This window comes from Thermoactinospora rubra, from assembly GCF_002093975.1.
Taxonomy (GTDB): domain Bacteria; phylum Actinomycetota; class Actinomycetes; order Streptosporangiales; family Streptosporangiaceae; genus Nonomuraea; species Nonomuraea rubra_A.
This window is the reverse complement of record NZ_KZ084331.1, coordinates 110,896-166,575: the sequence shown is the minus strand read 5'-3', so window position 1 is coordinate 166,575 and position 55,680 is coordinate 110,896. Positions and strand designations below refer to the sequence as shown.

Genomic DNA, 55,680 nt, shown 5'->3' with positions numbered 1-55,680 from the left:
CTGTGCTGGCCAGGGGCGGTGACGGACCTCTTCCCCCTAAGACTACTTTGGCCAGGGAACTCACCGATGCGCTGGGTGACCGGGCGCTCGGCGGCCGGGTCGGCGCGGTCGTGCTCGACGCCGCCACCGGCCAGCGGCTCTTCGCCAAGAACCCCGACGTCGGCATCACCCCCGCCTCCACCACCAAGATCGTCACCGGCGCGGCCGCCCTCGCCTCGCTCGGCCCCGACGCGCGCCTGGCCACCCGCGTCCTGCAGGGCGGCACGCCCGACGCGGTCGTGCTGGTCGGCGGCGGCGACCCCACGCTGGCGGGACCGGCGGCCAAGAAGGACGGCCCCTACCCCCGCCAGGCGTCGCTCGCCCAGCTCGCCCAGCGCACCGCGGCGGCGCTGAAGGCCCGCGGCGTCACCAAGGTCACCCTCTCCTACGACGACTCGCTGTTCACCGGCCCGTCCAAGGGGCCCGGCTGGAAGCCCAGCTACATCCCCGACGGCAACGTGGCCCCCGTGACCGCGCTGATGATCGACTCGGGCCGGCTGAACCCCGCCCAGTCCATCCCGAGAGTCTCCGACCCGTCCCGGCACGCCGCCACGGTCTTCGCCAGGCTCCTGTCCCGGTACGGCGTGGCCGCCGGCAAGACGGTCAGGCGCGCCACCGCCTCCCCCGGCGCCGCCGAGCTGGCCAGGGTGGAGTCCGCGCCCGTCTACGCGCTCGTCGAGCGGGCGCTGACGCTCAGCGACAACGACCTGTCCGAGGCGCTGGCCCGGCACGTCGCTCTGCACGAGGGCGAGCCGGGCTCCTTCGAGGGGGCGGCCCGGGCCGTCCAGAAGGTGATGAAGCGGCTGGGCGTCGCCCAGGGCGTCCAGGTGTACGACGGCAGCGGGCTGTCGACCATGAACCGCATCAGCGCCGACGCCCTGGCCCGGCTGGTCTCGCTGGCCGCCGCCCCGGGCCGTCCCGAGCTCCACGGCGTCGTGTCCGGCATGCCGATCGCCGGGTTCACCGGCACGCTCGGCAACGGCCGGCGCTTCACCGGGAGCGACAGCAAGAGCGGGGTCGGGCTGGTGCGCGCCAAGACCGGCACGCTGAACCACGTCAACACCCTCGCCGGCCTGGCCACCACGAGCGACGGACGCCTGGTCACCTTCGCCTTCATGGCCGATCGCGTGCCGTACACGGCCGAGCCCGTCCTCGACCGGCTGGCGGCCATCGTCGCGCGTGCTTGAGTGCGCGCCTTCGCGGGTTCGCCGTGGAGCACGTACGGTGGACGGTATGCAGGTGATCGACTGGGAACTGGCCGTCGCGACCGGAACGCGCCTGGTGCGGCCAGGCCCGCAGGTGAGCCGCGAAGAGGCCAGGCACGCCGTCAACGAACTGCGCGCCCTCTCGCGCGAGGCCGAAGGTCACGTCAGGGAGTTCACGCGCATCCACGCCGAGACCCCGCCCCAGCCCGCCACCATCGTGGACCGGCCGGGCTGGATCAAGGCCAACGTCGAGGGCTTCCGCGTCGTGCTGGAGCCGCTCACCCAGCGCATGGCCAACCGGCAGAACCCTCCTCCCGCCATCGTCACGGCCGTCGGGTCCCGCATCACCGGCGTCGAGGTCGGCGCGGTGCTGGCCTTCCTGGCCTCGCGCGTCCTCGGCCAGTACGAGCTGTTCCTGCCGCCCGACCCCTCGGGCGTCGAGCCGGTCGGCCGGCTGACGCTCGTCGCGCCCAACATCGTGCACGCCGAGCGCGAGCTCAACGTGCACCCGCGCGACTTCCGCCTGTGGGTGTGCCTGCACGAGGAGACGCACCGGGTGCAGTTCACGGGCGTGCCGTGGCTGCGCGAGTACGTCCGCTCGCAGATGACCGAGTTCCTGCTCGCGTCCGACCTGGACCTGCCCACGCTGCTGGAGCGGCTGCGCAACGCGGCCGACACGGTGGCCGACGTGGTGCTGCGCGAGGGCGAGGGGAACCTCATCGAGGCCATCCAGACGCCGGAGCAGAAGGCGATCCTCGACCGGCTCACCGCGGTGATGACGCTGGTCGAGGGGCACGGCGACTACGTCATGGACGCCGTGGGACCGGCGGTGGTGCCCTCGGTCGTCGACATCCGGGCGAAGTTCCAGGCCCGCCGCGAGGGCGGAAGCCGCCTGGACAAGACGATCAAGCGGCTGCTGGGGATCGAGCTGAAGATGAAGCAGTACGCCGAGGGGTCGGCGTTCGTGCGCCAGGTGGTCGCCAAGGCGGGGATGGACGGGTTCAACAGGATCTGGACGTCGCCGGAGACGCTGCCCACGATCCAGGAGATCTCCGACCCCGACTCCTGGTGCCGCCGCGTGCTCGGCACCGACGCCCTTCCCGCCTGAGCCTCACATCTGATTAGGAAATCTTCCTAACGGTCTTGACGCCGCCCGTGCCGCTTGCCAGGATCCCGGCAAGCGGCTTGGCGCGGCGCCCTCGTGCGTGACGCGCTCAGACACCTGACCCGGCCGTGCATTCCATGCTGACCGCCCATGGAGCACGCCCGTGTACATCTCCGGTGTCAAGCTGTCCAGACTGAGTCTGGCCGTACCCGCCAACGTGGTGGCGCTCGGCGTGGTCAGCCTCGTGACGGACGTCTCCAGCGAGATGGTCACCGCCGTCCTGCCGTTCTACCTGGTGCTGTCGCTGGGGCTCAGCCCGCTCGCCTTCGGCCTGGTGGACGGGCTCTACTTCGGGGTGACGGCGCTGGTGCGGCTGGCCGCGGCCCACACCGCCGACCGGCTGAGGCGGCGCAAGCTGGTCGCCGGGGCGGGCTACGCGCTGTCGGCGGCCTGCCGGCTCGGGCTGGTCGCGGCCGGTTCCTCGGTGGCCGCGATCGGCGCGGTGGTGGCGGCCGACCGGGCGGGCAAGGGCCTGCGCACCGCGCCGCGCGACGCGCTGATCTCGCTGAGCGCCGAGCCCGGGCGGCTGGGCCAGGCGTTCGGCGTGCACCGCGCGCTCGACACCGTCGGCGCCTTCCTCGGCCCGCTGGTCGCCTTCGCGGTGCTCGGCCTGTCGGGCGCCTACGACGCGGTGTTCGTGGTGAGCTTCGCCATCGCGCTGCTCGGCCTGCTGGTGCTCGTGCTGTACGTGCGCGACCACCGCGGGCCCGCCGCCGGGAGCGCGTCGATCCGGCCCGCGCTGGCCCTCCTGGGTCCCGGGCGGTTTCGCCGGCTGTGCCTGGCGGCGTGCGGCCTGGGGCTGGTGACCGTCAGCGACTCCTTCGTCTACCTGCTGCTGCAGCGGAACGCGGGCATCTCGGCGGAGTTCCTTCCGCTGCTGCCGCTGGGCACGGCGGCGGCCTACCTGCTGCTGGCCGTACCGCTCGGCAGGCTGGCCGACCGCGTGGGCAGGGGGCCGGTGTTCGTCCTGGGCCACCTCACGCTCGTGCTCGTCTACGGCCTGCTCGCGGTCGCGGGGCCGTTCTGGCTGGTGCTGCCGCTGCTCGGGGCGTTCTACGCGGCGACGGACGGCGTGCTCATGGCCGCCGCCGGGCCGCTGCTCCCCGAGCCGCTGCGCGCGAGCGGCCTGGCTCTCCTGCAGACCGGCCAGGCCACCGCGCGCATGCTCTGCTCCGTCCTGTTCGGCGCCGCCTGGTCCGCGTTCGGGCACGTGCCCGCCCTGGCGGCGCTCGGCGTGGGCCTCGTGGCCTGCCTGGCCTGCTGGAAGGCGGTTCGATGAAACGCGGTGTGATCCTCCTCGCGGCGGCGCTCCTGCTGGGCGGCGGCGCCACCGGCTACACGCTCCGGCCGGGGCGGGAACCGGCCACCGCCGGGCAGACCGGGCAGGCCGGGCTCGACCTGGGCGTGCCCGGCCGGCTCCTGGTGCGCGACACCGTCACCGGCCTGGTGCGCGGCAGCCGTACCAGATGCGAGCGGTTCCACGCGGCGGCGGGCACCGGCGTCTGCCTGGTCACCGAGCTGGGGGCCGTGCCCACGACCTACGCCGTGCTGCTCGACCGCGCGATGAGGGAGACCAGGCGGATCAGGCTGGCCGGGATCCCCAGCAGGGCCAGGGTGTCGGCCAGCGGCCGGATGATCTCCTGGACCGTCTTCGTCACCGGCGACTCCTACGACAGCGGCGGCTTCTCCACCCGCACCGGCCTGCTCGACGCCCGCACCGGCCGCGTGACCGTCACCATCGAGGACATCCCGCTGGTCAAGGACGGCAGGCGCTACTACGCGCCCGACGTCAACTACTGGGGCGTGACGTTCGCGCCCGACGACAACCGCTTCTACGCCACCGTCTCGACCAAGGGCAGGACCTACCTGGTCGAGGGCGACTACGCCGCCTGGCGGGCGCGCGTCGTGCGCGAGAACGCCGAGTGCCCCTCGCTGTCGCCCGACGGCCGCACGCTCGTCTACAAGAAGCGGACGCCCTCGGGCGCCTGGCGCCTGCACGCGCTGGACCTGGCCGCCCAGCGCGAGACCCCGCTCGCCGAGACCGCCGACGTCGACGACCAGGCGGCGTGGCTGGACCGCAACACCGTCATGTACGCCAAGGGCAAGGACGTCTGGGCCGTGCCGGCCGACGGCACGGGCACGCCCCGGCTGCTTGCCGCCAACGCCTCCTCACCCGCCATCACCTGAAGGAGAGAACCAGTGTCATCACGGTCAATCAGCCGGTTATCCCGCCGTGTCAAGGCGGCGCTGATGCTGCTCGCGGCGAGCATGCTGCTCCCGATCGCCCAGGCGGGGCCCAGCCACGCCGCCGACCTGCTCATCTCGCAGGGCAAGCCCGCGACGGCCTCCTCGGCAGAGGATTCGGCGCTGACGCCGGACAAGGCGGTCGACGGGAGCACGTCGACGCGGTGGGCGTCGGCGGAGGGCGTCGATCCGCAGTGGATCCAGGTGGATCTGGGCGGCGCGGCGATCGTCTCGCGGGTGCGGCTGAGCTGGGAGGTCGCCTTCGCCAGGTCCTACCGGGTGCAGGTGTCGGCCAACGGGTCGGCGTGGACGGACCTCTACTCGACCTCGTCGGGTGACGGCGGGGTCGACGACCTGACCGTCAGCGGCAGCGGGCGCTATGTGCGGGTGTACGGCACGGCCCGCGGCACCTCCTACGGCTACTCGCTGTGGGAGCTGGAGGTCTTCGGCACCGGCGGCGGCAACGGGGGCGGCGGCTCGTTCATCGTGGCGGCGGCCGGCGACATCGCGGGCACCTGCGACGCCGGCGACGGCACCTCCTGCGAGCACGAGCGCACCGCCCGCCTGGTCGAGTCGATCAACCCCGTCTACGTGCTGACCATGGGCGACAACCAGTACGACGACGGCCGGCTGTCGGAGTACCGGTCCTACTACGCCACCACCTGGGGCCGGTTCAAGAACAAGACCAGGCCCACCCCCGGCAACCACGAGTACTACGACCCCGCCGGCCCCGCCTCCGGCTACAAGGCCTACTTCGGCTCCATCGCCACGCCCAACGGCAAGACCTACTACAGCTTCGACCACGGCAACTGGCACTTCGTCGCGCTGGACTCCGAGCAGTCCATGTCGGCGAGCTCCGCCCAGGTCGCCTGGCTCAAGAACGACCTGGCCCAGAACACCAAACGCTGCATCCTGGCCTACTGGCACCACCCGCTGTTCAACTCCGGCAGCAAGGGCTACAACCCGGTGAGCCTGCCGGTGTGGCGCGCGCTGTACGCGGCGGGCGCCGACCTCGTCCTCAACGGCCACGACCACGTCTACGAGCGGTTCCGCCCGCAGGACCCGGACGGCAAGGCCACGCCGGCCGGCCCGCTGGCCATCACGGCGGGCGTGGGCGGCGCCGACAACTACACCTTCGAGCACGAGGTGCACCCCAACAGCCTGGTGCGCTTGACCGACCTGCACGGTGTGCTGAAGCTCACGCTGACCGACACCGGCTTCTCCGGGCAGCTCGTCCAGGACGACAACCGGGTCAGGGACACGATCCCCGCGACCTCCTGCCACTGAGACCCACTGAGACCCAGTGAGACCCAGTGAGACCCAGTGAGACCCAGTGAGACCCACTGAGACAATGCGGCCATGGGTCCGCACCCCGCCGTGGCAGACGTGCGCCGAGCCGTGCGCGAGGCGCTGGCCGGCCTCGACCCGCACGACCTGGTCCTGGCCGCCTGCAGCGGGGGAGCGGACTCCCTGGCCCTGGCCGCCGCGCTGGGCTTCGTCGCCCCGCGCCTGGGCCTGCGCGGCGGGCTGCTCACCGTCGACCACCAGCTCCAGGAGGGGTCGGCGGAGCGGGCCCGCCGGGTCCGCGACCTGGCCCCCATGCTGGGGCTGGACCCGGCCGAGATCCTCACCGTCGAGGTCGGCACGGCGGGCGGGCCGGAAGCGGCGGCGCGCGAGGCCCGCTACGCCGCGCTCGACGCCGCGGCCCGGCGCCTGGGCGCCGCCGCCGTGCTCCTCGGCCACACCAGGGACGACCAGGCCGAGACGGTGCTGCTCGGCCTGGTGCGGGGCAGCGGGCTGCGCTCGATCGCCGGCATGCCGGCCACCAGCGGCCGCTACCGCAGGCCCCTGCTCCGCCTGGGCAGGGCCACGACGGTCGCCGCGTGCCGGGCGCTCGGCCTGGACCCCTGGGACGACCCCCACAACGCCGACCCCCGCTACACCCGCGTCAGGGTGCGCACCAGGGTGCTCCCCGCCCTGGAGGCCGAGCTCGGTCCCGGCGTCGCCGAGGCGCTGGCCCGCACCGCCGACCTCGCCCGCGCCGACGCCGACGCCCTCGACGCATGGGCGGACTCCGCCTACCGGGATTGCGCTCTAAGCGATATCGGCCGTCCCGTGACGCTCGCCGTACCGCCTCTGCGAGAGCTGCCCGACGCGGTGCGGACCAGGGTGCTGCGGCGGGCGGCCATCACGGCGGGATCCCCGGCCGGGGCGCTCTCGGCCGGGCACGTCCAGGCGGTCGACCGCCTGATCACGGCCTGGCGTGGGCAGAAGGCCGTCGACCTGCCCGGGGGGGTCTGCGCGGCGCGGCGGTATGGCACCCTGGTGTTCGCCAGCCAACCCGTCGCTTAAGGAACGCCAGGTGGAAGCAGCCGACATGGGCAAGGACCTGGAGAAGGTTCTCATCACCGAGGACGAGCTCCAGGCAAAGATCAAGGAACTCGCCGCCCGCATCGACGAGGACTACGCGGGCAAGGACCTGCTGCTCGTCGGCGTGCTGAAGGGCGCGGTCATGGTGATGGCCGACCTGGCCCGCGCGCTGCGCAACCCCGTCCAGATGGACTGGATGGCCGTGTCCTCCTACGGCGCGGGCACCAAGTCCTCGGGCGTCGTGCGGGTGCTGAAGGACCTCGACACCGACATCATGGGCCGCCACGTGCTGATCGTCGAGGACATCATCGACTCCGGCCTGACACTGCACTGGCTGCTGGAGAACCTCAAGTCGCGCAACCCGGCCTCGCTGGAGATCTGCACCGCGCTGCGCAAGCCCGACGCCGTCAAGGTGCCCATCGACGTCAAGTACGTCGGATTCGACATCCCCAACGAGTTCGTCATCGGCTACGGGCTGGACTACGCGGAGCGCTACCGCAACCTCCCCTTCATCGGCACCCTCGCGCCTCACGTCTATAACGGTGAATAGCGCGGGAACACAAGCCGGCCTGACGTACGTTGGTAGGGCAAGGCCGGTGACGCGGGCAGTGCCCCTGCGCGCCTCGCCGGTGTACCTTCTGACTTGCGAGGGGTGACCCCGGTCGCCCCCCGGGTAGTCGGAAGTAGCGGTACGGACGCCGCGGCCCCGGTTAGCGCCGGGGTTCCAGGCCATGGTCAGGAAGGGACGGGCCCAGAGGGGTTCCGCATCGGATGGATCTCAAGCGATTTACACGTGGGCCACTGCTGTGGATCCTGGGCATCGTCGTGCTGCTCCTGCTCGTCACCTCGCTCTGGAGCGGCGACGGTAACTTCAAGCAGGCTGACACCTCCACGGCGCTGCAGCAGATTCAGGACGGCAACGTCAGCGTAGCCAAGATCGTCGACAAGGATCAGCGCATGGAGCTGACCTTGACGAACCCGATAGCCGTCAAGCCAGGCGACACGCCGACCAACCGCATCCAGGCCTCCTGGGTGACCGGTCAGGGCCCGGCGCTCATCGACGCGCTGAGGCAGCAGAAGGCGGCCGGCAAGACCAAGAGCTTCACCGTCGAGGTGCCGAAGGAGAACTTCCTCGTCAGCCTCCTGCTCAGCTTCCTGCCGATCGTCGTCATCGTGCTGCTGTTCCTGTTCGTCATGAACCAGATGCAGGGCGGCGGCTCGCGGGTGATGAACTTCGGCAAGTCCAAGGCGAAGCTGATCACCAAGGACACGCCCAAGACCACCTTCGCCGACGTCGCGGGGGCCGACGAGGCCATCGAGGAGCTCCAGGAGATCAAGGAGTTCCTGCAGGCCCCGGCCAAGTTCCAGGCGATCGGCGCCAAGATCCCCAAGGGCGTGCTGCTGTACGGCCCGCCCGGCACCGGCAAGACCCTGCTCGCCCGCGCGGTCGCGGGTGAGGCCGGCGTGCCGTTCTACTCGATCTCCGGCTCCGACTTCGTCGAGATGTTCGTCGGCGTCGGCGCCTCGCGCGTGCGTGACCTGTTCGAGCAGGCCAAGGCCAACGCCCCGGCGATCATCTTCATCGACGAGATCGACGCCGTGGGCCGCCACCGCGGCGCCGGCCTCGGCGGCGGGCACGACGAGCGCGAGCAGACGCTCAACCAGCTGCTCGTCGAGATGGACGGCTTCGACGTCAAGGGCGGCGTGATCCTCATCGCCGCGACCAACCGGCCCGACATCCTCGACCCGGCGCTGCTGCGTCCCGGCCGCTTCGACCGTCAGGTGACCGTCGACCGGCCCGACCTGGAGGGCCGCAAGGGCATCCTCAAGGTCCACGGCCGCGGCAAGCCGTTCGCGCCCGACGTCGACCTCGACGTCATCGCCCGCCGTACCCCCGGCTTCACCGGCGCCGACCTGGCCAACGTGATCAACGAGGCCGCGCTGCTCACCGCCCGCGCGGACAAGAAGCTGATCACGATGGACATCCTCGAGGAGTCGATCGACCGCGTCATGGCGGGGCCCGAGCGCAAGTCCCGGGTCATGTCGGACAAGGAAAAGAAGATGATCGCCTACCACGAGGGCGGTCACGCGCTGGTGGCGCACGCGCTGCCGAACGCCGACCCGGTGCACAAGATCACGATCCTGTCCCGGGGCCGCGCGCTCGGCTACACGATGACGCTGCCGATGGAGGACAAGTTCCTGGCCACGCGCTCGGAGATGATGGACCAGCTGGCGATGCTGCTGGGCGGCCGCGCGGCCGAGGAGCTCATCTTCCACGAGCCGACCACCGGCGCCTCCAACGACATCGAGAAGGCCACCGCGATCGCCCGCCGCATGGTCACCGAGTACGGCATGAGCGAGCAGCTCGGCGCCCGCAAGTTCGGCAGCGGCAACGGCGAGGTGTTCCTCGGCCGCGAGATGGGCCACGAGCGCGACTACTCCGAGAAGATCGCCTCCACGATCGACGAGGAGGTGCGCAGGCTCATCGAGCAGGCGCACGACCAGGCCTGGGACATCCTGGTCGAGTACCGCGACGTGCTCGACAACCTGGTGCTGGAGCTCATGGAGAAGGAGACCCTCTCCCGTGAGCAGGTGCTGGAGATCTTCGCCCCCGTCCGGGTGAAGGAGCACCGTCCGTCCTACGCCGGGTACGGCAAGCGCCTGCCCTCCGACCGCCCGCCCGTGCTGACGCCGAAGGAGCAGCTGTCCGGCAACGGCAACGGCTCGCTGGTGTCGGGCTCCTCCCAGCAGGGCGCCCTTCCGTCCGGGGACAGTGCGTGACCGTCGATCTCGACAGGATCGAGAAGGCCGTTCGCGAGATCCTTTACGCCATCGGCGAGGATCCCGACCGCGACGGCCTTCTCGACACCCCCGCCCGTGTGGCCCGCGCGATGGCCGAGCAGTTCTCGGGGCTCGGCCAGAAGCCGGAGGACGTGCTCACCAAGGTGTTCGACGTGGACCACGACGAGATGGTGCTGGTCCGCGACATCGAGGTGTATTCGACGTGTGAGCACCATTTGGTCCCATTTCATGGCGTGGCGCACATCGGCTACATCCCCAACGACAAGGGCCAGGTGACCGGCCTGTCCAAGCTGGCCAGGCTGGTGGACGTCTTCGCCCGGCGCCCGCAGGTGCAGGAGCGGATGACCTCGCAGATCGCCGACGCGCTGATGCGGGTGCTGGAGCCGCGCGGCGCGATCGTGGTGATCGAGGCCGAGCACCTGTGCATGACCATGCGCGGGGTGCGCAAGCCCGGGGCCAAGACCATCACCTCGGCCGTGCGGGGCGACTTCCGCACCAGCGACAAGACGCGCGCCGAGGCGATGGCCCTGATCCTGGGCCGCTGAAGCCCGCCCGGCCGGGGTCCTGTGGGTGTTCGTGATTCGTTATCCCCAAGTCAGGACCCGCCCGGTGTCCGCCCCGCGACAGCGCCTAGGCTTGGGCACATGATGAGCGTGCCGGGATTGCCAGCCGAGGAGCGGTGCCTCGTCATGGGCGTGGTCAACGTCACTCCCGACTCCTTCTCCGACGGCGGCCTGTGGTTCGACGAGGAGGCGGCCGTCCGCCACGGCCTGGAGCTGGCCGAGCAGGGCGCCGACCTGGTCGACGTGGGCGGGGAGTCCACCCGGCCCGGCGCGGCCCGGGTGTCGCTGGAGGAGGAGCTGGCCAGGGTCGTCCCGGTCATCAGGAGGCTGAGCGCCGCGGGCGTGGTGGTCAGCGTCGACACGATGCGGGCCGAGGTGGCGCAGGCGGCGGTCGAGGCGGGTGCGAGCCTGGTCAACGACGTGAGCGGGGGGCTGGCCGATCCCGACATGCCGCGCGTGGTGGCCGCGTCCGGCGTGCCGTACGTCGTGATGCACTGGCGGGGCCACAGCCACGACATGGACAAGCGGGCCGTCTACTCCGACGTGGTGGCCGAGGTGCGCGAGGAGCTGGCCAAGCGGGTGGCGATGGTGCTGGCGGAGGGCGTTTCGGAGCGGCAGGTCGTCCTCGATCCCGGGCTGGGCTTCGCCAAGACGGCCGAGCACAACTGGGCGCTGCTGGCCGGCCTGGACAAGCTGCGCGAGCTGGGCTTCCCGCTGCTGATCGGCGCCTCGCGCAAACGCTTCCTGGGCAGGCTGCTGGCCGGGCCGGACGGGCAGCCGCGGCCCTTCTCCCAGAGCGACGCCGCCACCGCGGCCGTCACGGCTCTCGCGGCGCACGCCGGGGCGTGGTGCGTGCGGGTCCACGAGGTGCCCGCCAACGCCGACGCCGTGCGCGTGGCCGCGGCCTGGAAGCGGGCGCAGGTGGCGCCATGAGCGTCGACACCGCGGCCGTCGAGACGGTCAACCAGGCCTTCTACACCGCCATCGAGACCGGCGACCTGGACAAGATGACCGAGATCTGGGCGGAGGACACGCTCCAGGGCCAGGTCACGTGCGTCCACCCCGGCTGGTCCCTGCTCGCGGGCCGCGCGGAGGTGCTGCGGTCGTGGGCGTTGATCATGGCGAACACGACCTACATCCAGTTCGTGCTGACCGACGTCAAGACCAGCATCCTGGGTGACGTGGCGGTGCTGACCTGCGTGGAGAACATCCTGACCGCGGGGGACGAGGGGGAGGCCAGCTTCGCCGCGGGCAAGGTGGTGGCCAGCAACGTCTACATCCGCACCCCGGACGGGTGGCGGATGTGGATGCACCACGGCTCGCCGGTGCTGCAGGGGGACGAGGAGGAGGAGGAAGGCGAGCTTTGACACTTGATCGGATCACGCTCCGGGGGTTGCGCGCGCGTGGGCGGCACGGCGTGCTGCCCGCCGAGCGTGAGCTGGGCCAGGAGTTCGTGCTGGACGTGTCCCTCTTCCTCGACACCCGTCCCGCCGCCGCCCACGACGACCTGACCAGGACGGTCCACTACGGCGAGCTGGCCGAGGCGCTGGTCAAGGTCGTGGAGGGCGGTCCGGTCGAGCTGATCGAGACGCTCGCGCAGCGGCTGGCCGACGTGTGCCTCGACAACGACCTGGTGCGCGAGGTCGAGGTGAGCGTCCACAAGCCCGCCGCTCCGATACCGTTGCCGTTCGACGATGTGATCGTGACCATCAGGCGGAGCCGCTCATGAAGGCCGTCCTTTCTCTCGGCAGCAACCTCGGCCGCCGGTTCCAGACGCTCCAGGGCGCGGTCGACGCCCTGTTCGACGCGCCGGGGCTGGAGTACATCGCCGTCTCGCCGGTGTATGAGACCGATCCCGTGGGCGGCCCGGCGGGCCAGCGCCCGTATCTGAACGCGATCGTGCTGGCCGACACCACCGTCGACCCCTACACGCTGCTGGAGCGGGCGCAGAGCATCGAGACCGCCTTCGGCCGGGTGCGGGGGGAGGAGCGCTGGGGGCCGCGCACGCTCGACGTCGACCTCGTCGCGGTGGGCGATCTGGTCATGGACGACCCGGAGCTGACGTTGCCGCATCCGCGCGCCCACGAGCGGGCGTTCGTGCTGGTGCCGTGGTGCCAGATCGACCCCGACGGCGTGCTGCCCGGCCACGGGCCCGTCTGCGAGCTGCTGAAGGGGCTGGACCAGCAGGGGGTACGGCTGCGCCCCGACATGAAGCTGCAGGGGCCGGCTTGAGGCCCACGCGGCCGGCCGTCCTGGTCGGTCTCCTGGTCGTCACGGCGCTCCTGAGCTACCTGCTGGTGCGGCAGTTCTACTCGGAGCTGCCGCTCGTGCCGTGGACCGCGATCCCCACCGTGCTGCTGCTGGCGCTGGGGGAGGCCTACACGGGCTGGACGACCAAGGCGAGGATCGCGCGCAAGCCGGGCACCAAGCCGGTGGAGCCGCTGTCGGTGGCCCGCTCGGCCGCGCTGGCCAAGGCCTCCGCGTACGGCGGAGCCGCCTTCGCGGGCGTCTTCGGGGGCTTCGCGCTGCACACGGCGCAACTGCTGTCGCAGGACACGCCGCGGCGGGAGTTCTTCGTCACGACGGGCTCGTTCCTGGCCTGCGTGATCCTGGTGTGCGCGGCGCTGTATCTGGAGAACTGCTGCAAGGTGCCCAAGTCGCCGCAGGGCGAGCGCGACTGAGGGCCTAGACGGTCCTCAGGCCTCCGATCCGGATGATGGCCCGTTCCACGGCCTGCATCACCTCCTCGGGCGCTGCGCCCATCCTCCGGAGAAGCCAGTCGCGGGCGTTGAAGACGCGGAGCTGCTCGCACATTGCGTAGCTCGCGACGTCGAGCCCGGTCGAGGCGCAGGCTTCGATGCGGACATGGCCCGCCCAGCCTCTCTTACGTGATGTGATCGGCAGCACCCAGGCGAGCGCTCCACGGCTGATCCGATGGAGCTCGTCGGCCGAGACCACCAGGACCGGACGCGGATATCCCTGAACGTTTCCATCGGGGGAGCCCTGCTCGGCCCACCAGATGTCCCCCGTGAGATGATCTTGAAATTCACCGGGCGTCCTCATCCAGCGGAGCCGGCGTGATCATCCAACCGTGGGTCTCCGGGTCGTCGAGCATGCCCGGCTCCGCTTCGACATAGGCGCCGAAGCTGCCCCAGAACTCTTCGGCTTCGGCACGCTCGACCAGCTCTTCAAGGAGTGCGGCCATGGAGACATGCCGTTGCTTGGCCAGCCGGCGCAGCCCGGCATGCGCACGATCTGTGGCACGGATGACAGCCATCGCATCAGTATGCAGAAAATGCATGATCACGAGTGGACGCGTGGGCGTTCACCGCGGCGCCGGTTGAACAGCGCGATGACCGGCACGGTGCACAGCAGCGGTCCCAGGATCGCGATGGGCCGCTCCAGCCACCAATACAGGTTCGGCGGGACGTTCGTGCCGATCGTGCCGAACAGCCACCACGAGATGCCCAGCGCGATGGCCATGCCGGTGGTGTGGAACAGGAACAGCGGCAGCGCGTACCGGTTGATGGTCTCGTTGACCTTCTTCCAGCGTGGCCGGTCGAGCACGCGCTCCATGGTCGGCCGCAGCACCTCCACCAGCCCGATCTGGAAGACCAGCAGCGCGACGATGACGAAGGTCGGCGGGGCCATGTTGGACCACTTGTCGCCGGGCACGCCGACCATCGAGCCCGGGTAGATGCCGGAGTACACCAGCCCGAACAGCCCGAAAAGCCCCGTCCACAGGATCGCGAAGTCGTAGCGCCGGGGCAGCAGGACGACCCGCTCGTAGAAGAAGCCGGCCTGGTGCGCCAGCCCCCAGACTACGATCATGTTGAGCCAGCCTGCCCACTCGACGCCGTAGCGCAGCCGTACGATGTCGACGACCAGCGCCGTCCCGCCGAGCCAGATCAGCGCCAGCACGTCGTAGCGGCGGTGCAACCACAGCGCGACGGGCAGCAGCGCGATGAGGATGAGGTAGACGGCCAGGAACCACAGCGGGCTGAGCACGAGCAGCACGACGCGCGGCATCCACGACACGTCGAAGGCCAGGGTGACCGCGACGCCGATGAGGATCCAGACCGCGCTGAGCGCCAGCGCCGGCACGGCGAGGGAGCGGATGCGCCGCCAGACGAAGCCGCCGAGGCCGGTCCCCCGGGCGCGGGCGCGCTCCCACGACAGCAGGTGGACGTGGCCGCCGACGTAGAAGAACAGCGGCAGCACCTGCAGCAGCCAGGTGAGGATCCACAGCCCGGAGGTGAAGCCGAGCGGGCTGGTCGGCATGGGCCCGTCGGGCTCCCACTGCAGGATCGTGAAGGCCCAGTGCCACACGACGACCACGATCAGGCTGAGGGCGCGCAGCCAGTCGACGTAGCGGTCCCTCACTTGTCGATGTCACCCACGACGAAGAACATCGACCCCAGGATGGCGATCATGTCGGCGACGAGGTGGCCGGGCAGCAGCTCCCGCAGCACTTGGATGTTGTTGTAGGAGGCCGAGCGCAGCTTCAGCCGCCACGGCGTCTTGTCTCCCTTGGAGACCAGGTAGTAGCCGTTGATGCCCAGCGGGTTCTCGGTCCAGGCGTAGGTGTGGCCCTCCGGCACCTTCAGCACCTTGGGCAGGCGCTGGTTGATGGGGCCGGGGGGCAGCTCGCGCAGCCGTTCCACGCACCGCTCGGCGAGGTCGAGCGAGACCTTCAGCTGCTCGAAGAGCACCTCGAAGCGGGCGTGGCAGTCGCCGGCGGTCCTGGTGACGACCTTGACGGGCAGCTCGTGGTAGGCCAGGTACGGCTGGTCGCGGCGCAGGTCGAAGTCGACGCCGGAGGCGCGGGCGACGGGGCCGCTCACGCCGTACTGCATGATCTGCTCGCGGGTCAGCACGCCGACGCCCCGCGTGCGGGCCAGGAAGATCTCGTTGCCGAGGATGAGGTTCTCGATGTCGGGGACGCGCCGCCGTACCTCGGCCACGGCGGCCGAGACGCGGCCGAGCCAGCCGGCGGGCAGGTCCTCCTTCAGCCCGCCGACGCGGTTGAACATGTAGTGCATGCGGCCGCCGGAGATCTCCTCCATGACGGCCTGGATCCGCTCGCGCTCGTTGAAGGCGTAGAAGATCGGGGTGATCGCGCCGAGCTCCAGCGGGTAGGAGCCGAGGAACATCAGGTGGTTGAGGACGCGGTTGAGCTCGGCCAGCAGCGTGCGCGCCCACACCGCCCGCACGGGCACCTCCATGCCCAGCATGCGCTCGGCGGCCAGGACGACGCCGAGCTCGTTGGCGAAGCCCGACAGCCAGTCGTGGCGGTTGGCCAGCATGATGATCTGCCGGTAGTCGCGCACCTCGAACAGCTTCTCCGCGCCGCGGTGCATGTAGCCGACGATCGGCTCGGCGGTGGCGATGCGCTCGCCGTCGAGGGTGAGCCTGAGCCTGAGCACGCCGTGCGTGGAGGGGTGCTGGGGGCCGATGTTGAGGATCATGTCCTCGGTGGCCAGCTCCTTGCCGGAGCCGACCGCGTCGGCACCCGCTCCGATGCCGACCACCCGTTCTGTCATACGGCCCATGCTGCCACCCGAGGTGGCGGTGATCCAGCCGGGCCCTCGGGTCAAGGAACGACAAGGACCGCATCCCGCCTGATGACGTGGGGAGGAGTGGGCCATGAGGAAGCTTCCACGGGATCTCGCGCTCCTCGTGGCCCGGGTGACCATCGGGGTGGTCTTCGCCGCGCACGGCTGGCAGCGGTGGCGCGGCGGGCTGGGCCCGACGGAGGCGATGTTCATCCAGGCCGGCGTGCCCTGGCCGCGGTCGGCAGCCATGTTCACGATGGTCGCCGAACTGGTCGGCGGCTCCCTGCTGGTCGTGGGCCTTCTGGTACGGCTGGCCGCGTTCGTGCTGGTCGTGGTGGCGATCGGCGCGATCGTGTTCGTCCACGCCGGGCACGGGATCTTCGTCCAGGACAACGGGTGGGAGCTGGCCGGCGCGCTGGGCGCGGGCTGCCTGCTGCTGGTGGCCACGGGCGGCGGGCGCCTCGGCGCCGACGGGGCCTTCGTGGCCCTGCGGCGGAGCGGCGGCAGGCACCGCCGCCCCGCCGACGAGGAGAGCGCCGAGATCGACCGGCTGCTGGAGGAGGAGAACGGGCGCGACAAGCGGGACTAGCAGGACCGGCGGGAGGTCAGGTCACGCAGCGCGGCGAGGAGGCGATCGACGTGTTCCTCGGTGGTGCCCAGCCCGATGGAGGCCCGTACGGCGGAGGCCGTACCGTCCTCGCAGCCGCCGTCGGAGGCGCCGAGCAGGTGCCGGACGAACGGGTGGGCGCAGAACTTGCCGTCGCGCACGCCGATGCCGTACTCGGCCGACAGCGCCTCGGCGACCTCCCGCGCGGTGTAGCCGTCCACGACGAAGGACACGATGCCCACGCGGGGATGGTCGGGCCCCCACAGCGACAGCTCGCGGACGCCGGGGATGGTCGCCAGCCCGGCGCGCAGCCGCGCCAGCAGCCGCTCCTCGGCCCGCACGAGAGGGGTCCAGCCGGTGGCCGACAGGGCGTCGCAGGCGGCGGCGACGGCGACGGCGCCCAGCACGTTGGGGGTGCCGGCCTCGTGGCGGGCCTCGGCGTCCTCGTGCCACTCGACGCTCTCGCCGTTCTCGCTGGAGCCGACCGAGCGGACCGCGCCGCCGCCCTTGAGGTACGGCTCGCCGGCCGACAGCCAGTCGCGGCGGCCGACGAGGACGCCCGCGCCGAAGGGGGCGTAGAGCTTGTGCCCGGAGAAGGCGACGTAGTCGAGGTCGAGCGCGGTGAGGTTGAGCCTGCGGTGGGGGACGAGCTGGGCGGCGTCGACGAGGATGCGCGCGCCGTGCCGGTGGGCGATGTGCGCCAGGGCGGCGATGGGCCACAGCTCGCCGGTGACGTTGGAGGCGGCGGTGACGACGAGGAGCTTGGGGCCCTCGATCTCGGCGAGCGTCTCGTCGGCGGCGCGGACGGCCTCGCCGGGGAAGGCGGGCGGCGCCAGCCGTACCGCGTGGGGCCAGGGGAGCAGCGAGGCGTGGTGCTCGCTGTCGAAGACGACCACGGTGGTGCCGTCGGGCAGGCAGCGGGCCAGCAGGTTGGTGGCGTCGGTGGTGTTGCGGGTGAAGATCACCGCGTCGCCGGGGCGGGCGCCGACGAAGGCGCGGACGGTGTGGCGTGCCTGCTCGTAGCGGGCGGTGGTGAGCTGGGAGGCGTACCCGGCGCCGCGGTGCACGCTGGAGTAGGCCGGCAGGGCGGCGGCGACGGCCGCGCTGACCGGCTCCAGACAGGGGGCGCTGGCGGCGTAGTCGAGGTTGGCGTAGGGCACCAGCCTGCCGCCGCGCACCGGCACTTCCAGGTCGGCCCCCAGCACCGCGGGCAGCGGGCGCTCGCCGGGCGCGACGGCCGGCGCGGCGGCGGGAGCGGGGGCGGGAGTGGAGTTGAAGATCGTCAACGTGGACACGGCACACCTCCGGAGGTCGTCATCGGACCCCAGGAGTGCGTCCGGAGCCCGCGCTTGCCCGCCACACCTCGTGACGGACCAGGTCCTCACCCGGGGCACCCCGCCGCGGACGCGAGGGTTGCCGGCCAGCAAGCCGGGGCTGTGCGCTGGCACTCATGACCTTGCGAGCGACTATAACCCACCGGCACCCGTCGGACGCAAATCGCGAACTTCTCGCCACCGAGGATCGTTGTGTGCCTGATGAGCAAGGAGGTAGACCATGTGGGACTGGGTAGCCGACCCGGAGATCTGGATCGGGTTCTTCACCCTGGTGGCGTTGGAGATCGTCCTCGGCATCGACAACATCATCTTCATCTCGATCCTGGCCGGGAAGCTGCCCGAGCACCAGCGCGACCGGGCCCGGGTGCTGGGCCTGGCGGCCGCGCTGATCAGCCGCCTGGCGTTGCTGCTGGGCCTGGCGTGGGTGGTACGGCTGACCGAGCCGCTGTTCTCGGTCTTCGGCCAGGAGATCTCGGGACGTGACCTCATCCTGCTGCTGGGCGGGCTGTTCCTGCTGGGCAAGAGCGTGATCGAGATCGGGCACAGCATGGAGCTGAAGGCCGACGAGAACGGCCCCCGGGCCAGGGCGGCCTCGTTCGCCTCCGTGATCGTCCAGATCATGCTGCTGGACATCGTCTTCTCGCTCGACTCCGTGATCACCGCCGTCGGGATGGTCGAGGAGATCGGCGTGATGGTCGCGGCCGTGGTCGTCGCCGTCATCGTGATGCTCGTCGCGTCCGGGCCGATCAGCCGGTTCGTGGAGCGGCACCCGAGCATCAAGATGCTGGCGCTGGCGTTCCTCGTGCTGATCGGCGTGGTGCTCATCGCCGACGGGCTGGGCCAGCACATCTCCAAGGGCTACATCTACTTCGCGATGGCGTTCTCCCTCGTCGTGGAGCTGCTCAACATCCGGGTGCGGGCCAGGCAGGCCGCCCGCCAGCAGGCGGAATAAGATGCGATCGTGCGCTTTGACCCCTGGGATCCGAATTTCGTCGCCCATCCGTACGGCGTCTACGCCGAGCTGAGGCGGGAGCGGCCGGTCAGCTTCTTCGAGCCGACCGGCCAGTGGCTCATCGCCCGCTACGAGGACGTCAACGCCCTGCTCAGGGACCGCCGCCTGGGCCGGTCCTACCTTCACGTGGCCACGCACGAGGAGTTCGGGCGCGAGCCGGAGCCGGAGTTCCAGGAGCCGTTCTGGCGCGTGATCCGGGCGGGCATGCTCGACGTCGAGCCGCCCGTGCACACGCGGCTGCGGCGGCTGGTGTCCAAGGCGTTCACGCCCAGGATGGTGGAGTCGCTGCGGCCCCGGGTGAGGGCGATCGCCGAGCGGCTGGTGGCCGATTTCGTGGCCAAGGGCGGCGGCGACCTGATCGCCGACGTGGCCGAGCCGCTGCCGGTGACGGTCATCGCCGAGATGCTGGGCGTGCCGGAGGCCGACCGCCACCTGCTGCGCCCGTGGTCGGCCGACATCTGCGGGATGTACGAGCTCAACCCCACGCTGGAGGCGCAGCACACGGCGGTGCGGGCGGCGCAGGAGTTCGCCGGCTATCTCAGGACGCTGTCGCGCGAACGGCGGAGCGACCCCGGCGAGGACCTGATCAGCGCGCTCACCCAGGTCGAGGAGCTGACCGAGGACGAGCTGATCGGCACCTGCGTGCTGCTGCTCAACGCCGGACACGAGGCCACGGTCAACGTGACCGGCAACGGCTGGTGGGCGCTGCTGCGCAACCCCGGCGAGCTGGAACGGCTGCGCGAGGACCCGGGCCTGCTGCCCACCGCGATCGAGGAGCTGATGCGGTGGGACACGCCGCTGCAGATGTTCGAGCGGTGGGTGCTGGAGGACATCGAGGTCGGCGGAGTGCGCATCCCCAGGGGCGTGGAGGTGGCGCTGCTGTTCGGGTCGGCCAACCGCGACCCCGAGGTGTTCGACGACCCCGACCGCCTCGACGTGGGCAGGAAGGACAACCCGCACATCTCCTTCGGCGCGGGCATCCACTTCTGCCTGGGCGCGCCGCTGGCCAGGATCGAGCTGGCGGAGTCCTTCGGCACGCTGCTGCGCGAGGCGCCGAAGCTGGAGCTGGTGCGCGAGCCGCAGTGGAAGCCCGGCTACATCATCAGGGGCCTGCGCTCCCTGGAGGTCGAGGTCTGAAGCAGGCGGTCGCCGCCGAACATGTCCGTCGGGTCGTAGCGCTTCTTCAGCTCCACCAGACTCCGGGCGCACTCGGGGGTGAAGGCCAGCCCGACCTCCTCGGGATTGCCGATGAAGTTCAGCGGCGCGTAGCCGGTCGCCACCGCCGACGCGGCGTTGGACAGCCGGTCGCCGAACGCCTTGATCGGCGCCGCCATGCTCACGCTGGGCAGCAGGCTGACCGCCTCGATGACGAAGTCGCCCTGCCACCACGCCAGGCCGCCGCGCGGGCCGGACGGGCGCGGCATGCCCGCGAGGTGCCTGATGAAGATCAGCAGGTACGGCGCGGCGTCCCGGGGAGCGACGTCCACCAGGTGGCCGATCAGCCGGTCGTCGATCTCGGTCAGCATCTCCGCGCGGAGCATGAAGGGCACGGGGTCCACCGGGTCCTGGGCCACGTCGTCGATCTGGGTGACCGGCATGGGCCTGACCGTGTCGGCCAGCAGCCCGGGAACGGCCCTGAGCGGGGCGAGCAGCCTGTCCACCTCGCCGAAGTCCGGCCCCGAGTGGCACACGCAGATCCGCGCGAACGAGTGGCCGCGGATGTGCTCGGGCACGAACGGGGCGTCGGGCACGTGCAGGGCGCCCACCGCCGAGCCGACCTCGCGCGGCACGTCGCGCGCCCAGTCGCGGTAGCCCTCCAGCACCTCCCGCATGGCCGCCACCGGCCAGAACAGCGTCCCGCCGTAGATCTCGGGAATCGGGAACAGCCTGGTACGCAACGCGGTGACCACGGCGAAGTTGGGGCCGCCGCCGCGCAGCGCCTCGAACAGCTCGGGTTCGCGGTGCTCGTCGATCCAGCGCAGGCGGCCGTCGGCGGTGACGACCTGCGCCTCCACGATGGCGTCGCAGGCCAGGCCGTAACGCCGGCTGAACCAGCTCAGCCCGCCGCCCAGGCTGAAGCCGACCACGCCCACGTCGCTGGCCGTGCCGACCAGGCCCGTCAGCCCCTGCGGGTGCGCGGCGTCGATGACGTGCCGCCACTTCGCGCCGGGACCGATCAGGGCGGTGTCGCCTTCGACGGCCACGCCGGCCAGGCCGGAGGTGTCGATGAGCAGTTCCTCCTCGGACGCGGCGCGCAGGGCGCCATGCCCGGTGGCCTGCACCCGGACGCGCAGCCCGCGGTCGGCCGCGAACGCGACCGCCTCGGCGACGTGCTCGGCGGAACGCGCCGCCAGCGCGCAGGCGGGCTGGTGGACTATCGAGGCGTTCCAGGCCGAGCACAGGCCCGCGTAGGCCGGCTCGCCCGGCCTGGCGAGGCCGCTGGGCTCTGCTGCGTACGACATGGTGCCATCGTGAAACGCCCCGGGACCGGCTGCTAGCTGGGAGAACCACGTACGGCACGCGCCACCTTCTGCGTCAGCCAGCCGAAGCCGCCCAGCCCCGCCGGATCGACGAGCTCGGCCTCCTCGCTCGCGCGGGCCAGCGCCCTCAGGTAGCCGCGCGGATCGTCCAGCGCCGCCTCCACCGGCGGCCGGGTCCCGGTGATCCCCAAGGACCGCAGGACGTCGCGCTGTGTGGACAACTCTGTGGATATCGCACCCGCGCTCTCGCCCGCCGCGGCACATGCGTCGAGTGCCACATGCGCGGTGATATCGCAGGTCCCGTCGGGTATGGCCGCTACGACCTGGCCGTCGCGGTAGCCGGTGAGCGTGCCGCACGGCGGGCGGTTATCCACAGCATGTGCATAATCGACGGCCACAGCCGTACCCCTCGTCAGACGGCCCACCACACCGGCCCAGGCCTCGTCCCGCGTCCGGCCGATCTCCGCCCGCGCGCCCACGCGCGACAGCGGCCACCAGCGCTCCAGCCACTCGAGGTCGGCGCCGCTCACCGGGTCGCCCAGCTTCTCGTCACCCGTCGCGGGATCGACCAGCACCAGGCGCGGCCCGTCGGGGGCGAGCTCGGCCACGTCGAGGGGGACGTTGTCGAGCCATTCGTTGGCGACGACCAGCCCGGTGACGCCATCGGGGACGGCCTGGCGCCAGGCGATCTCCTCGGGCAGGCCGGGGGGCGGCTTCGACAGCTCCACGGCGGTGACGCGCAGGCGCGCCCGCAGGCCCGGGTCCGCCTCCTCCAGTACCCGCCGCAGCAGCGTGCCCTCCCCGGCGCCCACGTCGACCAGGTCGAGGCTCGCCGGCCGGCCCAGCTCCTCGTCGACGCGGCGCAGCAGGGCGAGGACGGCCTCGGCGAACACCGGCGAGGCGCTGACGGAGGTGCGGAAGTGGCTCGAAGGACGTTCGCGCAGGTAGAAGCCTTCTTCGCCGTAGAGGGCGCGTTCCATGGCCGCGCGCCAGCCGAGCCACATGAGATCACTATCTCATGACACGTCTTGCGTTTGTATGGCTACTCTTTGTAGTTGTCTTGCGCTAACGTTACGCGCTGCGATCGGACGGCTACCGGCCCACCCCCATGGGCCGGCCGTACCGGCGCGAACTGTCCAGCACCCCATAAGACCTAGTGAGGGGACTGCCGGGTTCGCCCGGCAGGGGAATCGCTTCCCTGTTATAGTTTTCTTGTTCGAATCGGGCAGGGCTTGTCCGTCGCCTACCTCAGCAGAGGGAAGCGAGAAGCCGCTCCCTTCGGGAGCGGAGGAGTCACGGAGAGGAGCCTTACGGGCTCAAGGAGACGGCGGCGGTCGCCGGTAGGCGGCTGGGACTTCCGGCCGATCAGTCGGCGGCTGTGTCGGCCGGGGCACCCCACGGGTAGCACATCGTCGGTGCGGGCGTCGCTGTAACGTGGAGCGCGGCGCCCGCTGCCGTGCGGTTCCCCTTCTTTCGTACTCGAAATCCGACAGGGGGTGCACTGTTTGTATGCCCTTGCCGGATTTGCACTACCTCAACGCGCGGCAAAGGTGTGCTGTGTTTATTGGTCGCGCCTTCGGCGCTCCGTGCGAGGGGCGCCAGAAAGGCCCGGCCTTCCCTCGTCGCGGTGAGGGCGCTGAGGCGCCCTCACCGCTCCGCTGTGTCGAATGGTCGCGCCAAGGCGCGACGGCTCGGGGCGCCCATGGACCCGCTCTTCCCTCGTCGCGGTGAGGGCGCTGAGGCGCCCTCACCGCTCCTCAGTCCAGAGCGGGTCGCGCCCCTCGCGGCCAGGCCGGGCCGCGCCCCTCGCGTGGTGGCTGGGCGCCGTAGGTCACTCGTGTGGTGGCTGGGCGCCGTAGGTCACGGCGTGCGCGACCGTTACCCTGGTCGGCATGGACGCAGGGGACAGGCCGGGGAGGCTGGCCGTCGGCGTGCTGGGCGCGGGGAAGGTCGGCTCCGCGCTGGGCGCGGCGCTGGCCACGGCGGGACACCGGGTGGTGGCCGCCAGCGGCGTGTCCGACCGGTCCCGGCACTGGGCGGCCGAACGGCTGGGCGTCACGCCGGTGCCGCCCGATGAGGTGGTCCGCAGCGCCGACCTGGTCCTGCTGACCGTGCCCGACGACGCGCTGCCCGACCTGGTCGCCGGCCTCGCGGCCACCGGCGCCGACCTGCACGGCAAGCTCCTGGCCCACACCAGCGGCGCGTACGGCCTGGCCGTACTCGAACCCGCGACCCGCGTGGGCGCCGTCCCCCTGGCCCTGCACCCGGTGATGACCTTCACCGGCCGGGACGACGACCTGACGAGGATCACCGGCTGCTCCTTCGGCGTGACGTCCCCCGAGCCGGTCAGGCCCATCGCCGAGGCGCTGGTCATCGAGATGGGCGGCGATCCGGTGTGGATCGACGAGAGCGACCGCGCCCTCTACCACGCCGCCCTGGCCGGGGCCGCCAACCACATGGTCACGCTGATCGCGGAGTCCTCCGAGCTGCTGGCGAAGATCGGCGTGGAGCACCCGGGCCGCATGCTGGGGCCGCTGCTGGGCGCGGCGCTCGACAACGTCCTGCGGATGGGCATCTCCGCGCTGACCGGCCCGGTCGTGCGCGGCGACGCGGGCACGGTGCGCAAGCACATCGACGCGCTCATCGTGGCGGCGCCCGAGGCCGCCGACGCCTACGTGGCGCTCGCTAGGCTCACCGCGGACCGGGCGCTCGCCGCCGGGCTGCTCAAGCCCGAAGCCGCCGAGCGCCTCCTGGACGCGCTCGGAGGGAACATATGGACGTGATCGTCGCCCGCACACGCGAGGAGCTGCGCAAGGCGCGGGGCGAGGGGCGGGTCGCGCTGGTGCCCACGATGGGCGCGCTGCACGAGGGGCACCGCTCGCTGATACGCCTGGCCAAGGAGCACGCCGACCAGGTCGTGGTGAGCATCTTCGTCAACCCCCTGCAGTTCGGGCCGAACGAGGACTTCTCCCGCTATCCCCGGACGTTCGACGCGGACCTCGAGGTCTGCGCGGCCGAGGGCGTCGGAGTCGTCTTCGCCCCCTCGGCCGAGGAGATGTACCCGCCGGACCGGCAGGTGAGCGTCTCGGCCGGCCACATGGGCACGATCGTCGAGGGCGCCTTCCGCCCCGGCCACTTCGACGGCGTGCTGACCGTGGTGCTCAAGCTCTTCAACCTGGTCCAGCCGGACGTGGCGGTGTTCGGCCAGAAGGACGCCCAGCAGCTCGCGCTCATCCGGCGCATGGTCGCCGACCTCGACGTCCCGGTGGAGATCGTCGGGGCTCCCACGGTCCGCGAGCCCGACGGGCTCGCCCTGTCCAGCCGCAACCGCTACCTGTCACCGCAGGAGCGGGAGATCGCGCTGGCGCTGTCCCGCGCGCTGCGGGCGGGGGAGGCCGAGCGCGCGCCGTCGGCGGTGCTCGCCGCCGCGCGTGCCGTGCTGGAGCGGGCCCCGCTCCAGGTCGACTACTGTGTGCTCGTCGACCCGGCGACGTTCGCCGAGGTCGATGACTCCTACTACGGCCCCGCCGTCCTCGCGGTGGCGGCCCGTGTGGGAACCACCCGGCTCATCGATAACGTTCTTCTGGAGCTGTAGATGGCGTGCACGCCCGAGGGGGCGGCGCGACCGGCGAAAGGTGAACCGCACATGCTCAGGACCATGCTCACGGGCAAGATCCACCGGGCCACCGTGACCCAGGCCGACCTGCACTACGTGGGATCGCTGACCATCGACGAGGACCTCATGGACGCCGCCGGCATCCTGCCCGGCGAGCAGGTCCACGTGGTCGACATCGACAACGGCAACCGCCTGGTCACCTACGCCATCGCGGGGCCGCGCGGCTCCGGCGTCATCGGCGCCAACGGCGCGGCGGCCAGGCTCGTCTCGCCGGGCGACCTCGTGATCATCATCACGTACGGCATGCTCGACGACGCCGAGGCCCGCGAGTTCAAGCCGCGGATCGTCCACGTGGACCGCGACAACCGCATCGTGGAGCTCGGCGCGGACCCGGCCGCGCCCGTGGAGGGCACCCTGCGCGGCGACACGGTGCATTAGACACGACACGGTGCATTAGACACAGTGCATTAGACGGCCAGGGCGAAGCGCGGAGCGGGCCGTGCGGCGAGCTTGAGCGCTCGCAGCGCCAGCAGGACCAGCGAGGCGACGGCGAAGGCGGCCATGGCCCGCTCGGCCAGCCCGATGAGCACGCGGTCGCCGAAGTAGGCGGTCGCCACCATGGCGAGGCCGCTCACCGCGGCGGCCAGCGTCAGCCCCTGGACGGGCGCGCTCAGGTCCCGCCACCGCGCGTCGGCCCTCAGCGAGCGGCTCATGAGCCGGCATGCCGCCAGCAACGACACGAAAGCGGCGGCCGAGGCGTACCGGTGGACGTAACCCGTGGCGGTCAGCTCCACGCCCAGCGGGTCGGTCGGCACGATCGCCGCCACCAGGAGGAACCCGCTCCAGGAGGCCAGCAGCCAGGCGGCCGCTCGCGTGACCGGCGCGCGCATGCGGCGCAACCCGGCCAGCAGGGCCAGCGACGCGACCGCGGCCAGGTACATGCCCGCGGTCACCGGCCCATGGAGGTCCGCGACGGCGTAGTCGCTGATCGTGTGGCCGAAGGCGGTCAGCCGGCTGTCGGCGTCCACGTGGCCGAGCATGGTCGGCGCGGCCGTGAGGACGAGCCCAAGGCAGGCCAGGCGGGCGAGGGAGAGCGGGGAGGCGATCGTCATGGGCTCGAGCCTTCCGGGCGCGAGGGTTCGCGGTCACTCCCGCGCGTGCCCGTCCCGGGGTGCAGCCTGCTCCACCTCCGACACGGGATCAGCCTGTATCGAACAGGTCATGAGCAGGTAATACGGTGGGGCCTTGTGATGGCGAACCGATGGCGTCCGCCCTGGTCGGCGCGTACCTGGCTGGAGACCGCGCACGCGGTGGTCGGCCTGCCCACGTCGCTGCTGCCGGCCGTCGCCGTGTTCGTGCATCTGGCGCTGGCCCTGCTGCTGAGCTGGACGTTCCTGCCCGCGCGCGCCCTCCTGCGCAGGCTGATGCGCCGGGCGCACGTCTACGCCGGATGGCAGCGTTCCCGGTTCGACGCCTTCCTCGGCGCGGAGCTGCCCCCGCCCGCCGCGCCGACCGGGGTGTTCGCGTGGCGGCGGGCCGACACCTGGCGCCTGCTCTGCTACCACCTGCTGGTGGCCCCCGTGGTCGGCGTCCTCGGCTTCGCGCTCGTGGCGGGCGCCTGGTCGGGCGGGCTCGTCATGGCCACCTGCGCGCTGTGGAGCCCCCAGCCGGACCGCGTCCTGGCGGTCCTGACCCTCTTCGGGATCCTCCTCCTGGTGGCCGCGCCCTGGATCGCGCACCTGACGACGCGGCTGGACCTGGCGGCGGCGCGCGTGCTGATGGGTCCCACGCGCAGCGAGGAGCTCTCCCACAAGGTGGAGAACCTGGCGGCCAGCCGGGCCGAGGTCGTCGCCGCCGCCGACGCCGAGCGCAGGCGCATCGAGCGCGACCTGCACGACGGCGCCCAGCAGCGCCTGGTCTCCCTGGCCATGAACCTCGGCATGGCCCGCGCCCAGTTCACCGACGCGCCCGAGCCCGTCAGACAGGCCATCGCCGAGGCGCACGAGGAGGCCAAGCAGGCGGTCAAGGAGCTGCGCGACCTGGTGCGCGGCCTGCACCCGGCGATCCTCACCGAGCAGGGCCTGGACGCGGCGCTGTCGGGCCTGGCGGCCCGGGTCCCCCTCCCGGTACGGCTGAGCGTCCGCGTCAAGGACCGCCCGGCCCCCGCGATCGAGGCCGTCGCCTTCTTCGTGGTGTCGGAGGCGCTGACCAACATCACCAAGCACGCGCGGGCCGCCCGTGCCGAGATCGAGGTGGTCCGCGAGGGCGACCGGCTGCGCCTGCGGATCACCGACGACGGCAGGGGCGGCGCGAAGCCGGGCGCGGGCAGCGGGCTGCGCGGCCTGGCCCAGCGGGTGGGCTCCGTCGACGGGACCCTCGACATCGACAGCCCCCCTGGGGGACCGACAACCATCACCGTGGAGCTGCCATGCGCGTAGTCCTCGCAGAAGACTCCGTCCTGCTGCGCGAGGGCCTGGTCAAGCTGCTGGCCTCGGCCGGCATCGAGGTCGTCGCGGCGGTGACGGACGCCGAGGCGTTGCTGCGCGCGGTGGAGGAGCACGAGCCCGACCTGGTCATCACCGACGTGCGCATGCCGCCCACGCACACCGACGAGGGGCTGCGCGCCGCGCTCGTGCTGCGGCGCCAGCGGCCCGGCCTGGCGGTGCTGGTGCTCTCGCAGTACGTCGAGGAACGCTATGCCACCCAGCTGCTGGCCACCGCGACCAGCAGCGTCGGCTACCTGCTGAAGGACCGGGTGGCCGACGTGACCGAGTTCCTGGAGGCCGTCAACCGCGTGGCGGCCGGCGGCACCGCGCTCGACCCGGAGGTGGTCGCCCAGCTGCTGGTGCGGGGCAACTCCGGGCCGCTCGACCGGCTCACCCCGCGCGAGCTGGAGGTGCTGCGGCTGATGGCCGAGGGCCGCGCCAACGCCGGCATCGCGGCCGCCCTGGTCATCACCGAGAGCGCGGTCGCCAAGCACATCAACAACATCTTCACCAAGCTCGACCTGAGCTCCGACAGCCAGGACCACCGCCGGGTCCTGGCGGTCCTGCGCTTCCTGGAGTCCGGCCGGTGAGCTCCCGCTCGACCTGGCGCGCCTGGGGCGCCGTGGCCACGGTGCTGACGATCGGGATCGGCTGCTTCATCGGCTGGACGGTGCTGGAAAGCCCGCCGGAGAAGCAGGAGTACAACCGCCAGCGCTACTCGCTGACCGCGCGGAAGCTGATCGTGGACGCCAGGGAGGGCCACGGTGAGATCGAGGTGATGGCCGGCCGAGACGGGGAGGTGACGGTCGAGCGGGCCGTGAGCTGGGATCGCTTCCGCCCCACCGCGAAGGAGTCCTGGCGCGACGGCGCCCTCACGATCACGTTGGGCTGCCCGCCCGAGCCCCCCGGCCCGGGCTGGGTGCTGTGCAGGGCCGACTACCGCATCCGCGTCCCCTCCGACGTCGACCTGGAGGTGGTGTCCGACGACGGCGACGTGGACGTCTCCGGGGTCCAGGGCGACCTGCGGCTGTTCGCGAACCAGGGCAACGTGACGGTGAGCGACGCCTCCGGCGACCTGACGGTGCGGACCGAGGTGGGTCAGGTGCTCGCCGCCGGGCTGCGCTGCTCCGAGGTGGACGTCCAGGGGCGGGCGGGAGATCTCACGCTGGCCTTCGTGCGCGTGCCGTCGAACGTCTCCGCCGTGATCCTGGACGGCTCCATCGCCCTCGACCTGCCCGACGAGGGCGTCTACCGCGTCAACGCCGACGTCACGAGCGGCAGGAAGCGCGTCAGGGTGCCCGTGGGGGACGTCGCGCCCAGCACGATCACCGCCCGGGTGGCCAGGGGCAGCCTGCTCATCCACTGACCCCGGGAAGGGGCGCGGCGCGGAGGGCGTTATCGTCATGGTGACGAAAGGACCTCCATGATTCCCCTGAAGCTCACGGCGCCCGATCCCGGCTGGACCGTCGCGGCCGACGTGGTCGTCGTCGGTTCCGGCATCGCGGGCCTCACGGTGGCCCTGCGCCACGCCGACCTCGACCCCGCCGCCCGCGTCCTGGTCGTGACCAAGGACGTGCTGTCCGCCGGCTCCACCCGGTGGGCCCAGGGCGGCATCGCGGCGGTGCTCGACCCGGCGGACTCGCCCGAGGAGCACCTCGAGGACACCCTGGCCGCCGGGGTCGGGCTGTGCGACGCGCGAGCCGTACGGGCCCTGGTGACGGAGGGGCCCGGCGCGCTGCGGCGGCTCATCGAGCGCGGCGCCAGGTTCGACCGCGACCCGGACGGCAGCCTGCAGCTGACCCGCGAGGGCGGGCACCGGCGCAACCGGATCGTCCACGCCGGAGGCGACGCCACGGGCGCCGAGGTGCAGCGGGCGCTCATCGAGGAGGCGCGCCGGCACGACCGCGTCGAGGTGATCGAGCACGCGCTCGTGCTGGACCTGCTCAAGGACGCCGAGGGCCGGGCGGCCGGGGTGACCCTGCACGTCATGGGCGAGGGCACGCGCGACGGGGTGGGAGCGGTGCGCGCGCGGGCGGTCGTGCTGGCCACCGGCGGCATGGGCCAGGTCTACGCCGCCACCACCAATCCCGCGGTGTCCACGGGCGACGGGGTGGCGCTGGCGCTGCGGGCCGGGGCGGTGGTCAGGGACCTGGAGTTCGTGCAGTTCCACCCGACCGTGCTGTGGCTGGGCACGGAGGCCACCGGCCAGCTGCCGCTGATCTCCGAGGCCGTCCGCGGCGAGGGCGCCTTCCTGATCGACGAGAACGGCGACCGCTTCACCGACGAGCTGGCGCCGCGCGACGTGGTCGCCAAGGCCATCATGCGCCGGCCCGGCCAGGTCTACCTGGACGGCCGCCACTTCGGCGAGGACAAGTGGCGCACGCGCTTCCCCACGATCTACGCCGTCTGCCGCGAGCACGGCATCGACCCGGTCACCCAGCCCGTCCCGGTCATGCCCGCCGCCCACTACGCCAGCGGCGGCGTCCGCACCGACCTGCGGGGCCGCACGTCGGTGCCCGGCCTGTACGCCTGCGGCGAGGTCGCCTGCACCGGCGTGCACGGCGCCAACCGCCTGGCCTCCAACTCGCTGCTGGAGGGCCTGGTCTTCGGCGAGCGCATCGCCGAGGACATCGCCCGGGTACGGCCGGCGCCCGGCGAGCCGGTGCCGGACCGGGCGGGGGCGGGCCTGATCGACCCGCGCGTCCGGCCCAGGATCCAGGCCCACATGAGCCGGGGGGCGGGCGTGCTGCGCAGCGCCGAGTCGCTCACCGCGGCCGCCCGGGCGCTGGCCGACGCCCGCTGGACCCCGATCCCCGTCGAGCCCGGCGTGGAGTCGTGGGAGGCGACCAACCTGCTGACCGTCGCCGCCGCGCTGGTGGCCGCCGCCCGGGTGCGCCAGGAGACCAGGGGCTCGCACTGGCGCGAGGACTGGCCCGAGCGTGATGACGAGCGCTGGCTCGGGCATCTGGACATCACGCTGACCGAGGACGGGCTCGCGCTGAGCCTCGTCCCGCATGCCGCGAACGAGGAGGCCCCCATGACCGACACTGGCATGACCGACACCGGCATGACCGACACCGGCATGACCGGCGCGGGGATCCCCGCCGCGCTCGCCGCCGAGCTGCGCGGCCTCGGGCTGGATCCCGCCGACGTGCGGCGGGTGATCGACCGCGCGCTGGAGGAGGACCTGCAGGAGGCCGGGGACGTCACCAGCCTGGCCACCATCCCCGAGGGGCACCGCTCCACCGGCGACGTGGTCGCCCGCGCCGGCGGCGTGGTGGCCGGCCTGGCCGTGGCCGAGGCGGTCTTCGCCGTGCTGGGCGTGAGCCGTACCGAGAGAAAGGTCAAGGACGGCGAGCGGGTCGGCGCGGGAGAGGTGCTGATGACCGTCGAGGGGCCGACCAGGAGCCTGCTGACCGCCGAGCGGACCGCGCTGAACCTGCTCACCCACCTGTCGGGCGTCGCCACCCAGACGGCCCGGTGGGCTGAGGCGCTGGAGGGGACCGGTGCGCGGGTGCGCGACAGCCGCAAGACCCTGCCGGGGCTGCGGGCGCTGCAGAAGTACGCGGTGCGGGCGGGCGGCGGGGTGAACCACCGGATGTCGTTGTCGGACGCCGCCTTGATCAAGGACAATCACGTGGTGGCCGCGGGCGGCGTGGCCGAGGCGTTCCGGGCGGTGCGCGAGCGGTATCCCGGGCTGCCCATCGAGGTGGAGGTGGACCGCATCGACCAGATCGAGCCGCTGCTCGCCGCAGGCGCCGAGGAGATCCTGCTGGACAACTTCACGGTCGAGGAGACGGCGCGAGCCGTACGGATCGTGAACGGGCGGGCACGCCTCGAAGCGAGTGGCGGGCTGACCTTGGAAACCGCCCGGGCCGTGGCCGAAACTGGCGTGGACTACCTCGCGGTCGGGGCTCTGACGCATTCGGCGCCGGCGCTCGACATCGCACTGGACCTTCGGGGGGCTTGATGCTGCTCACGATCGACGTCAGCAACACCCACACGGTGCTCGGCCTCTTCGAGGGCGACGAGGTGATCGAGCACTGGCGGCTGGCGACCGACGCCCGCCGTACCGCTGACGAGATCGCCGTCCTGCTCCAGGGGCTGCTCGGCCAGTCCCCGCTCCTGAAAAACGCCGATATATCCGGCATTGCCATCTGCTCGACGGTCCCCTCGGTCCTCAACGAGATGCGCGACATGTGCCGCCGCTACTACGGCGACGTCACCGCGGTCGTCGTCGAACCGGGCGTGCGCACGGGCGTCCCGGTCCGGATGGACAACCCCAAGGAGGTCGGCAGCGACCGGATCGTCAACGCGCTGGCGGCCATCGACCAGTACGGCGGGCCGTGCATCATCGTCGACTTCGGCACCGCCACGTCCTTCGACGCGGTGTCGGCCAAGGGCGAGTACGTCGGCGCGGTGACCGCCCCCGGCATCGAGATCTCGATCGACGCGCTGGCCGCGGCGGGCGCCCAGCTGCACAAGGTCGAGCTGATCCGCCCCCGCTCGGTGGTCGCCAAGAACACCGTCGAGGCGCTGCAGGCCGGCATCATCTACGGCTTCGCCGGCCTGGTCGACGGCATCGTCGAGCGGATGGCCGCCGAGCTGGCCGACGACCCCGACGACGTGACCGTCGTGGCCACGGGCGGCCACGCCCACCTGGTGGTCAGCGAGGCCAAGTCGATCGACATCCACGAGCCGTGGCTGACGCTGATCGGGCTGCGGCTCATCTACCGCCGCAACACGGGCTGACATAGGAGAAGGCCCTCCCCGAGCAGCGCGGGAGGGCCTTCGGCCGGAGGGTCAGTGCTCCTCGTGGTGGGGCTCGTAGCTGTAGAGGTAGTCCCACTTGCCGCACTTGGTGACGTAGTGCTTGTACGGGTCGAACTGGCAGACCTTCACCCGCACCTTGGCGACGTCGTCCTCCTCGAAGTGGAACTTCTTGTAGGTGCCGTAGTTGCAGTGCTTCTTGGCGTAGACCTGGTCCCAGTCGTACTCGTCCTCACCGAGGTAGGTCACCTGGAACTTGACGTACGCGCACTTGCCGCCCTCGCCGTAGGTGCGCTTGTCCAGGTCCCACAGCTTGCCGTAGACGTGGACGGAGTTCTCCTCGCCGTACTCGTGCCAGTTCACCTTGATCTTGCCCTCGGCCTTGGCCAGGTGGTACTTGGAGAAGTACGGGCCCCACCAGTCCTGGTAGTCGTAGGTGGGGGAGGCGGCGGTGGCGGCGCTGGCCGCCGCGGGGAGCGAGGCGGCGAGAGTGGAGGCGGCGGCGGCCGCGACGAGCCCGACGGCGATCTTCTTGATCATGATCTCTCCCTGATTCCCTGGGTCCGGCGGCCCCGAACTCCATGGCTCATTGGTAGCCGCAGCCGCTTTCACCGACCCTGCAGGCCGCCTACGAGCGCTTGCAGTCCGCCAAATCCCCTACTCTTGGGTCTTGTGAGCGAGCAGGTGGAACTTCCAGAGCAGATGCGCGTCCGGCGGGAGAAGCTCGACCGCCTTCGCGCGGAGGGCGTCGACCCCTATCCGGTCAACTTTCCGCGTACGGTGACCAACGCCGAGCTCCGGGAGAAATACACCGACCTGGCTCCTGACACCGCCACCGGCGACAGGGTCGGCGTGGCGGGCCGCGTGATGCTCAACCGCATCGGCGGCAAGCTGTGCTTCGCCACCCTGCGCGACGGCACCGGCGACCTGCAGGTCATGATCTCGCTCGACAAGGTCGGCGAGGAGGCCCTGGCGGCCTGGAAGCGCGACGTCGACCTCGGCGACCACATCGGCGTCGAGGGCGAGGTCATCACCTCACGCCGCGGCGAGCTGTCGGTCCTGGCCGACCGCTGGGTGATGACGGCCAAGTGCCTGCGCCCGCTGCCGGAGAAGCACATCGGCCTGACCGACCCGGAGGCGCGGGTCCGCCAGCGCTACGTCGACCTCATCGTCAACGACGAGGCGCGCAAGATGGCCCGCGTGCGCAGCGCCACGGTCCGCGCCGTGCGGGACTTCTGGCACGAGGAGGGCTACCTCGAGGTCGAGACCCCGATGCTGCAGCCCATCCACGGCGGGGCGGCGGCGCGGCCCTTCAAGACCCACATCAACGCCTACGACATGGAGCTCTACCTCCGCATCGCGATCGAGCTCTACCTCAAGCGGCTGGTCGTGGGCGGCATCGAGAAGGTCTTCGAGGTCAACCGCAACTTCCGCAACGAGGGCGCGGACTCCACCCACAACCCCGAGTTCACCATGGTCGAGGCCTACGGGACCTACCTCGACTACAACGACATGGCCGACCTGACCCAGCGCATGTACCAGAAGGCCGTGGTCGCCGCGCTGGGCACCACCGTGGTCGTCCACGACGGCGTCGAGGTCGACCTCGGCCTGCCCGTGTGGCCCCGGATCACCCTCTACGGGGCGGTCTCTGAGGCCCTGGGCGAGGAGGTCACCCCCGAGACGCCGCTGGAGCAGGTGCGCAAGTTCGCCGACAAGCGCGAGGTCCCGTGGGACCCCAAGTGGGGGCAGGGCAAGCTGGTCCAGGAGCTGTTCGAGGCGCTGGTCGAGCACACGCTCATCCAGCCGACCTTCGTCATGGACTACCCCCTGGAGACCTCCCCGCTGGCCAGGAAGCACCGCGACAACCCGCTGATCACCGAGAAGTGGGACCTCATCGGCTTCGGCACCGAGCTCGGCACCGCCTACTCGGAGCTGACCGACCCCATCGACCAGCGCCAGCGCCTGGTGGAGCAGTCGCTGCTGGCCGCCGGGGGCGACCCGGAGGCCATGCAGCTCGATGAGGACTTCCTCCAGGCACTGGAGTACGGCATGCCGCCCACGGGCGGCATGGGCGCGGGCATCGACCGGATGATCATGGCGTTCACCGGCAAGAACATCCGCGAGACAATCCTCTTCCCGCTGGTCAAGCCCACGCACTAGGGCACGGGCACCAGGCGCCCGCGCCNCCCCCCGGGCGGGGGGGGGGGGGGGAGCCATTGCGGGGGTGCGCGGGGGTGGAGGAGGCCAGGAGCCGGTACGGCAACCTGTCCTGAGCGCCGGCCCGGCGCTGTCAGAGGCGCTGTCGAGATTGGCCCGCCCGTCCCATTGGCGCCACCCGCATCGCCAGTCCTTCACATAGCCACGCGCAGGTCAATGGAACGTGTCAAGTGCGGAGATCCGCGAGCTTGACGGCCCATCCTCCGCCGTTTACCGTCACCGAGACGAGCGGCTTCGCTCGGGCCGAGACGCCGCAGAGTCGTGCTGTTGGGGGGAGGCTCCTGATGGATCCGCTCAGCGAGAGCGTCGAGTTGAGCCGCGCAGACCTCGCCTTGCTCGCCGGACTGGCCAGGGGGGACACGGTCGACCGGGTCGGGCGCAGGCTGGATGTCAGCGGGCGTACCGTGCGCAGGCGGCTGCGCGTGATCTGCGACCGGATCGGGGTGGCGACCGCCATCGAGGCGGTCGCCTGGGCGGCCCGGCGGCAGCTGATCTAGCCGGTTCTAACCGGCTCTAGTCGGCGATCCGTACGGCTCCCGCGTACGGCCGGTTCGCGATGGGGGCGACGCGGACCACGTCGCCGGTGCGCGGCGCGTGGACCATCAGGCCGCCGCCCACGTAGATGCCCACGTGGTGCAGGTCGTTGTAGAAGAACACCAGGTCACCGGGACGCAGCTCCTCGCGCGAGATGTGCCTGCCGGCCGTCCACAGGTCGCCGGTGTAGTGCGGAAGGTTGATGCCGACCTTCTGGTAGGCCGCCATGACCAGGCCCGAGCAGTCGTAGGAGTTGGGCCCCTCGGCGCCCCACACGTACGGCTTGAGCTGCTGGGTCAGGGCCCACCTGGCGGCCTCGGCGGCCTTGCCCTTGCCGATGATCGGCAGGTTGACGCGGACGGCGCGGCCGCCGCTGGAGGTCTGGTTCAGCGCCTGCCGGTAGAGCCGGCTCTCGACCTTGGCGACGAGGCCGATGATCTTCTCGCGCCGCGCCTGCAGGTCGGAGACGAGCTGCTTGACCTGCCGGATGTGCTGGTCCGCTGCCCGCTCGGCCTGCTCGGCGGCGGCCATGGCCTGGGCGACCTCCTTGAGCTGGAGGCTGCGCTCCTCCTCGATCGCGGAGGCGGTGGCCGCCCGGTCGAGGAAGGTGTCGGGGTCGTCGGACTGGGCGAGCGCCAGGGCGCGCTCCAGCCCGCCGTTGATGTAGGCGTTCTGGGCCATCCGCATCGCCTGCAGCCGCCGCTCCTCCAGCTCGGCTCGCCGCGTGCTCAGGGTCTTCTGCGCGGCGGCCGCGGTCTTCTCGGCGGCGCGCAGCTTCTCCCGCTGGCCGTTGAACTGCTCGGTGAGCTGCTCGATCTCGGTGTGCAGCTGCTCCGCCTGCGCCGCGAGCTCCTTCAGCGAGGGCTTGGGATCGGCGGACGCGGCTGCGGGTAAGAAGACGAAGACCAGGGCGACGAGCGCCGCCGGTAGGGCGGTGAGCCGCCGGCGGGCGGCACGGTCGCACGCTCGCTTCACCAACCAGCCACCTCTCCTTTCCTCGCGCCGACCGGGTTAGCTGTCGGGTTCGGGCCGGAGCAGCCCTACCGAGCAGCGCTCGGATTCACCCCTTGGTGCGGTGGTTCCCCGGCTCCCCGTGGGGGATTGGGCGCCTCCCTGCGCGGATCGCGAAGGGATTTCGTCGCTGGACACTAGTGCACGATCAGTTCGTGCTCAACCGGAACTGCGAAGCCCGTAGAGGTTTCGCAACCGATGAGTCACGACACGATCACACGCACCCGGGACCAGCCGGGCGTTATGCGGAGTTTACGATGCTTTGGTGGGGTCGTGAACCAAGGGGGCGCTGAGGTGGCCGATGCGGGTTACGGCCCGGCCGATATGGGGTCTGTACGCTGATGTCCCATGGAGCAGGTCGCCGAGCCCGCCATGCGTGACGTCCAGACCGTCGTGCGGCGCGCCCGCACGGCGGACGTCCGCACGATCAAGCGCCTGGTGGACACCTATGCGGGCGCGGGGCCGCGCCTGCTGGAGAAGGCGATGGTCACCCTGTACGAGGACGTGCAGGAATTCTGGGTCGCCGAACGCGACGGAAAGGTCGTGGGATGCGGCGCGCTCCATGTCCTCTGGGAAGATCTCGCCGAAATCCGCACGGTGGCGGTCGACCCCGAGTACCGAGGGCTCGGAATCGGCCACAAGATCGTATCCGCGCTCATCGACACCGCCGTCGAACTCGGCCTGCGCCGGGTCTTCTGCCTGACGTTCGAAGTCGACTTCTTCGCCCGCCACGGATTCCGCCCGATCCAGGGCACACCGGTCTCGCCCGAGGTCTACGCTGAGCTCCTGGCCTCCTACGACGAGGGTGTGGCGGAGTTCCTCGACCTCGAGCACGTCAAACCCAACACCCTGGGCAACACGCGCATGCTGCTGCATCTACCGGCAAAAGGCGATGGTGTTGACTAAGAGAAAAGGTGATTGTCGATACCTATGCCGATACGTTTGGCAACAGCACGCATGTGTCCTGACATGTGCGAGATGCACACTCGAAGTGAGGTGACACGGTGAGCACCGGACAGCCGCCGTATCCACAGGATGATCCCGGTGAGAACGACAAGCCCGGGGCTCCCGAATACGGTCAGCAGAACACCGGGCGGGGTCCCGCGGACCCCGACCCCGACGTGACGATCGTGGGCTACCGCCAGGAGGGCGAGCCGTACGGTCAGCAGCCCGGCTACGGGCAGCAGCAGCCCTACGGCCAGGGGTACGGCCAGCAGCCCGGCTATGGGCAGCAGCAGTACGGCTCGGGCCAGCAACAGGGGTACGGCCAGCAGCCCGGGTACGGGCAGCCGGACTACGGCCAGCAGGGTCAGCAGGGCCAGCAAGTCCAGCCGGGTCAGCAGCCTGGTTCCGGCGGCCAGCAGTACGGCTCGGGTCAGCAGCCTGGGTATGGCCAGCAGCCCGGATACGGTCAGCCCGACTATGGCCAGCAGGGCTACGGTCAGCAGCAGGGTTACGGTCAGCCCGGATATGGCCAGCAGGGCGCTTCGGGCACCCAGCCGGGCTACGGGCAGCAGCAGTACGGCTCGGGCCAGCAGCAGGGCTACGGTCAGCAGGACTATGGCCAGCAGGGCTACGGCCAGCAGCAGGAGTACGGCCAGCAGCCGCCCTCCGGCGGCCAGCAGTACGGCTACGGCCAGCAGCCGAGCGCTCCCCAGCCCGGTTACGGCCAGCCCGACTACGGCCAACAGCAGGCATACGGCCAGCCCGACTACGGCCAGCAGCAGGCTTACGGCCAGCAGGGCGCTTCCGGCGCCCAGCCGGGCTACGGCCAGCCGCAGTACGGCTCGGCCCCGCAGTACGGCGCCCAGCAGCCGGGATACGGCCAGCCGCAGTACGGCACGCCGCCCGCCTACGGCCAGCAGGGCTACGGCCAGGCGCCCTACGGTCAGCAGCCGTACGGCAAGCCCATGGGCGTGCAGCCACCCGGAGCGCCCGCCCCGCTCGCGGAGTGGTGGCAGCGCCTGGTGGCCAGGATCCTCGACGGTGTGATCTTCGGTGTGCTCTACGCGATCATCGGCGGCGTCATCACCGCGGTCTTCCTCGCAACCTACGACTGGCGGACGGGTGAGACGACCGGCGGGCTGGGCGCCTTCGCGGTGGGCCTCATCATCACGCTCCTGCTGGTGGTCCTCTACGTCCTGTACGAATTCCTTCTCACGAAGATGAAGGGCCAGACCGTCGGCAAGATGGTCATGGGCATCAAGATCGTGCCGGTGGGCGGGGCGGTTCCGCCGGGCGGGCTCGACTCCGGCACGGCCCTCAAGCGTGCCGGGGTCACGTGGGGCGGATACGTCCTCAACATCGTCCCGATCCTGGGATGGCTGCTCGGCGCCGTCGCGGTGGGCCTGAACGCCGCGTCGCAGCTGTGGGACAAGCCGCTGCAGCAGACCTACGCCGACAAGGTGGCCAGGACCGTGGTGGTGAAGGTCAGGTAAGCGCTCGGACGGCAAACGGGGGCCGGCCGCGTGTCGGCCCCTGTTTCATGTCCGCCTGCCGTACCAGACTATGAGATAAAGCCCCGGCGGGGAGGTGAGGGCTTATGACCGCCGCGACGCCGCCAGGGACTCGTGTCGTACCGGCCGAATGGTGGGAGCGGTTCACCGCAAGGCTCATTGAGAGCCTCGTGTTCGGGGTGCTCTATTACATTCTGTCCATCGGCCTGTGGCTGTTCTTCCGGACTGTCGGGTTGTTGGAGGCGTTCGAAGGCCAGCTCGTCGTGGTGTTCTCATGGTTGCTGGCCGGAGCGGCCTATACCGCCTACGACTGGTGGGCCCTTTCCCGGCACGGGCGCACCTTCGGTAAGGCGATCATGAAGATTCGGGTGGAGGGCGGCCGGGGCGCCCTGCTGAAACGCTCGCTGCTGTATCCGGGGCCGACGATGGTGATGGGGATTCCGGTGCTCAATCTGGCCGGCGGAATCTTCGCCTTCGTGGTGGGCTTGTTCATCTTGATCGACAAGCCGCTGCAGCGGGGGCTCCACGACAGAGCTGCGGGAACGTGCGTGGTCAAAGACCGTCGATGACCCCGAAGGCTCCCTTTCAGGGAAATTTCAGTTGATCGGGTAAGAGGGCTGCCCAGACTGGTATTAAGCTGAGACAGAGGGTCCAGGCGGCCCCCTGGGGGCGGACGGGACCCTTGTAGCGCTAGTGTCAGGTACGTGTCCGGCGGTGCGGGGCCGCACCGCTCGTCCGCGTGTCGCCGGTGGTTTAAGCGTCCCCCGTGTGGAGTCGAGGACGAATGCAAGCCGTAACAGACGTATTGACCGCGCTGCTGCCGCCGGCCGTCGTGGCTGCCGCCTTCATCTATGGCGTCGTGAAGCTCGTCAGATCGGAGGCCGCCGCGACGCGCCGGTCAAACGCCGCGGGTCGGTCCCCGAAGGGCAACTGATCCGCCTCCCGCCCAATCCGGCCCCGCTGAATTGTGTTCGGGCCTTTCCGGGTATATGTTTGGGCAAGCGAATGAAGCAATACTCCGGGAAAGGAATGCGTAGATGGCCAAGCAGATCCAGGAGATTCTCATCGACGACCTCGACGGCGGCGAGGCCAATGAGACGGTCAGCTTCGCTATTGACGGCGCTTCCTACGAGATTGACCTCAGCGACGGAAACGCCAAGAAGCTGAGGGACGCGCTCATGCCTTTCGTGCAGCGCGCTCGTAAGGCCGGCACGTCTACCCCGCGTCGTCGCGGTCGCGGCAGCTCCCGTTCGATGAGCCGCGAGAAGAGCTCCGAGATCCGGGCGTGGGCCAAGGCCCACGGCCTGCCGGTGAGCGAGCGCGGCCGGATCGCCGCGAACGTGGTGGAGAAGTACGAAGCGGCTCACTAGTAGCGCCGACACGTGCGCTTATGACGATCGCCGCCAACTGGAGACGTGCCCTGCGGTCCCCGTGACGCGCATGAGGGCGAGGCATCCGCGGGACGGCCCCGCGGGCACGTTTCCCCTTGGTCGAACCCCGGGCGCGCGCCATAAGCGCATGACTGCGTGTAGCCGGTCATCCCCTTTCCCCTCCGCCGCCATCGGCCGTCCGCCGTCTGTGACGTGCCCGCTCCGCCGTACCCGATCGGGGACGGCGGGCGGCTGTGCGGTACCCTCTCGAACCTCGCCTCGACCCTGGACGGACGGGCCCCTCGGGGCGTGCCGCCGCGTGCCGATCTTTCCCGCGGCCCTTAAAACGTCGTTCGCTTGCGGCGTATCCGGAACACACCACCCCCAGACAGTAGTTGGATGGAGGGTGAACGTCCTGCTACCGGGGAACGTTCTCTGCTATAGAGCGGCAGAGGGCGCGGTTCGCTGAGGCAGGGCTGGCATGCGGGATGACGGGACCGGGCTTGCCGGGCCTGGCTGACCGCTCTGTGAGGAGCGACGAGATGTTCGAGAGGTTCACCGACCGAGCGAGGCGAGTTGTCGTCCTGGCACAGGAAGAAGCCAGGATGCTCAACCACAACTACATCGGGACTGAGCACATACTTCTGGGTCTGATCCACGAGGGTGAGGGCGTCGCCGCCAAGGCGCTGGAAAGCCTGGGCATCAGCCTTGAGGGTGTGCGCCAGCAGGTCGAGGAGATCATCGGCCAGGGCCAGTCGGCTCCGTCGGGGCACATTCCGTTCACCCCGCGGGCCAAGAAGGTCCTCGAGCTGTCGCTCCGTGAGGCTTTGCAGCTGGGTCACAACTACATCGGCACCGAGCACATCCTGCTCGGGCTCATCCGCGAGGGTGAGGGTGTGGCGGCCCAGGTGTTGGTGAAGCTTGGGGCTGATCTCAACCGCGTGCGGCAGCAGGTGATCCAGCTGCTCCACGGTTACCAGGGCAAGGAGCCGGCCGCCGCGGGCGGTCCGCAGGAGTCCGCGCCTTCCACCTCCCTGGTGCTCGACCAGTTCGGCCGTAACCTGACCCAGGCGGCCCGCGAGGGCAAGCTGGACCCGGTCATCGGCCGTGAGAAGGAAATCGAGCGGGTCATGCAGGTCCTCTCCCGAAGGACCAAGAACAACCCCGTTCTGATCGGCGAGCCCGGCGTCGGCAAGACCGCCGTCGTCGAGGGCCTGTCGCAGAAGATCGTCAAGGGCGAGGTCCCCGAGACGCTCAAGGACAAGCAGCTCTACACGCTTGACCTTGGCGCACTGGTCGCCGGTTCGCGCTACCGCGGCGATTTCGAGGAGCGCCTGAAGAAGGTGCTCAAGGAGATCCGCACCCGCGGCGACATCATCCTGTTCATCGACGAGCTCCACACGCTCGTCGGCGCGGGCGCCGCCGAGGGCGCGATCGACGCCGCCAGCATCCTCAAGCCGATGCTGGCCCGCGGCGAGCTGCAGACCATCGGCGCCACGACCCTCGACGAGTACAGGAAGTACCTGGAGAAGGACGCGGCGCTGGAGCGGCGCTTCCAGCCGATCCAGGTGGCCGAGCCCTCGCTCAGCCACACGATCGAGATCCTCAAGGGCCTGCGCGACCGCTACGAGGCGCACCACCGCGTGTCGATCACCGACGGCGCGCTGGTCGCCGCCGCCCAGCTGGCCGACCGCTACATCAGCGACCGCTTCCTGCCCGACAAGGCGATCGACCTCATCGACGAGGCCGGTTCGCGGATGCGCATCCGCCGGATGACCGCGCCGCCGGACCTGCGCGAGTACGACGAGCAGATCGCCAAGGTGCGGCGCGACAAGGAGTCCGCGATCGACGCGCAGGACTTCGAGAAGGCCGCCGCGCTGCGCGACCAGGAGAAGCAGCTCCAGCTCAAGCGCGAGCGCCGCGAGCGGGAGTGGAAGGCCGGCGACATGGACGTCGTGGCCGAGGTCACCGAGGAGCTCATCGCCGAGGTCCTGGCCACCGCCACCGGCATCCCGGTCTTCAAGCTCACCGAGGAGGAGTCCGCCCGCCTGCTGCGCATGGAGGACGAGCTCCACAAGCGCATCATCGGTCAGGACGACGCCATCAAGGGCCTGGCGCGGTCCATCCGGCGCACCCGCGCCGGCCTGAAGGACCCGCGTCGTCCCGGCGGCTCGTTCATCTTCGCCGGCCCGTCCGGCGTCGGTAAGACCGAGCTGTCCAAGGCGCTGGCCGAGTTCCTCTTCGGGGACGAAGACGCGCTGATCATGCTGGACATGTCCGAGTTCATGGAGAAGCACACCGTCTCCAGGCTGTTCGGCTCCCCGCCCGGCTACGTCGGGTACGAGGAGGGCGGCCAGCTGACCGAGAAGGTGCGGCGCAAGCCGTTCTCCGTGGTCCTGTTCGACGAGATCGAGAAGGCCCACCCGGACATCTTCAACTCGCTGCTGCAGATCCTCGAGGACGGCCGCCTGACCGACGCTCAGGGCCGCGTCGTCGACTTCAAGAACACGGTCATCATCATGACCACCAACCTCGGCACCCGCGACATCTCCAAGGGCATCGGGGTCGGGTTCGCGAAGTCCAACGACACCGAGTCCAACTACGAGCGGATGAAGGCGAAGGTCCAGGAGGAGCTCAAGCAGCACTTCCGGCCCGAGTTCCTCAACCGCGTCGACGACATCGTGGTCTTCCACCAGCTCACGCCGAAGGAGATCATCGAGATCGTCGACCTGATGCTGGCTCAGGTGGCCGAGCGGCTCAAGGACCGCGACATGGGTCTGGAGGTCTCGCCCGAGGCCAAGAAGCTGCTGGCCGACCGCGGCTACGACCCCGTCATGGGTGCTCGTCCGCTGCGCCGCACGATCCAGCGGGAGCTGGAGGACTCGCTGTCGGAGAAGATCCTGTACGGCGAGGTGCGGCCTGGGCAGGTCATCAAGGTGACGGTCGAGGGCGAGGGCGACAACGCCAAGTTCGTCTTCACCGGCGAGACGGCTCCGGCCCGGGTTCCCGACTCGGCCGCCGCGATCGCCGCGCCGATCCAGAACTAGCGCGTAGACGGCTGAGACCCCGCGCGACCTCGTGTCGCGCGGGGTCTTCGCCTTTCTGCGGCACTTCCGCATCGGGCGGGGAACACCATCGAAGGCGCACATGCATCCCGTCCGCAGCCCATCACTCCGCGGCCCGTCATCGGGTCCCGCAACGCACGTCATGCGGCAGCGGCCGGTTGAGCCGCAGCCCCACCGCGAGGGCGCGATGCCGTACCCGATCTCGACAGTGCCGCCGACCGGCGGCCAGAACAGGCCGATCGAGCCGGCCACGAGGCCGTCGGCGCGCTCGACGACCTGGCCCACTCCCGACATTGGCTACTGAGCGCATCATACGGATACGTAGAGTCGCAGAAGATGTGACACCGGGAGGACGGACCCGCATGCAGCGCAAGGCAGAGCCGCCCGCGAAAGCGTTGCGGACACCCCGTGCCGCCGGAGCCGCCGGCGTCCTGTCCGCTCTCCTGCTGGGCGGGGCCATGATCCAGGTACGCCGGGCCGTCCCCGAGAGCCCGCTGGACGCGGCCGCCTACCTCGCCGACACGGCGGGCCGTACCGCGCTGCAGGTGGCGTTGCTCCTGCTGCCCTTCGGAGGGGTGTTCTTCCTGTGGTTCATGGGCGCCGTGCGCGATTCCTTCGGCATGCGCGAAGACAGGTTCTTCGCCACGGTCTTCCTCGGCGCCGGATTCCTGTATGTGGGCATGCTGTTCGTCTTCGGCGCGACGGCGACCGGTTTCATGCTCACGATCGAGAAGATCAAGAGCCTCCCCCAGTCGGCCGACACCTGGCACTATGGGCGCTACCTGACGATCGCCCTGCTCACCGAGTACGCGCCGCGCATGGCCGGCGTGTTCGCGCTGACCACCACGACGATCGGCACCCGTCTGGGCATCCTTCCCCGGTGGCTGTCCCTGCTGGGCTACCTCGTCGGCCTCGCGCTCCTGCTGCTCGTCGGCGGCCTCCCTTGGGTGGAGCTGGCGTTTCCCGTGTGGGTCCTGATCGTCGGCGTCTTCCTGATCGTCACTCGGACTAATCGCGACGATCTAGTCAACCCATGAAATTTCATCACTTAGTGCCTAGGAAGGGCGGGGTACGCCCCGTGTGTCGCATATGACCGGGGGCTGTCATGCGAGTCGTCGTGGACCTCACCCGCTGCCAGGGCTATGGACAGTGCGTCTTCCTGGCGCCGGACCTCTTCTCCATGCCGGGCCAAGAAGCCCTCATGTACGACACCGATCCCGACGACAAGCAGCGCGAGCGCATCCTCCAAGCCGCCGCGGCCTGCCCCGTCCAGGCCATCCACGTCGACAGGATGGCCACCCAGCACAGAACCGTGGACCCCGAGCTCGCCCACCCCACTAGCGCCCGCGACGACGAGTTCAAGCGCAACGGCCACATCGTCATCGTCGGAGCCTCGCTGGCGGGCGGGCGCGCGGCCGGCGTCCTGCGGAGGGACGGGTTTGAGGGCCGGATCACGCTGGTCGGCGACGAGCCGTACGAACCCTACGACCGCCCGCCCCTGTCCAAGCAGGTGCTGACCGGCGCGGTCGACGCCGAGCACACGATGCTTCCCCACCTGCGCGAGATCGAGGTCGAATGGCTGGCCGGCACCCCCGCCACCGGACTGGACATCGCCGCCAAGCAGGTACGGCTCGCCGACGGCCGGCGGATCGGGTTCGACAAGGTGCTGATCGCCACCGGCGCACGCGCCCGGCCGTGGCCCAACAAGGAGGAGGCCGCGCTCGACGGCGTCTACGTCCTGCGGACCCTCGACGAGGCACGGCGCATGCGGCGGCGCCTGGCGAACGGCGTCGACCGCGTCCTGGTCATCGGAGCCGGGTTCACCGGGTCGGAGGTGGCGTCGGTCTGCCGCGACCTCGGCCTGCCCGTCACCGTCGTCGAAGCGGGACCCGCGCCGCTCGTCGGCGCCCTCGGCAAGGTCGTCGGCGCGGTCGCGGCCGACATGCAGCGCGAGGCCGGTGTGGACCTGCGCTGCGAGACCACCGTCACCGGCCTCGAAGGGCGCGACGGCAGGCTGACCGGAGCCAGGCTGTCGGACGGCAGCACCGTGGAGGCCGACATGGCCGTGGTCGCGCTCGGCGCCGTCCGCAACGTCGAGTGGCTGGAGGGCTCGGGGCTGGCGGCCGGTCCGTGGGGCGTGGCCACCGACGCGGGGTGCCGCGCCGTCGACATCAACGGCCTGGTCACCGACGACGTCTTCGTCGCCGGAGACGTCGCCCGTTTCCCGCATCCGGTCTACCACTACCAGTTCCTGGCGCTGGAGCACTGGGGCAACGCCGTCGCCCAGGCCGAGATCGCCGCCCACAACATGCTCAGCGACCAGGCCCACCGCTGGCCCCACCTGTCGTTGCCGGTCTTCTGGTCCAACCAGTTCCACGTCAACATCAAGTCCGTCGGCGTGCCGACCGTCGCCGACGAGATCGTGATCGCCCAGGGTTCCACCGCCGAGCGCCGCTTCGTCGCCGTCTACGGCTACCGGGGCAGGATCACCGCGGCCGTCACCTTCGACCAGGCCATGTGGCTGGACTTCTACCGCGGCCAGATCGAGCAGGCGGCGCCGTTCCCGCCCGGCTACCGCATGGTCGGCCAGGTCGAGGAGACGCGGCCCATGCCGGCCGGGGTCCCGCAGCGGCTGGCGCCCGCCGAAGGCGCGACCGTGGTCGTGACCGGCCACGATCCGGCCGAACGCCGCGTCTCCCTCGTGCGCCCACCCCAGTGACCGCGAACGACCAGGCAAAGGGAGACACCGTCGTGGCTTCGGCAAGCATCTACGAGCAGATTCTCCAGTTCGCCAACCGGGCCGACCCGTACACCCTCTACAGGGAGCTGCGCAAGACGCCCGTGGCGCGGCAGGAGGACGGCGTGTACGTCGTCAGCACCTACGAGCACATCGTCGCCCTGCTGCACGATCCCAGGGTCAGCTCCGACCGCCGCAACCTGGCGCACCCGCCCCCCGGCGACCCGCTGCCGCCCTCCTTCATCGGCCTCGACCCGCCCGAGCACGACCGGCTCCGGCGGATGACGATGCGCAACTTCGGGCCGCCCCACGCGCCCCGCACCGTCGAGAACCTGCGCGGCGAGCTGCTCCCGCTCGTCACGAGCCTGATCGACGGCATCGCCGGCCGGACGCGGGCCGACATCGTGGACGACATCGCCTACCCGCTCCCGGTGGCGGTCATCTGCCGCCTGCTCGGCGTCCCCCGGGAGGACGAGCCCAAGTTCCACGTCTGGGCGGAGGAGATCGTGGAGACCCTCGGCCCGGGCGAGGGCGACCAGGAGGAGCGCAACAAGCGGCGCCAGGCCGCCCTCCTGGGCCTGGCCGGCTACCTGGGCGAGCTCGCCCGGGCCCACCGCCGCGACCCCGGTGACGACATCCTGTCCGGCCTGGTCACCTATGACGGTCCCGACGGCTCCATGTCGGAGCTCGAGGTGATCGCCACCTCCGCCCTGCTGCTGATCGCCGGCCACGAGACCACGGTCAACCTCATCGCCAACGGCATGCTGACCCTGCTGCGCGACCCCGGCCTGCTCCAGCGGCTCCGCCAGGAGCCCGACCTGGTCATCCACGTCGTCGAGGAGCTGCTGCGCTTCGAGCCGCCGGTGCACTTCCTGCCCCAGCGTGTCGCGCTCGACGACATCACCGTCGGGGGCGTGACCATCCCCAAGGGGTCCTCCATCGTCCTGGCCCTCGCCTCGGGCAGCCGGGACCCCGCGCACGTGCGCGATCCCGACCGCTTCGATCCCGACCGGCCCTACATCCAGCACCTCGGCTTCGGCGGCGGCATCCACCACTGCTTCGGCGCTCCGCTGGCCCGGCTGGAGACCCAGATCGCCCTGCGGGAGCTCGCCACCCGGCTGGTCAATCCCCGCCTGGTCGCCGACCCGCCGCCCTACCGCCCCAGCTCGGTGCTGAGGGGGCCGCGCCACCTTTTCATCGAGTACGACGGAGTCGCCCCGCGCCTGTAGAGTCCGGGGGCGCATCCCGCCTGGGGAAATCCACGAATGGCCGCGGGCCGCGCGGGCGTGACAAGGTTCACGTCGGCCCGGGGGCAATTGTTATACGCCTCGGCTACATCACCACGGCAAGTAGTACTACACTGCGTAGAGCTTGAAGTTGCCAAGTCTCGCGCAAGTGTCCCCCAAGAGCATGTCCCCGGCGGGGGCCTGCTCCCCCGGGAGTAGTGAGGAATCAACTCAGGGCGGACGCACCGGCCGGCAGGGAGCCGCGATGCTCGAGGCGGGCGATGGAACGCCATCAGTGCAAGCCGTGGAGGAAGTCGATGCGCCTGCGTCACGACGACGGAACGCTCGTACACCTGGCCTACAACGCCGGCGTCCATCCCGCCGAGGACCTGGAGAACCTGATCGCGCACCTGACGCGCTACGCGGTGCCGGTGCGCAAGCGGCTGGGCGTCGAGCGGATGGGCATCGGCCTGTGGCTGTCGCCCGGGGTGGCCGACCACCTCATGGCCGACAGGATCGAGCTCGTACGGCTGCGCCGCTCGCTGGAGGAGCGCGGGCTCGAGGTCGTGAGCCTCAACGGCGCCGGCGGGCGCAACCAGGACATGCCGGGGCCCGACTGGGCCAAGCCGGAGCGATACCGCTACACGATGGCGCTCGCGCGCATCCTGGCGTTCCTGCTGCCGGAGGACGTGCGTTTCGGCAGCATCTCGACGATCCCCATCGGCTGGCGGCGCGACTGGCCCGCCGACCTGCAGGCGATCGCCACGCGGCGGCTGGAGCGGCTGGCGCGCGAGCTGCGTGGCATCTACAGCGTCACGGGCAAGACGATCAGGGTCGGCTTCGAGCCGTGGCCGGGGTGCGTGCTGGAGACCACCGAGCAGGCGCTGGAGCGGGTGTGCGGCATCGACTCCGAGCACCTGGGCGTGTGCCTGGACGCCTGCCACCTGGCGTGCGGCGAGACCGAGGAGCCGGGCGCGGCGCTGCGCGGCCTGGCCGCCGCCGGAGCGCCGGTCGTCAAGCTCGGGCACGTGCACAACCACTCGGGCGAGACCTCCGACACGGGCGCGGTGCTGCACGACACGCTCACCGCGATGCTGTCCGGCACGGTGAACGGCACCGCGCACATCGAGGTGGAGACCCACAACCTCAGCGTGCCGCTGAAGGCCAAGGGGCCGGGGGCGCTGGTCTCGGCGCTGGCCGAGGAGCTGGACTGGGCGCGCAGCAACCTCACCAGCCTGGGCCTGCAGCTCGCCGCCTGATCGCCCGCCTTCAGGCATCGCCCGCCTTCAGGCGCCGAACCAGCCGGGCACGTCCAGGCGCCACACGTCCTGGGGCGTCACCTTGCGCAGGTCGCTCTCGAGCGCCTGGAGCCGCTCCTCGCCGAGCCGTTCCGCCCATCCCTGGCGCAACCGGTCGAAGATGCGTGCCGACTTGGCCAGCGCGTCGTAGCCCTTGGAGCTGATGCGCACGATCTTGCGGCGGCTGTCGCGCGGATCGACGCCCCGCTCGACGTACCCCAGCCGCTCCAGCGTCTCGATCGTCTTGCCCGCCGCCTGCTTGCTGACCCCGAGGGTACGGCCCAGCTCCACGGCCGTGGTGCCGTGCGCGCCGATCGCCTGGAGGACGAAGCCGTGCATGGGCCGGATGTCGGGATGGCCCTGGCGGGCGAGCTCGGCGTGCAGCTCGTCGATCAGGACCCGGAAGGCGAGGAACAGCCGCAGCGGGAGCTCGTAGCTTGACACGATAGACAACCTGGTTGACTATAAATGGACAACGACATTGTCTATCTTAGGGGAGAACGCATGCTCATCCGCGCTTCCGAGGCCCGCCGCTCCGAGACTCCCGCCGGCGTCATGACCACGCTGGCCTCGCCCACTCAGGGCGGGGCGGAGCGGGCGATCTGGCGGGTGGAGGGCAAGCCGGGCGCCGCCGGGCCCCTGCACTCCGTCGACGTGGAGCAGCTGTGGGCCTTCCTCGACGGGGAGGCCGTCGTGGAACTGGGCGAGGAGTCCTACGCGGTCGGCTCCGGCGACACGGTGGTCATGCCGGGCGGGGTGCTCCGCCGCCTGACGGCCGGCCAGGCGGGCTTCACGGCCGTCGTGACCGCGGCCGCGGGCGCGCGGGCGTCGGCCGGCGGGAAGGACTTCGGCGTGCCGCCCTGGATCGCCTGACCCGCTTGCCCCGCCTGACCCGCATGCCTCGCCTGACCCGGCATGGATCTCCCGCCCGCCGGAGCCGGCCTGACGGCGCAGCCGTCCGTCTGGCCGCCCCGTGGCGGGAGCCGCCGATCAGCCCGGCAGCCGGTAGGTCCCGTCGTCCAGCACCTCCGCCAGGCCGTCGGCGACGAGGCCGTCCAGCGCCCGCTCGCGCTGGACGGCGTCGTCCCACACCGCGTCCAGCGCCGCCTTCGGCACCGGCCCGTGGGCGGCGCGCAGCACCGCCAGCAGGCGCCCGCGGCACTGCCGGTCGGTGCCGTCGTAGGCCTGGCCCTTCCGCGGAGTCCCCGGCGGCTTGCCCGCGAGCCGCCACGCGCACCGGTCCGTGATCGGGCAGTCGGCGCATCGCGGGGCGCGTGCCGTACAGACCAGGGCTCCCAGCTCCATCACCGCCACGCCCCAGCGCGCCGCGCCGACCTCGGGCAGCAGCGACTCCGCCAGCCGACGCTCGACGGCCGAGGTGGCGGCCGGAGGGTACTCCTCGCCGCGGATCGCCCTGGCGAACACCCGCCGGACGTTGGTGTCGAGCACGGCGTGGCGCCCGCCGAAGGCGAAGCTGGCCACGGCGGCCGCGGTGTACTCCCCGATGCCCGGCAGCGACAGCAGCGTCGCGTGGTCGCACGGCACCTCGCCGCCGTGCTCCTCCGTGATCGCCGTCGCGCAGGCGTGGAGGCGCAGCGCCCTGCGCGGGTACCCGAGCCGGCCCCAGTGGCGTACGGCCTCGCCGGACGGTTCGGCGGCCAGGTCCTTGGGCGTGGGCCAGCGCTCCATCCACTGGTGCCACACCGGCAGCACCCGGGCCACGGGCGTCTGCTGGAGCATGATCTCGCTGACCAGGATGCCCCAGGGGGTCGCGTCGGGACGGCGCCAGGGGAGATCCCGGGCGTTCTCCGCGTACCAGTCGAGGATGGGGGAGTGCAGCTCGGCCACCAGTCAAGACTACGGCGGGTCGCGGCGCGTCGAGGCGATCCCTCCTCCATGCTATGCGTATGGATCCGGACACGATGAGTGACGGTGGCGTGGACGTCTACTGGCGTCGCCGCATGAGCCTGCTGATCGGTGTGCTGGTCGTGGTCGCCGTCGTCGCGTGGGCCTGTTCCGGCGGGTCGGACGGGCCGGAGCGGTCTTCCAGCGCCCAGCCGGCGCCCAGCTCCTCGCCGCCGGAGGGCTCGCTGCTGGCCGGATTGCCGCCGATCACGCTGTCCCCCACCCCGTCACCCAAAGTGACGAAGGCCAAGCCCGCCGCCAAGCCGACCAGGCGTCCCGGCATGCCGTGCGATCCGAAGGATCTGGTGCTGAGCCTGCAGGGCCGCCAGGAGGTCTACACCGGCGAGGAACGTCCCGGGTTCGTGTACACGCTGGTGAACACCGGGCCGGTCATGTGCACGGCCGACGTGGGGCCGCGCGCCGTCGAGTTCCGCATCACCTCGGGGCGCGACCGCATCTGGTCCACGTCGGACTGCGTGAGCGGCGAGAGCACGAAGATCGTCCGGCTGGAACGGGGCGTCCCCTACGTCCGCACGATCGACTGGGACCGCCACCGGTCGAGCTCCGACTGCCGGGCCAGGCCCGCGCGGGCGCTGCCCGGCACCTACGTCGCGGTCGTCACCAGCGGGAAGCTGCGCAGCCGCAAGGCGGTCTTCCACCTGCGCTGACCGTGTCAAAGCGACACTCAGACGTAGCGCTCCAGGATGGAGGACTCCGCCAGGCGGGACAGGCCCTCGCGGACGCTGCGGGCGCGCGACTCGCCCACGCCGCCCACGGCCTGCAGGTCGTCGATGCTGGCGGCCAGCAGCTTCTGCAGCCCGCCGAAGTGGTCGACGAGCCGGTCGGCGACGGTGGCGGGCAGCCGCGGCACCTTCGCCAGCAGCCGGAAGCCGCGCGGGCTCACCGAGCTGTCCAGCGCGTCGTTGCCGGAGTAGCCCAGCACGCTCGCCACCGCGCCCAGCTCCAGCAGCTCGCTGGGCGACAGCTGGTCCAGCCCGCTCAGCGCCTGCGCCAGCGTGCGCTGGCGGCGGCCGGACCCGCCGGTGGGCAGGTAGTCGCGCACGACCAGCTCCCGCTCGGAGTCGACGCCCGCCACCAGCTCCTCGAGCTGGAGCGACAGCAGCCGCCCGTCGGTGCCGAGCTCCACGACGTAGCCCTTGATCTCGTCGGCGATGCGCCGGACCATCTCCAGCCGCTGGGCCACCGCCGCGACGTCGCGCACGGTGACCAGGTCCTCGATCTCCAGCGCCGACAGCGTGCCGGAGACCTCGTCGAGCCGGTGCTTGTACCGCTCCAGTGTGGCCAGCGCCTGGTTGGCCTTGGACAGGATCGCGGCCGACTCCTCCAGCACGTAGCGGATCCCGTCGAGGTAGAGCGCGATGATCCGCATCGACTTGCTGATCGCGATGATGGGGTAGCCGGTCTGCCGCGCGACCCGCTGGGCCGTGCGGTGGCGGGTGCCGGCCTCGTCGGTGGGGATGGAGGGGTCGGGCACGAGGTGGACGGCGGCGCGGACGATCTGGTAGTCGCCCGAGCGCAGCACGATGGCGCCGTCCATCTTCGCCAGCTCGCGCAGCCCCGTCGGGGAGAACGCGACGTCGAGCTCGAAGCCTCCGCTGCAGATCTGCTCCACGACCTTGTCGTAGCCCAGGACGATCAGCCCGCCGGTCTGCCCGCGCAGGATGCGCTCAAGACCGTCGCGCAGCGGTGTGCCCGGAGCCAGTGCGGCCAGGGCTTCGCGACGGCGCTCGTCGAGACTCCTGTCGTTGTGTGCCACTTGGCCCCCGTGTCGCTGATTCTGTCAACCAGCTTAGCGTCGTCACGTCACATGAGTGAGGGCGTCCCAGACGTTCTCCGCCTCCATGACCTCGAATCCGGGGGCGAACTGGGTCGGCCCGACCGGCACGAGCGAGCGCTGCCGGCCGCCGCGCCGGGCGCCCTCGTCGAGCGATCCCTTGGGCACCAGCGCGCGGGTGAAGCCCAGCCGCGCCGCCTCGGTGAGCCGCCTGCGGACGTCGCGGACCGGGCGCAGCTCGCCCGCCAGCCCGACCTCGCCCAGCGCGATGAGGCCCGACGGCAGCGGCCGGTCGCCCGCCGCGCTCGCCACGGCGAGCATGACCGACAGGTCGATCGCGGGGTCGGCCAGCTTGATGCCGCCCACGGTCGCGGTGAACACGTCGCAGCCGCCCAGCCGGGCGTTGAGGCGCCGCTCCAGCACGGCCAGGATCATCTGGACGCGGTAGGGGTCGAGGCCCGAGGTGGTGCGGCGGGGCTGCTGCGCCTCGGTGCGCGCGACCAGCGCCTGCACCTCGGCGGGCAGCGGCCTGGTGCCCTCGACCGTGACCGTGACGCAGGTGCCGGGCACCGGCTTGCTGCGCTGGGAGACGAACAGCCCGGTGGGGTCGGTGATGCCCTCGATGCCGCGCTCGTGCAGGTCGAAGCAGCCCACCTCGTCGGTCGGGCCGAACCTGTTCTTCACCGCGCGGACCATGCGCAGCCGGGAGTGGCGGTCGCCCTCGAAGTTGAGCACCACGTCGACCAGGTGCTCCAGGGTGCGGGGGCCGGCGATCGAGCCCTCCTTGGTGACGTGGCCGACGATGACCGTGGCCATGTCGCGCTCCTTGGCCAGCCGTACGAGGTTGGCGGCCACCTCGCGCACCTGCGTCACGCCGCCGGGCACGCCCGTGGCCTGCGCCGAGCCGATGGTCTGCACCGAGTCGACGACGAGCAGCCGCGGCTGGACCCTCTCCACGTGGCCGATCAGCGCCGACAGCTCGGTCTCCGCGGCGAGGTAGAGCTGGTCGCGGATGGCGCCGATGCGGTCGGCGCGCAGCCGGACCTGGGCGGCCGACTCCTCTCCGGTGACGTAGAGCACGGTCTCGCGCTCGGCGATCCTGGCCGCCGCCTCCAGCAGCAGCGTGGACTTGCCGATGCCCGGCTCGCCCGCCAGCAGCAGCACGGCGCCCGGCACCAGGCCCCCGCCCAGCACGCGGTCGAGCTCGCTCACCCCCGTCGTGCGGGCGACCGCCAGCTCGGCCTTGACCTGGCCGATCGGCACGGCGGGCGAGGAGATCGCGCCCGCCTGCACCACGTTGACGCCGCGCGCGCCCTCCTCGTCGACGGTGCCCCACGCCTGGCACTCCCCGCACCGCCCGACCCACTTGGGCGTGCGCCACCCGCACTCCGTGCAGCGGTAACCGGCAGCAGTCTTGGCCATGCCGAGCAGGCTAGCGGGCGCAACCGACAATCACGCCAGGCCCAGCTCCCTCATGAGCATGCGCTTGGGCTTGGCGCCGACGATCTGCCTGACCGGCTCGCCGTTCTCGAACAGCAGCAGCGTGGGCAGGGCCAGCACCCCGTAGCGGGCGACGATCGAGCCGTGCGCGTCGCTGTCGAGCTTGCCGACCGTCAGGCCGGTCTCCGCCTCGATCTCGGCCAGCACCGGGGCGATCATGCGGCAGCCCGGGCACCAGTCGGCCCAGAAGTCCACGAGCACCGGCTTGTCGCTGCCCAGCACCTGCTCGTCGAAGTTCTCCGCGGTCAGTGTGATCATGCGGCAACCGTAAGCCCGGACCCTGGGGTCAGGGTCAATACCAGCGCCACCGCAACACGTTGGGGTAGGCCAGCTCCAGCCCGGGCGTCTCGGCGACGGCGCGCGCGGCCACCTCGGGGCTGAACTCGATGCGCAGCACCGCCTCCAGGTCGGCCCGGGTGCGGAAGACCATGCGCAGGTCGAGCTCCTTGCGCTCCCAGCCCTGCTGCGCCCAGAACCGCTCCACGGCCTGCGCGGAGTACTGCGGCACCGTCTGGCGGAACCACCGGCCGAAGGCGCCGCGCGTGGCGTCGAGGTCGACCACGAAGGCCGCGCCGCCCCGCCGTACCACCCGGGACAGCTCGCGCAGCCCCGGCTCGCAGCCCGGGCCGAAGAAGTAGGCCCAGCGCGCGACGGCCACGTCGACGCTCGCGTCGGGCAGCGGCAGGTCCTGGGCCGTCGCGGTGTGGACGGCGACGTTGGGCAGGCCCGCGCACCGGCGGCGGGCCCGCGCCACCAGGCCGTCGTGCGGCTCGACGCCGATCACGCGGGCGGCGACGGCGGCGTAGCGGGGCAGGTGGTAGCCGGTGCCGCAGCCGATGTCGAGGATCGTGGCGCCGTCCCAGGTCCGGATGCCGCGCATCGTCTCGTCCGCCACCCCGTCGGGGTCGACGGCGTCGTTCTCCAGTTCGTAGATCTCCGGCGTATGCCAAATGTTCGGACTGGGGATCGCGCCCTTGCGGATGTGCGGCATGCGTTCAACCGTAAGCGCCGTACGCTGAAAGCGTGGCAGACGTCATCCGCGTGCCCAATGCGAAGATCGCATTGTCCACGGCTTCGGTATATCCCGAACGCACTCCCGATGCGTTCGAGCTGGCGGGTCGCCTCGGTTACGACGGTGTCGAGATCATGGTCGGCGCCGACCCGGTGAGCCAGGACATCGACGTCATCGAGCGGCTGTCCGACCACTACCAGGTCCCGGTGCTGGCCATCCACGCGCCGTGCCTGCTGGTCACGCAGCGGGTCTGGGGGCGCGACCCCTGGGCCAAGCTGGTCAAGGCGCGCAAGGCGGCCGAACGGCTGGGCGCCAGGACCGTCGTGGTGCATCCGCCGTTCCGCTGGCAGCGCGACTACGCCCGCGAGTTCGAGGTGGGGCTGGCGCGCATGCAGGACGAGACCGACGTCGTGTTCGCGGTGGAGAACATGTTCCCCCTCAGGGCCCGCGGCAACGACGTCGTGCCGTACTCCCCCGACTGGAACCCGGTCGACTACGACTTCCCCCACGTCACCCTCGACCTGTCGCACACCGCCGTGTCGCGCTCCGACGCCATGGAGATGGCCACCAAGCTCGGCGACCGGCTGGCGCACCTGCACCTGGCCGACGGCGTCGGGGTGACGAACAAGGACGAGCACCTGGTGCCGGGCCGCGGCAACCAGCCCTGCGCGCAGGTCCTCGAACGGCTGGCGAGCACCGGCTTCGACGGCGCGGTCGTGCTGGAGATCAACACGCGCAAGGCGGCCAGCCGCACCGAGCGGATCGACGATCTTGCGGAGGCGCTGGCCTTCGCCCGGCTCCACCTTGCGGCATCCACATGATCGAACGCGCGCTCGGCCGGGTCTTCGACCGGGTCGCCGACGCCTACGACGCCGCCCGGCCCGGCTACCCCGACGACCTGTTCGCCGCCGTCACGGAGATGTCCGGCGTCGCCCTGGCGGGGGCGACCGTGGTCGACGTGGGCGCGGGCACCGGGATCTCGACGCGCGCCCTGCGGGCGCGTGGCGCCCGCGTGGTGGCGGTGGACCCGGCCGCGGAGATGCTCGCGCGCCTGGTGACCAGAACCGGCACGGGTACGGCGGAGCCGGACGGGTCCGGGCATTCCGGCCAGTCCGGGCGTACGGCGCGGCCCGGCGGCGTCGCCGCCGTGCGGGGCGACGGCAACGCGCTGCCCCTACGCGACGGCGTTGCCGACCTGGTCTGCTACGCCCAGTCCTGGCACTGGCTGGACCCGCGCGCGTCGGTCGCCGAGGCCAGGCGGGTGCTGCGCCGTACGGGGGCGATCGCGGCGTGGTGGAACACGCAC

56 protein-coding genes and 2 riboswitches (2 of these 58 cut by a window edge) are annotated in these 55,680 nt (G+C 71.2%); of the genes, 40 read left to right on the top strand and 16 right to left on the bottom strand.

Going from position 1 to position 55,680, the window contains the following annotated elements; all coding sequences use genetic code 11:
• The 14 genes from dacB to BSB02_RS11800 form a co-directional block, all read left to right on the top strand.
• Positions 1-1,226, top strand: the 3' portion of a protein-coding gene (gene dacB / locus BSB02_RS11865; RefSeq protein ID WP_084958799.1) for a D-alanyl-D-alanine carboxypeptidase/D-alanyl-D-alanine endopeptidase. 175 nt of this gene lie to the left of the window's left edge; the window shows 1,226 of its 1,401 coding nt (coding positions 176-1,401); the start codon falls outside the window, past its left edge; the stop codon is at positions 1,224-1,226.
• A 46-nt stretch (positions 1,227-1,272) separates the two neighbouring features.
• Entirely contained in the window at positions 1,273-2,352 is a 1,080-nt protein-coding gene (locus tag BSB02_RS11860) for a zinc-dependent metalloprotease (protein WP_206184635.1), read from the top strand.
• 160 nt (positions 2,353-2,512) lie between these two features.
• Positions 2,513-3,688: an MFS transporter gene (locus tag BSB02_RS11855; protein WP_084958798.1), complete on the top strand. Its 1,176-nt coding sequence runs from the start codon at positions 2,513-2,515 to the stop codon at positions 3,686-3,688.
• A complete protein-coding gene (locus tag BSB02_RS11850) occupies positions 3,685-4,596 on the top strand; it encodes a TolB-like translocation protein (protein ID WP_084958797.1) in 912 nt (303 codons plus the stop codon). Before BSB02_RS11855 ends, BSB02_RS11850 begins: the two co-directional genes overlap by 4 nt.
• A gap of 12 nt (positions 4,597-4,608) precedes the next feature.
• Positions 4,609-5,940: a discoidin domain-containing protein gene (locus BSB02_RS11845; protein ID WP_240506367.1), complete on the top strand. Its 1,332-nt coding sequence runs from the start codon at positions 4,609-4,611 to the stop codon at positions 5,938-5,940.
• Between the two features lie 72 nt (positions 5,941-6,012).
• The gene (tilS, locus tag BSB02_RS11840; RefSeq protein WP_084958796.1) at positions 6,013-7,005 is read left to right on the top strand and encodes a tRNA lysidine(34) synthetase TilS; all 993 of its coding nucleotides are present in this window, start codon (positions 6,013-6,015) and stop codon (positions 7,003-7,005) included.
• Positions 7,006-7,030: 25 nt separating this feature from the next.
• The gene (gene hpt / locus BSB02_RS11835; protein ID WP_206184645.1) at positions 7,031-7,573 is read left to right on the top strand and encodes a hypoxanthine phosphoribosyltransferase; all 543 of its coding nucleotides are present in this window, start codon (positions 7,031-7,033) and stop codon (positions 7,571-7,573) included.
• 221 nt (positions 7,574-7,794) lie between these two features.
• A complete protein-coding gene (gene ftsH, locus BSB02_RS11830; RefSeq protein ID WP_084958794.1) occupies positions 7,795-9,804 on the top strand; it encodes an ATP-dependent zinc metalloprotease FtsH in 2,010 nt (669 codons plus the stop codon).
• The gene (gene folE, locus BSB02_RS11825) at positions 9,801-10,370 is read left to right on the top strand and encodes a GTP cyclohydrolase I FolE (protein WP_084958793.1); all 570 of its coding nucleotides are present in this window, start codon (positions 9,801-9,803) and stop codon (positions 10,368-10,370) included. The genes ftsH and folE overlap by 4 nt, the downstream gene beginning before the upstream one ends.
• A gap of 99 nt (positions 10,371-10,469) precedes the next feature.
• Positions 10,470-11,321, top strand: coding sequence for a dihydropteroate synthase (folP, locus tag BSB02_RS11820; protein WP_084958792.1), 852 nt, complete (start codon positions 10,470-10,472; stop codon positions 11,319-11,321).
• The gene (locus tag BSB02_RS11815) at positions 11,318-11,755 is read left to right on the top strand and encodes a nuclear transport factor 2 family protein (protein WP_084958791.1); all 438 of its coding nucleotides are present in this window, start codon (positions 11,318-11,320) and stop codon (positions 11,753-11,755) included. Before folP ends, BSB02_RS11815 begins: the two co-directional genes overlap by 4 nt.
• The gene (gene folB, locus BSB02_RS11810; RefSeq protein ID WP_084958790.1) at positions 11,752-12,117 is read left to right on the top strand and encodes a dihydroneopterin aldolase; all 366 of its coding nucleotides are present in this window, start codon (positions 11,752-11,754) and stop codon (positions 12,115-12,117) included. Before BSB02_RS11815 ends, folB begins: the two co-directional genes overlap by 4 nt.
• Positions 12,114-12,620, top strand: a complete 507-nt coding sequence (folK, locus tag BSB02_RS11805) for a 2-amino-4-hydroxy-6-hydroxymethyldihydropteridine diphosphokinase (RefSeq protein WP_084958789.1) — start codon at positions 12,114-12,116, stop codon at positions 12,618-12,620. The genes folB and folK overlap by 4 nt, the downstream gene beginning before the upstream one ends.
• Complete coding sequence (locus tag BSB02_RS11800; RefSeq protein ID WP_084958788.1) at positions 12,617-13,069, top strand: DUF3180 domain-containing protein; 453 nt, start codon at positions 12,617-12,619, stop codon at positions 13,067-13,069. The genes folK and BSB02_RS11800 overlap by 4 nt, the downstream gene beginning before the upstream one ends.
• 4 nt (positions 13,070-13,073) lie before the next feature.
• Here the strand turns inward: BSB02_RS11800 and BSB02_RS11795 are convergent, their stop codons facing one another.
• The 4 genes from BSB02_RS11795 to BSB02_RS11780 are packed head-to-tail and all read right to left on the bottom strand — an operon-like array spanning position 13,074 to position 15,931.
• A complete protein-coding gene (locus BSB02_RS11795) occupies positions 13,074-13,451 on the bottom strand; it encodes a type II toxin-antitoxin system PemK/MazF family toxin (RefSeq protein WP_084958787.1) in 378 nt (125 codons plus the stop codon).
• Positions 13,435-13,689 carry a hypothetical protein gene (locus BSB02_RS11790; RefSeq protein WP_143590506.1) on the bottom strand — a complete coding sequence of 85 codons (255 nt, stop codon included), beginning with the start codon at positions 13,687-13,689 and terminating at the stop codon, positions 13,435-13,437. Before BSB02_RS11790 ends, BSB02_RS11795 begins: the two co-directional genes overlap by 17 nt.
• Before the next feature lie 2 nt (positions 13,690-13,691).
• Positions 13,692-14,771: an acyltransferase family protein gene (locus BSB02_RS11785; RefSeq protein WP_206184634.1), complete on the bottom strand. Its 1,080-nt coding sequence runs from the start codon at positions 14,769-14,771 to the stop codon at positions 13,692-13,694.
• Positions 14,768-15,931 carry an NADH-quinone oxidoreductase subunit D gene (locus tag BSB02_RS11780; protein WP_084958785.1) on the bottom strand — a complete coding sequence of 388 codons (1,164 nt, stop codon included), beginning with the start codon at positions 15,929-15,931 and terminating at the stop codon, positions 14,768-14,770. The genes BSB02_RS11785 and BSB02_RS11780 overlap by 4 nt, the downstream gene beginning before the upstream one ends.
• A 103-nt stretch (positions 15,932-16,034) precedes the next feature.
• Here BSB02_RS11780 and BSB02_RS11775 point away from each other — a divergent pair, with 103 nt between their 5' ends.
• Positions 16,035-16,532 (top strand): DoxX family protein, encoded by a 498-nt coding sequence (locus BSB02_RS11775; RefSeq protein WP_084958784.1) that lies wholly within the window; start codon positions 16,035-16,037, stop codon positions 16,530-16,532.
• On the opposite strand, the gene BSB02_RS11770 is transcribed toward BSB02_RS11775, so the two are convergent.
• Positions 16,529-17,845 carry an aminotransferase class V-fold PLP-dependent enzyme gene (locus BSB02_RS11770; RefSeq protein WP_084958783.1) on the bottom strand — a complete coding sequence of 439 codons (1,317 nt, stop codon included), beginning with the start codon at positions 17,843-17,845 and terminating at the stop codon, positions 16,529-16,531. The two genes, BSB02_RS11775 and BSB02_RS11770, sit on opposite strands and share 4 nt — an antisense overlap.
• 45 nt (positions 17,846-17,890) lie before the next feature.
• Positions 17,891-18,006, bottom strand: a riboswitch (SAM riboswitch).
• Positions 18,007-18,104: 98 nt separating this feature from the next.
• Between BSB02_RS11770 and BSB02_RS11765 the strand changes: the two genes are divergently transcribed.
• Both BSB02_RS11765 and BSB02_RS11760 read left to right on the top strand, forming a co-directional pair.
• Complete coding sequence (locus tag BSB02_RS11765) at positions 18,105-18,836, top strand: TerC family protein (RefSeq protein WP_084958782.1); 732 nt, start codon at positions 18,105-18,107, stop codon at positions 18,834-18,836.
• A 9-nt stretch (positions 18,837-18,845) separates the two neighbouring features.
• The gene (locus tag BSB02_RS11760; protein WP_084958781.1) at positions 18,846-20,033 is read left to right on the top strand and encodes a cytochrome P450; all 1,188 of its coding nucleotides are present in this window, start codon (positions 18,846-18,848) and stop codon (positions 20,031-20,033) included.
• On the opposite strand, the gene BSB02_RS11755 is transcribed toward BSB02_RS11760, so the two are convergent.
• Together BSB02_RS11755 and BSB02_RS11750 are read right to left on the bottom strand one after the other, a co-directional pair.
• Positions 19,991-21,358, bottom strand: a complete 1,368-nt coding sequence (locus BSB02_RS11755) for an FAD-binding oxidoreductase (RefSeq protein ID WP_084958780.1) — start codon at positions 21,356-21,358, stop codon at positions 19,991-19,993. The two genes, BSB02_RS11760 and BSB02_RS11755, sit on opposite strands and share 43 nt — an antisense overlap.
• A 32-nt stretch (positions 21,359-21,390) precedes the next feature.
• On the bottom strand, positions 21,391-22,380 hold the full coding sequence (locus BSB02_RS11750; RefSeq protein ID WP_084958779.1) for an SAM-dependent methyltransferase: 990 nt from the start codon (positions 22,378-22,380) through the stop codon (positions 21,391-21,393).
• An 888-nt stretch (positions 22,381-23,268) separates the two neighbouring features.
• Here BSB02_RS11750 and BSB02_RS11745 point away from each other — a divergent pair.
• From BSB02_RS11745 to panD, 3 genes are read left to right on the top strand one after another with little or no spacing between them, the layout of a single operon-like run.
• On the top strand, positions 23,269-24,159 hold the full coding sequence (locus BSB02_RS11745; RefSeq protein WP_084958778.1) for a Rossmann-like and DUF2520 domain-containing protein: 891 nt from the start codon (positions 23,269-23,271) through the stop codon (positions 24,157-24,159).
• Positions 24,150-24,971: a pantoate--beta-alanine ligase gene (panC, locus tag BSB02_RS11740; RefSeq protein WP_084958777.1), complete on the top strand. Its 822-nt coding sequence runs from the start codon at positions 24,150-24,152 to the stop codon at positions 24,969-24,971. Before BSB02_RS11745 ends, panC begins: the two co-directional genes overlap by 10 nt.
• Before the next feature lie 51 nt (positions 24,972-25,022).
• The gene (gene panD / locus BSB02_RS11735) at positions 25,023-25,430 is read left to right on the top strand and encodes an aspartate 1-decarboxylase (RefSeq protein ID WP_084958776.1); all 408 of its coding nucleotides are present in this window, start codon (positions 25,023-25,025) and stop codon (positions 25,428-25,430) included.
• A gap of 29 nt (positions 25,431-25,459) precedes the next feature.
• On the opposite strand, the gene BSB02_RS11730 is transcribed toward panD, so the two are convergent.
• Positions 25,460-26,104 carry a DUF998 domain-containing protein gene (locus BSB02_RS11730; RefSeq protein WP_084958775.1) on the bottom strand — a complete coding sequence of 215 codons (645 nt, stop codon included), beginning with the start codon at positions 26,102-26,104 and terminating at the stop codon, positions 25,460-25,462.
• A 138-nt stretch (positions 26,105-26,242) separates the two neighbouring features.
• On the opposite strand from BSB02_RS11730, the gene BSB02_RS11725 reads away from it, so the two are divergent.
• From BSB02_RS11725 to BSB02_RS11705, 5 genes are read left to right on the top strand one after another with little or no spacing between them, the layout of a single operon-like run.
• Positions 26,243-27,430 (top strand): sensor histidine kinase, encoded by a 1,188-nt coding sequence (locus BSB02_RS11725; protein ID WP_084958774.1) that lies wholly within the window; start codon positions 26,243-26,245, stop codon positions 27,428-27,430.
• On the top strand, positions 27,421-28,068 hold the full coding sequence (locus BSB02_RS11720; RefSeq protein ID WP_084958773.1) for a response regulator: 648 nt from the start codon (positions 27,421-27,423) through the stop codon (positions 28,066-28,068). The genes BSB02_RS11725 and BSB02_RS11720 overlap by 10 nt, the downstream gene beginning before the upstream one ends.
• Positions 28,065-28,844 (top strand): DUF4097 family beta strand repeat-containing protein, encoded by a 780-nt coding sequence (locus BSB02_RS11715; protein ID WP_084958772.1) that lies wholly within the window; start codon positions 28,065-28,067, stop codon positions 28,842-28,844. The genes BSB02_RS11720 and BSB02_RS11715 overlap by 4 nt, the downstream gene beginning before the upstream one ends.
• A gap of 57 nt (positions 28,845-28,901) precedes the next feature.
• On the top strand, positions 28,902-31,448 hold the full coding sequence (locus BSB02_RS11710) for an L-aspartate oxidase (protein WP_084958771.1): 2,547 nt from the start codon (positions 28,902-28,904) through the stop codon (positions 31,446-31,448).
• On the top strand, positions 31,448-32,230 hold the full coding sequence (locus BSB02_RS11705) for a type III pantothenate kinase (RefSeq protein WP_084958770.1): 783 nt from the start codon (positions 31,448-31,450) through the stop codon (positions 32,228-32,230). The genes BSB02_RS11710 and BSB02_RS11705 overlap by 1 nt, the downstream gene beginning before the upstream one ends.
• A gap of 51 nt (positions 32,231-32,281) precedes the next feature.
• Here the strand turns inward: BSB02_RS11705 and BSB02_RS11700 are convergent, their stop codons facing one another.
• Positions 32,282-32,788: a hypothetical protein gene (locus BSB02_RS11700; protein WP_084958769.1), complete on the bottom strand. Its 507-nt coding sequence runs from the start codon at positions 32,786-32,788 to the stop codon at positions 32,282-32,284.
• Between the two features lie 132 nt (positions 32,789-32,920).
• Here BSB02_RS11700 and lysX point away from each other — a divergent pair, with 132 nt between their 5' ends.
• Positions 32,921-34,408, top strand: a complete 1,488-nt coding sequence (lysX, locus tag BSB02_RS11695; RefSeq protein ID WP_084958768.1) for a bifunctional lysylphosphatidylglycerol synthetase/lysine--tRNA ligase LysX — start codon at positions 32,921-32,923, stop codon at positions 34,406-34,408.
• 341 nt (positions 34,409-34,749) lie between these two features.
• Positions 34,750-34,962: a helix-turn-helix domain-containing protein gene (locus tag BSB02_RS11690; RefSeq protein WP_084958854.1), complete on the top strand. Its 213-nt coding sequence runs from the start codon at positions 34,750-34,752 to the stop codon at positions 34,960-34,962.
• 16 nt (positions 34,963-34,978) lie between these two features.
• Here BSB02_RS11690 and BSB02_RS42955 read toward each other — a convergent pair whose 3' ends face one another.
• Positions 34,979-35,974: a C40 family peptidase gene (locus BSB02_RS42955; RefSeq protein WP_084958767.1), complete on the bottom strand. Its 996-nt coding sequence runs from the start codon at positions 35,972-35,974 to the stop codon at positions 34,979-34,981.
• Positions 35,975-35,985: 11 nt separating this feature from the next.
• Positions 35,986-36,117: riboswitch (cyclic di-AMP (ydaO/yuaA leader) on the bottom strand.
• A gap of 241 nt (positions 36,118-36,358) precedes the next feature.
• Here BSB02_RS42955 and BSB02_RS11680 point away from each other — a divergent pair.
• From BSB02_RS11680 to BSB02_RS11640, 9 genes are all read left to right on the top strand, one after another.
• Positions 36,359-36,916, top strand: coding sequence for an amino-acid N-acetyltransferase (locus BSB02_RS11680; RefSeq protein ID WP_206184633.1), 558 nt, complete (start codon positions 36,359-36,361; stop codon positions 36,914-36,916).
• 98 nt (positions 36,917-37,014) lie between these two features.
• Positions 37,015-38,448: an RDD family protein gene (locus BSB02_RS11675; RefSeq protein WP_084958766.1), complete on the top strand. Its 1,434-nt coding sequence runs from the start codon at positions 37,015-37,017 to the stop codon at positions 38,446-38,448.
• Positions 38,449-38,552: 104 nt separating this feature from the next.
• The gene (locus BSB02_RS11670; RefSeq protein WP_084958765.1) at positions 38,553-39,035 is read left to right on the top strand and encodes an RDD family protein; all 483 of its coding nucleotides are present in this window, start codon (positions 38,553-38,555) and stop codon (positions 39,033-39,035) included.
• A gap of 468 nt (positions 39,036-39,503) precedes the next feature.
• A complete protein-coding gene (locus BSB02_RS11665) occupies positions 39,504-39,836 on the top strand; it encodes a histone-like nucleoid-structuring protein Lsr2 (protein ID WP_084958764.1) in 333 nt (110 codons plus the stop codon).
• Between the two features lie 542 nt (positions 39,837-40,378).
• The gene (locus BSB02_RS11660) at positions 40,379-42,883 is read left to right on the top strand and encodes an ATP-dependent Clp protease ATP-binding subunit (RefSeq protein WP_084958763.1); all 2,505 of its coding nucleotides are present in this window, start codon (positions 40,379-40,381) and stop codon (positions 42,881-42,883) included.
• 380 nt (positions 42,884-43,263) lie between these two features.
• Complete coding sequence (locus tag BSB02_RS11655) at positions 43,264-43,938, top strand: hypothetical protein (RefSeq protein WP_084958762.1); 675 nt, start codon at positions 43,264-43,266, stop codon at positions 43,936-43,938.
• Positions 43,939-44,006: 68 nt separating this feature from the next.
• The gene (locus tag BSB02_RS11650; RefSeq protein ID WP_084958761.1) at positions 44,007-45,620 is read left to right on the top strand and encodes an FAD-dependent oxidoreductase; all 1,614 of its coding nucleotides are present in this window, start codon (positions 44,007-44,009) and stop codon (positions 45,618-45,620) included.
• Positions 45,621-45,652: 32 nt separating this feature from the next.
• Positions 45,653-46,867, top strand: a complete 1,215-nt coding sequence (locus tag BSB02_RS11645) for a cytochrome P450 (protein ID WP_084958760.1) — start codon at positions 45,653-45,655, stop codon at positions 46,865-46,867.
• A gap of 314 nt (positions 46,868-47,181) precedes the next feature.
• Positions 47,182-48,123, top strand: a complete 942-nt coding sequence (locus BSB02_RS11640; protein WP_084958759.1) for a TIM barrel protein — start codon at positions 47,182-47,184, stop codon at positions 48,121-48,123.
• Between the two features lie 27 nt (positions 48,124-48,150).
• On the opposite strand, the gene BSB02_RS11635 is transcribed toward BSB02_RS11640, so the two are convergent.
• On the bottom strand, positions 48,151-48,606 hold the full coding sequence (locus BSB02_RS11635; RefSeq protein WP_240506366.1) for a MarR family winged helix-turn-helix transcriptional regulator: 456 nt from the start codon (positions 48,604-48,606) through the stop codon (positions 48,151-48,153).
• Between the two features lie 60 nt (positions 48,607-48,666).
• Between BSB02_RS11635 and BSB02_RS11630 the strand changes: the two genes are divergently transcribed.
• A complete protein-coding gene (locus BSB02_RS11630; RefSeq protein ID WP_084958757.1) occupies positions 48,667-49,035 on the top strand; it encodes a cupin domain-containing protein in 369 nt (122 codons plus the stop codon).
• A 117-nt stretch (positions 49,036-49,152) separates the two neighbouring features.
• Here the strand turns inward: BSB02_RS11630 and BSB02_RS11625 are convergent, their stop codons facing one another.
• Positions 49,153-49,902 (bottom strand): HhH-GPD family protein, encoded by a 750-nt coding sequence (locus BSB02_RS11625; RefSeq protein ID WP_240506371.1) that lies wholly within the window; start codon positions 49,900-49,902, stop codon positions 49,153-49,155.
• A gap of 182 nt (positions 49,903-50,084) precedes the next feature.
• On the opposite strand from BSB02_RS11625, the gene BSB02_RS11620 reads away from it, so the two are divergent.
• On the top strand, positions 50,085-50,735 hold the full coding sequence (locus tag BSB02_RS11620) for a hypothetical protein (protein WP_240506365.1): 651 nt from the start codon (positions 50,085-50,087) through the stop codon (positions 50,733-50,735).
• A gap of 17 nt (positions 50,736-50,752) precedes the next feature.
• Here BSB02_RS11620 and disA read toward each other — a convergent pair whose 3' ends face one another.
• Genes disA through BSB02_RS11600 form a run of 4 tightly spaced genes read right to left on the bottom strand, consistent with a single transcriptional unit; the run spans position 50,753 to position 54,353 of the window.
• Entirely contained in the window at positions 50,753-51,844 is a 1,092-nt protein-coding gene (gene disA / locus BSB02_RS11615; RefSeq protein ID WP_084958754.1) for a DNA integrity scanning diadenylate cyclase DisA, read from the bottom strand.
• Between the two features lie 42 nt (positions 51,845-51,886).
• Entirely contained in the window at positions 51,887-53,284 is a 1,398-nt protein-coding gene (gene radA / locus BSB02_RS11610; protein ID WP_084958753.1) for a DNA repair protein RadA, read from the bottom strand.
• 30 nt (positions 53,285-53,314) lie between these two features.
• Positions 53,315-53,620: a thioredoxin gene (gene trxA / locus BSB02_RS11605; protein ID WP_084958752.1), complete on the bottom strand. Its 306-nt coding sequence runs from the start codon at positions 53,618-53,620 to the stop codon at positions 53,315-53,317.
• Between the two features lie 34 nt (positions 53,621-53,654).
• Positions 53,655-54,353, bottom strand: a complete 699-nt coding sequence (locus BSB02_RS11600) for a class I SAM-dependent methyltransferase (RefSeq protein ID WP_084958751.1) — start codon at positions 54,351-54,353, stop codon at positions 53,655-53,657.
• 32 nt (positions 54,354-54,385) lie between these two features.
• Here BSB02_RS11600 and BSB02_RS11595 point away from each other — a divergent pair, with 32 nt between their 5' ends.
• Positions 54,386-55,195 carry a sugar phosphate isomerase/epimerase family protein gene (locus BSB02_RS11595; RefSeq protein WP_084958750.1) on the top strand — a complete coding sequence of 270 codons (810 nt, stop codon included), beginning with the start codon at positions 54,386-54,388 and terminating at the stop codon, positions 55,193-55,195.
• Positions 55,192-55,680: the 5' portion of a class I SAM-dependent methyltransferase gene (locus BSB02_RS11590; protein WP_084958749.1), read on the top strand. The gene runs 324 nt beyond the window's last position; the window shows 489 of its 813 coding nt (coding positions 1-489); it begins with the start codon at positions 55,192-55,194; its stop codon lies beyond the right edge, outside the window. The genes BSB02_RS11595 and BSB02_RS11590 overlap by 4 nt, the downstream gene beginning before the upstream one ends.

Coding starts and splice junctions, on each gene's coding strand:
- BSB02_RS11860 (WP_206184635.1), top strand. CDS start 1,273: ATGCAGGTGATCGACTGGGAACTGGCCGTCGCGACCGGAACGCGCCTG.
- BSB02_RS11850 (WP_084958797.1), top strand. CDS start 3,685: ATGAAACGCGGTGTGATCCTCCTCGCGGCGGCGCTCCTGCTGGGCGGC.
- tilS (WP_084958796.1), top strand. CDS start 6,013: ATGGGTCCGCACCCCGCCGTGGCAGACGTGCGCCGAGCCGTGCGCGAG.
- hpt (WP_206184645.1), top strand. CDS start 7,031: ATGGGCAAGGACCTGGAGAAGGTTCTCATCACCGAGGACGAGCTCCAG.
- ftsH (WP_084958794.1), top strand. CDS start 7,795: ATGGATCTCAAGCGATTTACACGTGGGCCACTGCTGTGGATCCTGGGC.
- folP (WP_084958792.1), top strand. CDS start 10,470: ATGATGAGCGTGCCGGGATTGCCAGCCGAGGAGCGGTGCCTCGTCATG.
- BSB02_RS11815 (WP_084958791.1), top strand. CDS start 11,318: ATGAGCGTCGACACCGCGGCCGTCGAGACGGTCAACCAGGCCTTCTAC.
- folK (WP_084958789.1), top strand. CDS start 12,114: ATGAAGGCCGTCCTTTCTCTCGGCAGCAACCTCGGCCGCCGGTTCCAG.
- BSB02_RS11795 (WP_084958787.1), bottom strand. CDS start 13,451: ATGAGGACGCCCGGTGAATTTCAAGATCATCTCACGGGGGACATCTGG.
- BSB02_RS11790 (WP_143590506.1), bottom strand. CDS start 13,689: ATGCATTTTCTGCATACTGATGCGATGGCTGTCATCCGTGCCACAGAT.
- BSB02_RS11780 (WP_084958785.1), bottom strand. CDS start 15,931: ATGACAGAACGGGTGGTCGGCATCGGAGCGGGTGCCGACGCGGTCGGC.
- BSB02_RS11775 (WP_084958784.1), top strand. CDS start 16,035: ATGAGGAAGCTTCCACGGGATCTCGCGCTCCTCGTGGCCCGGGTGACC.
- BSB02_RS11765 (WP_084958782.1), top strand. CDS start 18,105: ATGTGGGACTGGGTAGCCGACCCGGAGATCTGGATCGGGTTCTTCACC.
- BSB02_RS11755 (WP_084958780.1), bottom strand. CDS start 21,358: ATGTCGTACGCAGCAGAGCCCAGCGGCCTCGCCAGGCCGGGCGAGCCG.
- BSB02_RS11750 (WP_084958779.1), bottom strand. CDS start 22,380: ATGTGGCTCGGCTGGCGCGCGGCCATGGAACGCGCCCTCTACGGCGAA.
- BSB02_RS11745 (WP_084958778.1), top strand. CDS start 23,269: ATGGACGCAGGGGACAGGCCGGGGAGGCTGGCCGTCGGCGTGCTGGGC.
- panC (WP_084958777.1), top strand. CDS start 24,150: ATGGACGTGATCGTCGCCCGCACACGCGAGGAGCTGCGCAAGGCGCGG.
- panD (WP_084958776.1), top strand. CDS start 25,023: ATGCTCAGGACCATGCTCACGGGCAAGATCCACCGGGCCACCGTGACC.
- BSB02_RS11730 (WP_084958775.1), bottom strand. CDS start 26,104: ATGACGATCGCCTCCCCGCTCTCCCTCGCCCGCCTGGCCTGCCTTGGG.
- BSB02_RS11725 (WP_084958774.1), top strand. CDS start 26,243: ATGGCGAACCGATGGCGTCCGCCCTGGTCGGCGCGTACCTGGCTGGAG.
- BSB02_RS11720 (WP_084958773.1), top strand. CDS start 27,421: ATGCGCGTAGTCCTCGCAGAAGACTCCGTCCTGCTGCGCGAGGGCCTG.
- BSB02_RS11710 (WP_084958771.1), top strand. CDS start 28,902: ATGATTCCCCTGAAGCTCACGGCGCCCGATCCCGGCTGGACCGTCGCG.
- BSB02_RS11705 (WP_084958770.1), top strand. CDS start 31,448: ATGCTGCTCACGATCGACGTCAGCAACACCCACACGGTGCTCGGCCTC.
- BSB02_RS11700 (WP_084958769.1), bottom strand. CDS start 32,788: ATGATCAAGAAGATCGCCGTCGGGCTCGTCGCGGCCGCCGCCGCCTCC.
- BSB02_RS11690 (WP_084958854.1), top strand. CDS start 34,750: ATGGATCCGCTCAGCGAGAGCGTCGAGTTGAGCCGCGCAGACCTCGCC.
- BSB02_RS11680 (WP_206184633.1), top strand. CDS start 36,359: ATGGAGCAGGTCGCCGAGCCCGCCATGCGTGACGTCCAGACCGTCGTG.
- BSB02_RS11670 (WP_084958765.1), top strand. CDS start 38,553: ATGACCGCCGCGACGCCGCCAGGGACTCGTGTCGTACCGGCCGAATGG.
- BSB02_RS11665 (WP_084958764.1), top strand. CDS start 39,504: ATGGCCAAGCAGATCCAGGAGATTCTCATCGACGACCTCGACGGCGGC.
- BSB02_RS11660 (WP_084958763.1), top strand. CDS start 40,379: ATGTTCGAGAGGTTCACCGACCGAGCGAGGCGAGTTGTCGTCCTGGCA.
- BSB02_RS11655 (WP_084958762.1), top strand. CDS start 43,264: ATGCAGCGCAAGGCAGAGCCGCCCGCGAAAGCGTTGCGGACACCCCGT.
- BSB02_RS11650 (WP_084958761.1), top strand. CDS start 44,007: ATGCGAGTCGTCGTGGACCTCACCCGCTGCCAGGGCTATGGACAGTGC.
- BSB02_RS11640 (WP_084958759.1), top strand. CDS start 47,182: ATGCGCCTGCGTCACGACGACGGAACGCTCGTACACCTGGCCTACAAC.
- BSB02_RS11630 (WP_084958757.1), top strand. CDS start 48,667: ATGCTCATCCGCGCTTCCGAGGCCCGCCGCTCCGAGACTCCCGCCGGC.
- BSB02_RS11625 (WP_240506371.1), bottom strand. CDS start 49,902: ATGCTCCAGCAGACGCCCGTGGCCCGGGTGCTGCCGGTGTGGCACCAG.
- BSB02_RS11620 (WP_240506365.1), top strand. CDS start 50,085: ATGAGTGACGGTGGCGTGGACGTCTACTGGCGTCGCCGCATGAGCCTG.
- radA (WP_084958753.1), bottom strand. CDS start 53,284: ATGGCCAAGACTGCTGCCGGTTACCGCTGCACGGAGTGCGGGTGGCGC.
- trxA (WP_084958752.1), bottom strand. CDS start 53,620: ATGATCACACTGACCGCGGAGAACTTCGACGAGCAGGTGCTGGGCAGC.
- BSB02_RS11600 (WP_084958751.1), bottom strand. CDS start 54,353: ATGCCGCACATCCGCAAGGGCGCGATCCCCAGTCCGAACATTTGGCAT.